Source organism: Kitasatospora sp. NPDC004723 (assembly GCF_040609255.1).
Classification (GTDB): domain Bacteria; phylum Actinomycetota; class Actinomycetes; order Streptomycetales; family Streptomycetaceae; genus Kitasatospora.
In genome coordinates, this window is record NZ_JBEXJT010000049.1 from 4,733 (window position 1) to 61,267 (window position 56,535).

The 56,535-nt window shown below is 74.0% G+C and carries 49 protein-coding genes and 3 tRNA genes (1 of these 52 running past the window's edge); 24 read left to right on the forward strand and 28 right to left on the reverse strand.

The window, feature by feature from the left end:
- Positions 1–271 precede the first annotated feature (271 nt).
- Positions 272–1,483, forward strand: coding sequence for an alpha/beta hydrolase (locus tag ABZW10_RS31960; protein ID WP_355372945.1), 1,212 nt, complete (start codon positions 272–274; stop codon positions 1,481–1,483).
- A 24-nt stretch (positions 1,484–1,507) separates the two neighbouring features.
- On the opposite strand, the gene ABZW10_RS31965 is transcribed toward ABZW10_RS31960, so the two are convergent.
- Entirely contained in the window at positions 1,508–2,485 is a 978-nt protein-coding gene (locus ABZW10_RS31965) for a YafY family protein (protein WP_355372948.1), read from the reverse strand.
- 101 nt (positions 2,486–2,586) lie between these two features.
- Between ABZW10_RS31965 and ABZW10_RS31970 the strand changes: the two genes are divergently transcribed.
- On the forward strand, positions 2,587–3,165 hold the full coding sequence (locus ABZW10_RS31970; RefSeq protein WP_355372950.1) for a TIGR03086 family metal-binding protein: 579 nt from the start codon (positions 2,587–2,589) through the stop codon (positions 3,163–3,165).
- Positions 3,166–3,175: 10 nt separating this feature from the next.
- Here the strand turns inward: ABZW10_RS31970 and ABZW10_RS31975 are convergent, their stop codons facing one another.
- Positions 3,176–3,637, reverse strand: a complete 462-nt coding sequence (locus tag ABZW10_RS31975; RefSeq protein WP_355372953.1) for a MerR family transcriptional regulator — start codon at positions 3,635–3,637, stop codon at positions 3,176–3,178.
- Positions 3,638–3,760: 123 nt separating this feature from the next.
- Between ABZW10_RS31975 and ABZW10_RS31980 the strand changes: the two genes are divergently transcribed.
- Positions 3,761–4,588: a serine hydrolase domain-containing protein gene (locus ABZW10_RS31980; RefSeq protein WP_355372956.1), complete on the forward strand. Its 828-nt coding sequence runs from the start codon at positions 3,761–3,763 to the stop codon at positions 4,586–4,588.
- A 4-nt stretch (positions 4,589–4,592) separates the two neighbouring features.
- Here the strand turns inward: ABZW10_RS31980 and ABZW10_RS31985 are convergent, their stop codons facing one another.
- Positions 4,593–5,369, reverse strand: a complete 777-nt coding sequence (locus ABZW10_RS31985; RefSeq protein WP_355372959.1) for a pirin family protein — start codon at positions 5,367–5,369, stop codon at positions 4,593–4,595.
- Between the two features lie 219 nt (positions 5,370–5,588).
- On the opposite strand from ABZW10_RS31985, the gene ABZW10_RS31990 reads away from it, so the two are divergent.
- The 5 genes from ABZW10_RS31990 to fabF all read left to right on the forward strand — a co-directional run bounded on the left by ABZW10_RS31990 (position 5,589) and on the right by fabF (position 10,596).
- Positions 5,589–6,785, forward strand: a complete 1,197-nt coding sequence (locus ABZW10_RS31990) for a helix-turn-helix domain-containing protein (protein WP_355373067.1) — start codon at positions 5,589–5,591, stop codon at positions 6,783–6,785.
- A 90-nt stretch (positions 6,786–6,875) separates the two neighbouring features.
- Entirely contained in the window at positions 6,876–7,826 is a 951-nt protein-coding gene (locus tag ABZW10_RS31995; RefSeq protein WP_355372962.1) for an ACP S-malonyltransferase, read from the forward strand.
- Complete coding sequence (locus ABZW10_RS32000; protein WP_355372964.1) at positions 7,823–8,857, forward strand: beta-ketoacyl-ACP synthase III; 1,035 nt, start codon at positions 7,823–7,825, stop codon at positions 8,855–8,857. Before ABZW10_RS31995 ends, ABZW10_RS32000 begins: the two co-directional genes overlap by 4 nt.
- 80 nt (positions 8,858–8,937) lie before the next feature.
- The gene (locus tag ABZW10_RS32005) at positions 8,938–9,180 is read left to right on the forward strand and encodes an acyl carrier protein (RefSeq protein WP_344325330.1); all 243 of its coding nucleotides are present in this window, start codon (positions 8,938–8,940) and stop codon (positions 9,178–9,180) included.
- 150 nt (positions 9,181–9,330) lie between these two features.
- A complete protein-coding gene (fabF, locus tag ABZW10_RS32010) occupies positions 9,331–10,596 on the forward strand; it encodes a beta-ketoacyl-ACP synthase II (protein WP_355372967.1) in 1,266 nt (421 codons plus the stop codon).
- A gap of 89 nt (positions 10,597–10,685) precedes the next feature.
- Here fabF and ABZW10_RS32015 read toward each other — a convergent pair whose 3' ends face one another.
- Together ABZW10_RS32015 and ABZW10_RS32020 are read right to left on the reverse strand one after the other, a co-directional pair.
- Positions 10,686–11,180 carry a DUF3145 domain-containing protein gene (locus tag ABZW10_RS32015; RefSeq protein ID WP_350566458.1) on the reverse strand — a complete coding sequence of 165 codons (495 nt, stop codon included), beginning with the start codon at positions 11,178–11,180 and terminating at the stop codon, positions 10,686–10,688.
- Between the two features lie 356 nt (positions 11,181–11,536).
- The gene (locus ABZW10_RS32020) at positions 11,537–12,577 is read right to left on the reverse strand and encodes an NADP-dependent oxidoreductase (RefSeq protein WP_355372970.1); all 1,041 of its coding nucleotides are present in this window, start codon (positions 12,575–12,577) and stop codon (positions 11,537–11,539) included.
- 90 nt (positions 12,578–12,667) lie between these two features.
- Here ABZW10_RS32020 and ABZW10_RS32025 point away from each other — a divergent pair, with 90 nt between their 5' ends.
- Together ABZW10_RS32025 and ABZW10_RS32030 are read left to right on the forward strand one after the other, a co-directional pair.
- Positions 12,668–13,132, forward strand: coding sequence for a MarR family transcriptional regulator (locus ABZW10_RS32025; protein WP_355372972.1), 465 nt, complete (start codon positions 12,668–12,670; stop codon positions 13,130–13,132).
- Positions 13,133–13,282: 150 nt separating this feature from the next.
- Positions 13,283–14,809 (forward strand): LCP family protein, encoded by a 1,527-nt coding sequence (locus ABZW10_RS32030; RefSeq protein ID WP_355372974.1) that lies wholly within the window; start codon positions 13,283–13,285, stop codon positions 14,807–14,809.
- Between the two features lie 20 nt (positions 14,810–14,829).
- Here ABZW10_RS32030 and ABZW10_RS32035 read toward each other — a convergent pair whose 3' ends face one another.
- Positions 14,830–15,780 carry a pyridoxal-phosphate dependent enzyme gene (locus ABZW10_RS32035; RefSeq protein WP_355372976.1) on the reverse strand — a complete coding sequence of 317 codons (951 nt, stop codon included), beginning with the start codon at positions 15,778–15,780 and terminating at the stop codon, positions 14,830–14,832.
- A 160-nt stretch (positions 15,781–15,940) separates the two neighbouring features.
- A tRNA-Ile gene (locus tag ABZW10_RS32040) sits at positions 15,941–16,014 on the reverse strand.
- Positions 16,015–16,203: 189 nt separating this feature from the next.
- Here ABZW10_RS32040 and ABZW10_RS32045 point away from each other — a divergent pair.
- The gene (locus ABZW10_RS32045; RefSeq protein ID WP_355372979.1) at positions 16,204–16,995 is read left to right on the forward strand and encodes a trypsin-like peptidase domain-containing protein; all 792 of its coding nucleotides are present in this window, start codon (positions 16,204–16,206) and stop codon (positions 16,993–16,995) included.
- 125 nt (positions 16,996–17,120) lie between these two features.
- On the opposite strand, the gene ABZW10_RS32050 is transcribed toward ABZW10_RS32045, so the two are convergent.
- Positions 17,121–17,193 (reverse strand) — tRNA-Asn (locus tag ABZW10_RS32050).
- A 59-nt stretch (positions 17,194–17,252) separates the two neighbouring features.
- A tRNA-Asn gene (locus ABZW10_RS32055) sits at positions 17,253–17,325 on the reverse strand.
- Between the two features lie 247 nt (positions 17,326–17,572).
- Here ABZW10_RS32055 and ABZW10_RS32060 point away from each other — a divergent pair.
- From ABZW10_RS32060 to ABZW10_RS32075, 4 genes are all read left to right on the forward strand, one after another.
- The gene (locus ABZW10_RS32060) at positions 17,573–17,866 is read left to right on the forward strand and encodes a hypothetical protein (protein ID WP_355372982.1); all 294 of its coding nucleotides are present in this window, start codon (positions 17,573–17,575) and stop codon (positions 17,864–17,866) included.
- 177 nt (positions 17,867–18,043) lie between these two features.
- A complete protein-coding gene (locus tag ABZW10_RS32065; protein WP_355372984.1) occupies positions 18,044–19,477 on the forward strand; it encodes an FGGY family carbohydrate kinase in 1,434 nt (477 codons plus the stop codon).
- Positions 19,478–19,622: 145 nt separating this feature from the next.
- Positions 19,623–21,029 carry a glutamate decarboxylase gene (locus ABZW10_RS32070; RefSeq protein ID WP_355372986.1) on the forward strand — a complete coding sequence of 469 codons (1,407 nt, stop codon included), beginning with the start codon at positions 19,623–19,625 and terminating at the stop codon, positions 21,027–21,029.
- Between the two features lie 445 nt (positions 21,030–21,474).
- Positions 21,475–22,563: a DUF2690 domain-containing protein gene (locus tag ABZW10_RS32075; protein ID WP_355372989.1), complete on the forward strand. Its 1,089-nt coding sequence runs from the start codon at positions 21,475–21,477 to the stop codon at positions 22,561–22,563.
- A gap of 15 nt (positions 22,564–22,578) precedes the next feature.
- On the opposite strand, the gene ABZW10_RS32080 is transcribed toward ABZW10_RS32075, so the two are convergent.
- The 5 genes from ABZW10_RS32080 to ABZW10_RS32100 form a co-directional block, all read right to left on the reverse strand.
- Positions 22,579–23,739 (reverse strand): RNA polymerase sigma factor, encoded by a 1,161-nt coding sequence (locus ABZW10_RS32080; RefSeq protein ID WP_355372992.1) that lies wholly within the window; start codon positions 23,737–23,739, stop codon positions 22,579–22,581.
- Positions 23,740–23,878: 139 nt separating this feature from the next.
- Positions 23,879–25,786 carry a DNA primase gene (gene dnaG / locus ABZW10_RS32085; RefSeq protein ID WP_355372995.1) on the reverse strand — a complete coding sequence of 636 codons (1,908 nt, stop codon included), beginning with the start codon at positions 25,784–25,786 and terminating at the stop codon, positions 23,879–23,881.
- Between the two features lie 52 nt (positions 25,787–25,838).
- Positions 25,839–27,155: a deoxyguanosinetriphosphate triphosphohydrolase gene (locus tag ABZW10_RS32090; protein ID WP_355372998.1), complete on the reverse strand. Its 1,317-nt coding sequence runs from the start codon at positions 27,153–27,155 to the stop codon at positions 25,839–25,841.
- Positions 27,156–27,297: 142 nt separating this feature from the next.
- Entirely contained in the window at positions 27,298–28,329 is a 1,032-nt protein-coding gene (locus tag ABZW10_RS32095) for an SGNH/GDSL hydrolase family protein (RefSeq protein WP_355373001.1), read from the reverse strand.
- Positions 28,330–28,503: 174 nt separating this feature from the next.
- Positions 28,504–29,448: a PAC2 family protein gene (locus ABZW10_RS32100; RefSeq protein WP_355373004.1), complete on the reverse strand. Its 945-nt coding sequence runs from the start codon at positions 29,446–29,448 to the stop codon at positions 28,504–28,506.
- A gap of 739 nt (positions 29,449–30,187) precedes the next feature.
- Between ABZW10_RS32100 and ABZW10_RS32105 the strand changes: the two genes are divergently transcribed.
- On the forward strand, positions 30,188–30,916 hold the full coding sequence (locus ABZW10_RS32105; protein WP_344325279.1) for a GNAT family protein: 729 nt from the start codon (positions 30,188–30,190) through the stop codon (positions 30,914–30,916).
- Between the two features lie 67 nt (positions 30,917–30,983).
- Here the strand turns inward: ABZW10_RS32105 and ABZW10_RS32110 are convergent, their stop codons facing one another.
- Positions 30,984–31,298 (reverse strand): hypothetical protein, encoded by a 315-nt coding sequence (locus ABZW10_RS32110; protein WP_355373007.1) that lies wholly within the window; start codon positions 31,296–31,298, stop codon positions 30,984–30,986.
- Positions 31,299–31,407: 109 nt separating this feature from the next.
- Here ABZW10_RS32110 and ABZW10_RS32115 point away from each other — a divergent pair, with 109 nt between their 5' ends.
- Positions 31,408–32,409, forward strand: a complete 1,002-nt coding sequence (locus ABZW10_RS32115) for a hypothetical protein (RefSeq protein ID WP_355373010.1) — start codon at positions 31,408–31,410, stop codon at positions 32,407–32,409.
- A 16-nt stretch (positions 32,410–32,425) separates the two neighbouring features.
- Here ABZW10_RS32115 and ABZW10_RS32120 read toward each other — a convergent pair whose 3' ends face one another.
- The 7 genes from ABZW10_RS32120 to ABZW10_RS32150 form a co-directional block, all read right to left on the reverse strand.
- The gene (locus tag ABZW10_RS32120; RefSeq protein ID WP_355373013.1) at positions 32,426–33,337 is read right to left on the reverse strand and encodes a hypothetical protein; all 912 of its coding nucleotides are present in this window, start codon (positions 33,335–33,337) and stop codon (positions 32,426–32,428) included.
- A 90-nt stretch (positions 33,338–33,427) separates the two neighbouring features.
- Positions 33,428–33,970 (reverse strand): ribonuclease domain-containing protein, encoded by a 543-nt coding sequence (locus tag ABZW10_RS32125; RefSeq protein WP_355373015.1) that lies wholly within the window; start codon positions 33,968–33,970, stop codon positions 33,428–33,430.
- 280 nt (positions 33,971–34,250) lie between these two features.
- Positions 34,251–36,959 carry a pyruvate, phosphate dikinase gene (ppdK, locus tag ABZW10_RS32130; protein WP_355373018.1) on the reverse strand — a complete coding sequence of 903 codons (2,709 nt, stop codon included), beginning with the start codon at positions 36,957–36,959 and terminating at the stop codon, positions 34,251–34,253.
- Between the two features lie 564 nt (positions 36,960–37,523).
- Positions 37,524–38,597 carry a tRNA dihydrouridine synthase DusB gene (gene dusB, locus ABZW10_RS32135; protein WP_355373070.1) on the reverse strand — a complete coding sequence of 358 codons (1,074 nt, stop codon included), beginning with the start codon at positions 38,595–38,597 and terminating at the stop codon, positions 37,524–37,526.
- 323 nt (positions 38,598–38,920) lie between these two features.
- Entirely contained in the window at positions 38,921–39,841 is a 921-nt protein-coding gene (locus ABZW10_RS32140) for a DUF4097 family beta strand repeat-containing protein (RefSeq protein WP_355373020.1), read from the reverse strand.
- Positions 39,838–40,482 carry a response regulator transcription factor gene (locus ABZW10_RS32145; protein WP_355373022.1) on the reverse strand — a complete coding sequence of 215 codons (645 nt, stop codon included), beginning with the start codon at positions 40,480–40,482 and terminating at the stop codon, positions 39,838–39,840. The genes ABZW10_RS32140 and ABZW10_RS32145 overlap by 4 nt, the downstream gene beginning before the upstream one ends.
- Complete coding sequence (locus ABZW10_RS32150; RefSeq protein WP_355373024.1) at positions 40,470–41,699, reverse strand: histidine kinase; 1,230 nt, start codon at positions 41,697–41,699, stop codon at positions 40,470–40,472. The genes ABZW10_RS32145 and ABZW10_RS32150 overlap by 13 nt, the downstream gene beginning before the upstream one ends.
- A gap of 134 nt (positions 41,700–41,833) precedes the next feature.
- Here ABZW10_RS32150 and ABZW10_RS32155 point away from each other — a divergent pair, with 134 nt between their 5' ends.
- Positions 41,834–42,490 (forward strand): hypothetical protein, encoded by a 657-nt coding sequence (locus ABZW10_RS32155; protein ID WP_355373026.1) that lies wholly within the window; start codon positions 41,834–41,836, stop codon positions 42,488–42,490.
- A 377-nt stretch (positions 42,491–42,867) separates the two neighbouring features.
- Here the strand turns inward: ABZW10_RS32155 and ABZW10_RS32160 are convergent, their stop codons facing one another.
- Positions 42,868–43,821: a helix-turn-helix transcriptional regulator gene (locus tag ABZW10_RS32160; protein ID WP_355373029.1), complete on the reverse strand. Its 954-nt coding sequence runs from the start codon at positions 43,819–43,821 to the stop codon at positions 42,868–42,870.
- 202 nt (positions 43,822–44,023) lie between these two features.
- Between ABZW10_RS32160 and ABZW10_RS32165 the strand changes: the two genes are divergently transcribed.
- On the forward strand, positions 44,024–45,382 hold the full coding sequence (locus ABZW10_RS32165) for an MFS transporter (RefSeq protein ID WP_355373073.1): 1,359 nt from the start codon (positions 44,024–44,026) through the stop codon (positions 45,380–45,382).
- Between the two features lie 73 nt (positions 45,383–45,455).
- On the opposite strand, the gene ABZW10_RS32170 is transcribed toward ABZW10_RS32165, so the two are convergent.
- The 3 genes from ABZW10_RS32170 to ABZW10_RS32180 all read right to left on the reverse strand — a co-directional run bounded on the left by ABZW10_RS32170 (position 45,456) and on the right by ABZW10_RS32180 (position 46,890).
- Positions 45,456–45,725 carry a hypothetical protein gene (locus ABZW10_RS32170; RefSeq protein ID WP_355373032.1) on the reverse strand — a complete coding sequence of 90 codons (270 nt, stop codon included), beginning with the start codon at positions 45,723–45,725 and terminating at the stop codon, positions 45,456–45,458.
- Positions 45,722–46,261 carry a sigma-70 family RNA polymerase sigma factor gene (locus ABZW10_RS32175; RefSeq protein WP_355373035.1) on the reverse strand — a complete coding sequence of 180 codons (540 nt, stop codon included), beginning with the start codon at positions 46,259–46,261 and terminating at the stop codon, positions 45,722–45,724. The genes ABZW10_RS32170 and ABZW10_RS32175 overlap by 4 nt, the downstream gene beginning before the upstream one ends.
- A gap of 155 nt (positions 46,262–46,416) precedes the next feature.
- Positions 46,417–46,890 carry an ATP-binding protein gene (locus tag ABZW10_RS32180; protein WP_355373037.1) on the reverse strand — a complete coding sequence of 158 codons (474 nt, stop codon included), beginning with the start codon at positions 46,888–46,890 and terminating at the stop codon, positions 46,417–46,419.
- Positions 46,891–47,043: 153 nt separating this feature from the next.
- Here ABZW10_RS32180 and ABZW10_RS32185 point away from each other — a divergent pair, with 153 nt between their 5' ends.
- Positions 47,044–48,390: a hypothetical protein gene (locus ABZW10_RS32185; RefSeq protein ID WP_355373040.1), complete on the forward strand. Its 1,347-nt coding sequence runs from the start codon at positions 47,044–47,046 to the stop codon at positions 48,388–48,390.
- Between the two features lie 67 nt (positions 48,391–48,457).
- On the opposite strand, the gene ABZW10_RS32190 is transcribed toward ABZW10_RS32185, so the two are convergent.
- Positions 48,458–50,845: a hypothetical protein gene (locus ABZW10_RS32190; RefSeq protein WP_355373043.1), complete on the reverse strand. Its 2,388-nt coding sequence runs from the start codon at positions 50,843–50,845 to the stop codon at positions 48,458–48,460.
- Positions 50,846–51,052: 207 nt separating this feature from the next.
- Here ABZW10_RS32190 and ABZW10_RS32195 point away from each other — a divergent pair, with 207 nt between their 5' ends.
- Positions 51,053–51,658, forward strand: coding sequence for an NADAR family protein (locus ABZW10_RS32195; protein ID WP_355373045.1), 606 nt, complete (start codon positions 51,053–51,055; stop codon positions 51,656–51,658).
- Positions 51,659–51,833: 175 nt separating this feature from the next.
- Positions 51,834–53,150 (forward strand): hypothetical protein, encoded by a 1,317-nt coding sequence (locus ABZW10_RS32200; RefSeq protein ID WP_355373048.1) that lies wholly within the window; start codon positions 51,834–51,836, stop codon positions 53,148–53,150.
- 69 nt (positions 53,151–53,219) lie between these two features.
- Here the strand turns inward: ABZW10_RS32200 and ABZW10_RS32205 are convergent, their stop codons facing one another.
- Positions 53,220–54,602 (reverse strand): glycine--tRNA ligase, encoded by a 1,383-nt coding sequence (locus ABZW10_RS32205; RefSeq protein ID WP_355373051.1) that lies wholly within the window; start codon positions 54,600–54,602, stop codon positions 53,220–53,222.
- 191 nt (positions 54,603–54,793) lie between these two features.
- Here ABZW10_RS32205 and ABZW10_RS32210 point away from each other — a divergent pair, with 191 nt between their 5' ends.
- The gene (locus tag ABZW10_RS32210; protein ID WP_355373054.1) at positions 54,794–55,783 is read left to right on the forward strand and encodes a metal ABC transporter substrate-binding protein; all 990 of its coding nucleotides are present in this window, start codon (positions 54,794–54,796) and stop codon (positions 55,781–55,783) included.
- 13 nt (positions 55,784–55,796) lie between these two features.
- On the forward strand, positions 55,797–56,535 hold the 5' portion of the coding sequence (locus tag ABZW10_RS32215; protein WP_355373056.1) for a metal ABC transporter ATP-binding protein. Its footprint extends 41 nt past the window's final position; only the first 739 of its 780 coding nucleotides appear in the window; its start codon is at positions 55,797–55,799; its stop codon lies beyond the right edge, outside the window.

The following is a 56,535-nucleotide window of genomic DNA, read 5'->3' on the forward strand; positions in this document are numbered from 1 at the left end:
GCGGTGCGGCGGTGCGGCGGTGCGGCGGTGCGGCGGTGCGGCGGTGCGGCGGTGCGGCGGTGCGGCGGTGCGGCGGTGCGGCGGTGCGGCGGTGCTCGCGCGAACGATCAGGACGCATCCCGGACACTCCCGGTTCATGTGATCCATCCCACAGTTTGAGCCGCGCCCAGCGCGCCTCCTGGCCCCTAGGCTTGCGCTGGGAAATTGGCAGTCGTACCGCCCTCCGGGCCCCGTCCGGGATCGGTGACGGGACTCTCGGGGAGTTGAGGCGATGCGCCGTCGGCGGTGGAAGCACGTCCTGATCGGCGCCTTCGCGGGTGCCGCCGTCCTCGCCGACGCCGGCGCCGCGGCGGCCCAGGCCGCGGCCGCGACCGAGCAGTTGGCCATCTCCACCCCGCCGGCCGGCAGCGCCGCCTGGGTCGAGGACCACTCCTACGGGCACGACCTGCCCGACCCGGCCACCACCGCCCCGGCCGCCGCGGCCGAGTTCTTCGCCCAGCTCTCCCCCGCCGAACTGAACCGGCTGGTCGAGGCCTACCCGCTGGTCGTCGGCAACTTCGACGGCGCCCCGCTCGCCGTGCGCTACCGGGCCAACCGGATCGCGCTCGCCGCCGAGCGCGACCACGCCCGGGCCCGCGCCACCGACCGCGCCCTGACCCCCGAGCAGCACGCGCTCGCCGTCTCCCGGGCCAACGACGTGCAGAGCCTGCTCGCGCCCGGCCGGCAGATCCTCGCCTTCGACCCGCGCGGCCGAGGACTGCTCACCGAGGTCTGGGGCGACCTCGGCAGCGCCGACCGGGTCGCGGTGCTCGTCCCCGGCTCCGACGCCGACCTCGGCCACTTCGACCAGGCCGTCGAACCGCTGCGCTCCCCCGCCGGAATGGCCCGGGCGCTGTACCAGGAGGAGCGGCGGCAGGCCCCCGGCACCCGCACCGCGGTGGTCGCCTGGACCGGCTACGTCACCCCCTCCGGCCTCGGCCCCGACGCGGTGACCTCCCGGCTCGCCGACGTCGGCGCGCCGCGGCTGCGCCGGCTGCTCGCCGGGCTCAAGGAGACCACCCGGCCCCAGGCGCCGCCCGCGCTGTTCTGCCACTCCTACGGCTCGGTGGTCTGCGGCACCGCCGCGCCGGACATCCCGCGGGCCGCCGCCTCGCCGGCCGACACCAGCGGGATCACCGACCTCGTGGTGTTCGGCTCCCCCGGCATGGGCGTGGAGAGCACCTCGGAGCTGGGCGCGGGCGTGCACGTCTGGGCCACCCGCAACGAGACCGACTGGATCGGCAACGTGCCGTACCTGGAGGTCGGCGGGCTCGGCCACGGCGCCGATCCGACCTCGCTGGACTTCGGCGCCGAGCGGATCTCCTCGGCCCGCTCCGCCGGCCACAACGGCTACTTCGCCACCGGCACCGACAGCCTGCACAACTTCGCGGCCGTCGCCCTCGGCACCTACGGGGACGTGGTCCGGCCCGCCCCGGAGGCCTGACACCGGAGGGCCCGGCGCCGGACGCTAGCGCGGGTCCCCGTAGAGCCGCAGGGCCTCGGCGGCGGTGCGGCCCATCTCCCGGCGCGCGGCCGGCGGGGAGAGCACCTCGGCGTCCGCGCCGAACGCGAGCAGCGCCCGGACGGCCGGCAACGACTGGAAGCCGAGCGCGAGTTCGACCCAGTCCTCGGGCGCCCCGCCCCCGCTCTCCGGCGGCGGGGCGGCCAGCCGGGCGCCGTGGATCCGGACGAACATGTCCAGCCGCCCGCGCCGCACCCGCACCTTCACCAGCAGTTCCTTGGGCAGCCGCTCCACCTGCTCGCGCAGCACCGTCCAGACGTCGCCCAGTCCCACCCCGGGCCGTCGGCGCACCGGCTCCTCCGCGGTCTCCGCGTACAGCACCCGGTCGGCCCGGAACAGCCGCGGCTCGCCGTGCAGATCGGCCACCAGGTACCAGACCGCGGCCTTGCTGACCAGGCCGTACGGATCCACGGTGTACTCCACCGGCGCGGGCGTGCCGCTGTGCCGGTAGCGCAGCCGAAGCCGCCGGTCGGCGAACACCGCGTACTGCAGCTCGCCCAGATCCGGTCCCGGCGGCGCACCGGCCTGCAGCCAGCGCGCCGGGTCGACCAGGACCCGCTCGCTGATCCGCTCGGCGCCCGGCCGGTGCGGGGCGGGCAGCGCGGCCATCACCTTGCGCAGCGCCGAGCCGAGCGCGCCGTCCAGCCCGAGGTCACTGTGCGCGCCCTGGGCGGAGAGCACGAACAGGGCCCGCGCCTCGTCGGCCGTCAGACCGCTGACGTCGGTGCGGTAGCCGGGCAGCAGACTGATGCCGCCGTGCCGGCCGCGTTCGGTGTAGACGGGCACGCCGGCCGCCGAGAGCGCCTCGACGTCGCGGTAGATGGTGCGGACCGACACCTCCAGCCGTTCGGCCAGTTCGGTGGCGGGCACCCGGCCGCGGGTCTGGAGCAGCAGCAGGATCGAGAGCAGGCGGTCGGCCTTCATGGCACGAGGATCCCAAGAATCATGACGATGGTTGTCAGGTTTTACCGGGAGATTGCCTGCCGACAGGAAAACCCTTCCGCACCTTGGAGCCGAGACACCTCATGGACACCACCCAGGACCCGCGCCCGCTGTACCTGCTCGCCCTCGACCAGCTGGAGAAGCTGCTCGCCGAGGTCGGACCGGAGGACCTGGACCGGCCCACCCCGTGCGCCGAGTACGACCTGCGGGCCCTGCTCGGCCACGTGGTCGGCGGGATCCACCGGTTCGCCTACACCGGCGAGGGCGGGCTCTCCCTGGACGTCGCCGCCGCGACCGGCGGGGTTCCCGACGACGGCTGGCCGGCCGCCCTCGGCCGGGCCCGCGCCCGGGTGACCGCCGCCTGGGCGGAGGACGCCAAGCTGGACCGCCCGACCTCGGTGCCCTGGGGCGAGGTGAGCGGCCGCGACGCGGTGGGCGGCTACCTCCTGGAGACCGTCATCCACTCCTGGGACATCGCCCGCGCGCTCGGCACCGACCGCCCGCTGGACGAGCGGCTGGGCGAGACGGCGCTGGCGATCGCCCGGGTCGCGCTGCCGGCCGAACGGCGCGGCGGCGGCGTCCCGTTCGCCCCCGTCCAGCCCGCCCCGGACGACGCCGACGTGTACACCCGGCTCGCCGCCCACTCCGGCCGCGCGGTCTGACGCACCGCCCTCAGTGGCTCGACGCGCACCGCTCCAGCCGCCCGGTGTACACGTCGATCTTGTGGTCGAGCACGGCCAGCGTCGCGTGCAGGTCCGCGATCTGCTGCCGCACCGCCTCCCGGTGGGCGAGCAGCAGGTCGCGGCGGTCCGCGGAGGTCCGCTCGCCCTGCCGGGCCAGCTCCACGTACCGCAGCATGTCGGCCACCGGCATCCCGGTCAGCCGCAGCCGCCCCAGGAAGGCCAGCCGGTGCAGGTCGCCGTCGCTGTACCGGCGCTGGCCCGAGGCCGAGCGGTCCACCGGATCGAGCAGGCCGATCCGCTCGTACCAGCGCAGGGTGTGCGCGGTCAGCCCGCTGGCCTCCGACACCTCGCCGATGGTGTGCCGCGGCCTCCGGTCGGGCGTGCCGGCCGGATCCCGGAACACCTCCCAGCAGGAACGCAGTTCGGTCTCGAACGATGCGAGTTCGGTCATGGTCGGTCCCCCGGTGATGAACGTGACGACGAAACCAGCGCCTTGGAGCGCACTCGAAGCAAGCGCGCCACCGTCAAGCCTGCCATCCCGCCGGGCCCGCCGGCCCGGTTAGAGTCGGGCCCCATGGAGAGCTTGCGGAAGATCGAGACCTGGCCGGTGCCGCACGCGGCGGCGGCCGTCGTACGGGGCGCGGACGGCGCGGTGCTGGGCGCGCACGGGCCGCAGGACCACCTGTTCCCGCTGGCGTCGGTGACCAAGCTGCTCACCTCGTACGCCGTGCTGGTCGCGGTCGAGGAGGGCGTCTTCGAACTGGACGACCCGGCCGGGCCGGAGGGCTCGACCGTGCGGCACCTGCTGGCCCACACCTCGGGCCTGGCCTTCGACGAGCACAAGGTGATGGCCGCGCCCGGCAACCGCCGGCTCTACTCCAACGCCGGCTTCGACGTGCTCGCGCAGACCCTGGAGCGGGCCGCCGGCATCGAGTTCGGCCGGTACGCCGCCGAGGCCGTGTTCCAGCCGCTCGGCATGCACGCCACCCTGATCAACACCGCGCACCGCTCCCCCGCCGGCGCCGGCGGCCTGTCCACCCTCGCCGACCTCACCCGGTTCGCCGCCGAGCTCCAGGCGCCCAAGCTGCTCGACCCGGGCACCCTGCGCGCCGCCACCCGCGAGGTCGCCTTCCCGGGCACCAGCGGGGTGCTGCCCGGCTTCGGCCACCGCCGGCCGAACGACTGGGGCCTCGGCTTCGAGATCCGCGACGGCAAGGCGCCGCACTGGACCGGCACCGCCAACTCCCCGGCCACCTTCGGCCACTTCGGCCAGTCCGGCACCTTCCTCTGGGTGGACCCGCAGGCCGGCGCGGCCTGCGTCGCGCTCACCGACCGGGACTTCGGCCCGTGGGCCGCCGAGGCCTGGCCGGCCCTCAGCGACGCCGTCCTCGCCGAGCTCTAGGACATCAGCCGTACGAGACCGGCGAGTGCATCTCCCACAGGAGCAGCTCCGCGCCGCTCTCGCCGGCCGTCGGCGCCGCGAAGGCGTCCCCGGTGATCCGCACGCTGTCGCCGGGGACCATCGAGCGGCCCCCGCCCTGCGGCCCGGGCACCGTCCGGTAGCCGAGCGAGCCGGCCGTCAGGTGCGCGTAGCGGTAGGCGGCGGCCGGCAGCTCGGGCAGCGGCTGCCACGGCCCGGCGGTCACCAGCCACAGCGCGGCGTCGCCGCGCCGCAGCCGCAGCGCCCGGGTTCCGGCGTCCCGTTCCAGCCCGGAGGCGAGCAGCGTCAACCCGTCGGCGGCACGCTCCACCCCGCGCAGCCCGTACGCGGGGGGCGCGTCGAAGACGTCGGGCTGGAGCCACATCTGGACGAAGCGGACCGGGCCGTCGGCGCCGCCGACGTTGCGCTCGGTGTGGGTGACGCCGGAGCCGGCGCTCAGGTGCTGGACCATGCCGGGGCGCACCACCCCGCCGTGCCCCTGGGAGTCCCGGTGGGCGAGCGCGCCCTCCAGTACCCAGGTGAGGATCTCGGTGTCCCGGTGCCGGTGCTCGTCGAACCCGGCGCCGGGGGCGAGGAGTTCCTCGTTGCACGCGAGCAGCGCGCCGAAGTGGGTGTTCTTCGGGTCGTAGTGCCCGGAGAAGGAGAACGCGTGCCGGGTCTCGACGCCCTCGGCGGGCGTCGAGCGGTAGCGCTCGGCGGTACGGCGCAGATCGGCGCGGGGGCGGGCGGGGGCATCGGTCACGGGACCCACCGTAGTGGCAGCCGGGACGGGTGTGACCGTCACCACCCGGCCCGTCCACCGGGCCCTGTGCACGAGCAGTCACTCCGGTGAGGCAGTCTTGTCCCTGTGCCAGCCGCTTCCGCGAACTCCAAGAGCGATCCGACCGCCAATCCCGACAAGAACGGGAAGAGCCCGACCCCGGGCGCCGGGAGAGACCGGCCCGGACGGGCGGCGCCGCGCCTGACCGCGCAGGAGCGCCGACTCGCCGCCGAGCGTGCCGAGCGCCGGGCGGCGACCCTCAAGCGGCTGGAGAAGTCCTCCGGCAAGCTCGCCTCGGCCGCCATCGCCCGGATGGACGACCAGCTCGGCTGGTACCGGCGGATGCCGCCGGAGCACCGCTCCTGGATCGGCCTGGTCGCCCAGGCCGGCATCGCCGCGTTCACCGAGTGGTACCGCAGGCCGGACGCCCCGCAGGCGATCTCCACCGATGTCTTCGGCACCGCGCCGCGCGAGCTGACCCGGGCGATCACCCTGCGCCAGACCGTCGAGCTGATCCGCACCACCATCGAGGTGATGGAGGAGGCCATCGAGGAGGTGGCCGCCCCCGGCGACGAGGCCGACATGCGCGAGTCGGTGCTGGTCTACGCCCGTGAGATCGCCTTCGCCACCGCCCAGGTGTACGCCCAGGCCGCCGAGGCCCGGGGCGCCTGGGACGCCCGGCTGGAGGCGCTGGTGGTCAACTCGCTGCTCTCCGGCGACGCCGACGAGGGCGTGCTGTCCCGGGCCGCCGCGCTCGGCTGGGGCCAGCCGAGCCAGGTCCGGGTGGTGATGGGCTCGGCTCCGGACGGTGACAGCGAACTGGTGGTCGAGGCGATCCGCCGGGCCGCCCGGTACGCCAAGCTGCACGTGCTGACCGGGGTGCTGGGCAAGCGCCTGGTGGTCGTGGTGGGCGGCGAGAAGGAGCCGGTGCACGCGGCCCGGGCGCTGATCGGCCAGTTCGCGCCGGGCCCGGTAGTGGTCGGCCCGACCGTGCCGGACCTGCTCTCGGCGACCCGCTCGGCGCACGCCGCCGCGGCCGGCCTGCGGGCCTGCGCGGCCTGGCCGGACGCGCCGCGGCCGGTGCTGGCCGACGACCTGCTGCCGGAGCGGGCGCTGGCCGGCGACCAGGCGGCCCGGCAGCAGCTGGTGGAGGAGATCTACACACCGCTGGACGAGGCAGGCTCGGCACTCCTGGAGACCCTGAGCGTCTACCTGGAGCAGGCCTCCTCGTTGGAGGGTGCCGCCCGGATGCTCTTCGTCCACCCCAACACGGTGCGCTACCGGCTCCGACGTGTGACCGACGTCACGGGCTACGCGCCTTCCGACGTACGTTCGGCGTTCACCCTGCGTATCGCACTGGCGCTGGGCCGGCTCACGGCCGCCGGAGAGTCAAGCTGACCACGCTGTAGGGACCTTACAATCCCGGATGCTTTTCTTCGTTACCGTCGCCTACCCGCCCCCGGGCGCCTGGCGAGAGAGGGTTGAACCGTGCTCGTAATCGTCGCCCCTGGACAGGGTGCCCAGACCCCCGGTTTCCTCAGCCCTTGGCTGGAGCTCGACGGTGTCGCCGACCGCCTGCAGGGCTGGTCGGAGGTCGCCGGGCTCGACCTTGTGCGCGCGGGAACGGAGGCGGACGCCGAGGAGATCAAGGACACCGCCGTCGCCCAGCCGCTGCTGGTGGCGGCCGGCCTGGTGACCGCACGTGCGCTGTTCCCGGACGAGGACGCGGCCCGTGCGCTGGTCGGCGCCGTCGCCGGCCACAGCGTCGGCGAGATCACCGCCGCGGCCGGTGCCGGCGTGCTCAGCGCACGCGACGCGCTCACCTTCGTGCGCGAGCGCAGCCTCGCCATGGCCGAGGCCGCCGCCGCCACCGAGACCGGCATGGCCGCCGTGCTCGGCGGCGACCCGGAGGTCGTCGCCGCGAAGCTCGCCGAGCACGGCCTGACACCGGCCAACAACAACGGCGGCGGCCAGATCGTCGCGGCCGGCACCCTGCCGCAGCTGGACGCGCTGCGCGCGGACCCGCCGGCCGGCGCCCGGCTGATCGCGCTGAAGGTCGCGGGCGCGTTCCACACCTCCCACATGGCTCCCGGTGTCGAGCGGCTGGCCAAGCTGGCCCCGACCCTGCCGGTCGCCGACCCCAAGGTCGCCTACGTCTCCAACCAGGACGGCGAGGTCGTCGCCTCCGGCGCCGAGGTGCTGAGCCGGCTGGTGTCGCAGGTCTCCAACCCGGTCCGCTGGGACCTCTGCATGGAGACCCTTCAGCGGCTCGGCGCGACCGCCGTCATCGAGCTCGCCCCGGCGGGCACCCTCACCGGACTGGTCAAGCGCAACCTCAAGGGCGTGGCGACGCTTGCCCTCAAGACCCCCGCCGACCTGGACAAGGCCCGCGAGCTCGTCGCGGAGCACGGTGGGCAGGAGCAGGAGCAGCAGGCATGAGCGACACCCCCCAGATCACACCGGTGACCGGTGCGCAGTACGCGCGCATCCACGGCGTGGGCGGCTACCGCCCGGTCCGGGTGATCCCGAACGCCGAGGTGCTGACCTGGATCGACTCCTCGGACGAGTGGATCCGCACCCGGAGCGGGATCGCCGAGCGCCGCTGGGCCGGGCCGGAGGAGTCGGTCGCCGAGATGTCGGTGCAGGCCGCCGGCAAGGCGATCGCCCAGGCCGGGATCGACCCGGCGCGGATCGGCGGTGTGATCGTCGCCACCGTCTCGCACCTCAAGCAGACCCCGGCGATCGCCACCGAGATCGCCGAGCGGCTCGGCTGCGGCACCGCCCCGGCCTTCGACATCTCGGCCGCCTGCGCCGGCTTCGGCTACGGCCTGAGCCTGGCCGACGGCATGGTCCGCGGCGGCAGCGCCGAGTACGTGCTGGTGATCGGCGTGGAGCGGCTCAGCGACCTGACCGACACCTCGGACCGCTCGACCGCGTTCATCTTCGGCGACGGCGCCGGAGCGGCGATCGTCGGCCCGTCCGACACCCCCGGCATCGGCCGGGTCATCTGGGGGTCGGACGGCTCGCAGAAGGACGTCATCTCGCAGACCGAGGCCTGGGACACCGCCTTCGCCAAGGAGGACGCCGTCAACGGCGCCGGCGAGGAGATCAAGTGGCCCGCGCTGCGCATGGAGGGCCAGACGGTCTTCCGCTGGGCGGTCTGGGAGATGGCGAAGGTGGCGCAGCAGGCGCTGGACGCCGCCGGGATCACCGCCGACCAGCTCGGCGCGTTCATCCCGCACCAGGCCAACATGCGGATCACCGACGCCATGATCAAGGCCCTCAAGCTGCCCGCCACGGTGCCGGTCGCCCGTGACATCACGGAGACCGGGAACACCTCGGCGGCGTCCATCCCGCTGGCGATGGAGCGCATGCTGGAGAGCGGCGAGGCCCGCAGCGGCGACCTCGCCCTGATCATCGGGTTCGGGGCGGGTCTCGTGTACGCCGCCGCAGTCGTTACGCTCCCCTAGGCGTTTTCGCCCGATACCACCCGCAAACCTGCGTCCGTCCGCCGGGCGGCCGCATTCAACACCGAAGAGGAGCAGCCAGTATGGCTACCAAGGACGAGGTTCTGGAAGGTCTCGCCGAGATCGTCAACGAGATCGCCGGCATCCCGACCGAGGACGTCGAGCTCGACAAGTCCTTCACCGACGACCTGGACGTCGACTCGCTGTCCATGGTCGAGGTCGTCGTGGCCGCCGAGGAGCGCTTCGACGTCAAGATCCCGGACGACGAGGTCAAGAACCTGAAGACCGTCGGCGACGCCGTGGACTACATCCTCAGCCACGCCTGAGCGGTCGACGCGCTCGACGCGTTCGACGCCTGACATCGGCCGGCTCCCGGGAGTCGGCCGACCCGCCGGCCGGGACGCCCCACCGGGCGCCCGGCCGGGCTCACCTTCGGCCGCCGCCGACCCCCGCACAACGTGAGAGAAGAAGATCCAGTGACTGTTGAGAACCGTACCGTGGTCGTCACGGGTATCGGCGCCTTCACGCCGCTGGGCGGCGACGCCGCCACCACCTGGGAGAACCTGGTCGCCGGGCGCTCCGGGGTGGCTGCCCTGACCGAGGAGTGGGCCGCCGAGCTTCCCGTGCGGATCGCGGCGCGCACCGCCGTCGAGCCGGGCGAGATCCTGCCCCGTCCGCTCGCCCGCAAGCTGGACCGCTCGGCCCAGTTCGCGCTGATCGCCGCCCGTGAGGCCTGGGCCGACGCCGGCTTCGAGACCCCGGCCACCGACGAGTCGTCCAAGCTCGCCCCGGAGCGCCTGGGCGCCGTGATCGCCTCCGGCATCGGCGGCGTGACCACCCTGCTCGACCAGTACGACGTGCTGAAGGAGAAGGGCGCCCGCAAGGTCTCCCCGCACACCGTCCCGATGCTGATGCCCAACTCCCCGGCGGCCAACGTCGGCCTGGAGGTCGGCGCCCGCGCGGGCGTGCACACCCCCGTCTCCGCCTGCGCCTCCGGCGCCGAGGCGATCGGCTACGCGATCGAGATGATCCGCAGCGGCCGCGCCGACGTCGTGGTGGCGGGCGGCACCGAGGCGGCGGTCCACCCGCTGCCGATCGCCGCGTTCGCCAACATGATGGCGATGTCCAAGAACAACGACGAGCCCGAGCGCGCCTCCCGCCCGTACGACAAGGGCCGGGACGGCTTCGTGCTGGGCGAGGGCGCCGGCGTGGTCGTGCTGGAGTCGGTGGAGCACGCCGAGGCCCGCGGCGCCCGGATCTACTGCGAGGCGGTGGGCCAGGGCCTGTCCTCGGACGCCCACCACATCGCCCAGCCGGAGCCGACCGGCGCCGGTGTGGCCCGCGCGCTGGCCGACCTGTTCGACCGCAACCAGCTGGACAAGGCCGAGATCGTGCACGTCAACGCGCACGCCACCTCGACCCCGCAGGGTGACACCGCCGAGCTGAAGGCGCTGCGCAAGGAGCTGGGCGAGGACCTCGACCACATCGCCATCTCGGCCACCAAGTCGATGACCGGTCACCTGCTGGGCGGCGCCGGCGGCATCGAGACGGTCGCCACCGTGCAGGCGCTGTACCACCGTCTCGCCCCGCCGACCATCAACGTCGAGGAGCTGGACGACGACGTGGACGCGGACATCGTCCGCGACGAGGCCCGCAAGCTGCCCGAGGGCCGGATCGCCGCGCTGAACAACTCGTTCGGCTTCGGCGGCCACAACGTGGTGCTGGCCTTCCGCACCCGCTGACCCCGGTCCCGGCTTCCGGGTCCCGTACGACGGAGAGGGGGCCGGCGCTCATCGCGAGCGCCGGCCCCCTCTCCCGTTCGTCCGTCCGGTCAGACCACCTGGTGCAGCCAGCGCACCGGGGCGCCCTCGCCGGCGTACCGGAAGGGCTCCAGTTCGTCGTCCCAGGGCTTGCCCAGCAGCATGGCGATCTCCGCCTCCAGGTCCGCCCCCTCGCTGCGGGCACGCAGCAGGACGGCCCGCAGCCGGTCCTCGGGGATCAGGATGTCCCCGTGGATGCCGGTGACGGCGTGGAAGATGCCGAGGCCGGGGGTGCTGCTGTACCGCTCGCCCTCGGCCGCGGCGCAGGGCTCGCTGGTGACCTCGTAGCGCATCAGCTGCCAGCCGCGCAGCGCGGAGGCGAGCTTCGAGGCGGTACCGGGCTCGCCCTGCCAGGACAGCTCGGCACGCCAGTGCCCGGGCGCGGCCGGCTGGCGGATCCAGTCCAGGCTCACCCGCACGCCGAGCACCCCCGCGACGGCCCACTCGACGTGCGGGCACAGCGCGCGGGGCGCGGAGTGGATGTACAGGACTCCACGTGTCGTCACCGGGACCTCCAGGCTGTGGACGAGGGTCGCCTTCCCCAGCTGCCTCGTGTTCGTGCCCGTAGTTGATCCGCAGTTACCCACGTCGGCTGACATTAAGCCACTAAATTGAGCAAAACGGACAGGCTTTCGCTCAATGCTAGTCGAAACCGCAACGAGGTCCACCCCCCGGTCGGATCTCTCCCCCGAACGGCCCCATCGCCGGGCGGGACCACCGTACCGCGCGGCCCCGCAGCGGGGATGACGCACTTTCGGATCCGGCCGGAATGCGGTAGTGCGGCCCGAGCCTCTCCGCCGGGTACGCGAACCGCCCCGCACCGGGCGGACCGGGTGCGGGGCGGAGCGGCGCCGATGGGACGTCAGCCGTCCAGGCGGACCACCATCTTGCCGGTGTTGGCGCCGCGCAGCATGTCCAGGAAGGCCTGCGGAACGTTCTCGAAGCCGTCCACCACGGTCTCCTCGAAGCGCAGCTTCCCGTCCTTCAGCCAGCCGCCGACCTCGGCGAGGAACTGCGGCTTCAGCGCGTCGTGGTCGCCGACCAGCAGGCCCTCCAGACGCAGCCGCTTGCCGATGATCTGGGCCAGGTTGCGCGGGGCGGGCGCCGCGGAGGTGTCGTTGTACTGGGCGATGGCGCCGCACAGCACGGCCCGGCCGTGCACGCCCAGCGCGCTGATCGCGGCCTCCAGGTGCTCGCCGCCGACGTTGTCGAAGTAGAGGTCGATGCCTTCCGGAGCGACCTTGGCGAGCTGCTCACCGACCGGGCCGTCCTTGTAGTTGAAGGCGGCGTCGAAGCCGTACTCCCCGGTCAGCCGGGCGACCTTCTCCGCCGAGCCGGCCGAGCCGACCACCAGCGAGGCGCCCTTGAGCCGGGCGATCTGACCGACGATCGAGCCGACCGCGCCGGCCGCACCGGAGACGAACACCCGGTCGCCCTCCTTGAGCGCGCCGACCGCCAGCAGGCCCGCGTACGCGGTCAGGCCGGGCATGCCGAGCACGCCGAGGCAGGCGGAGAGCGGCACGCCCTCGATCGACGGCACCTTGACCGCGCGCGAGGCCGGGACGGTGGCGTACTCGCGCCAGCCCAGCCCGTGCAGCACCGCGTCGCCCGGGGCGAAGCCCTCGGCGCCGGAGGCGACCACGTACCCGACGGCGCCGCCGTCCATCACCGCGCCGAGCCGGAACGGCGGGATGTAGGACTTCACGTCGTTCATCCGGCCGCGCATGTACGGGTCGACCGACAGGTGGGTGTTGCGGACCAGCACCTCGCCCGGGCCCGGGGTGCGGACCGGCGCCTCGACGAGGGCGAAGTCGGCCGGGGCGGGCCAGCCCTGCGGACGGGCGGCGAGGTGCCACTCACGAGCGGTGGCGGGCGCTTCCGGCGCGGTCGGCTCGGCGGCCATGGTGATCTCCCCAGATAAAAGGTTGAGCAGGTGCAGTAGCGATGGGCATGAAAAGTTCACGTGGTCAAATGTTCAGGTAGACTGGTGGCCATGAACGCCCAGCAGAACCGGGACACGCCGCCGCAGGCCGACGAAATCACCCGCGAGGTCGTCGATCTCATGGCCAACCTGGTCGCGCTCTTCCACCGCGAGTACGAGGAGGCCGCCGCCGCCCGCTCGCTCACCGGAGCGCAGGCCAAGGTCCTCGCCCTGCTGCGGCGCGGCCCCATGCCCATGCGCCAGATCGCCCAGACGCTCAGCTGCGAGCCCTCCAACATCACCGGCATCGTCGACCGGCTGGAGACCCGCGGCTTCGTCACCCGCCAGCCCGACCGGCAGGACCGCCGGGTCAAGCTGGTCGCCGCCACCGACACCGGCAGCACCGCCTCCACGGAGCTGCGCGAGTCGCTGAACTTCGCCCGCGAGCCGCTGGCCGCGCTCGGACCGGAGGAGCGCACACAGCTGCGCGACCTGCTCCGGCGGATGCTCGCCGGCGCCGCCGGGCCGGGGGCGTGAGAAGCATCACAGCACCGGCCCCCGAATTGGCCGCCGATCGGAGGTAACCGAACACTCCCCCGAAACGTCTAACGTTCGGATGACCGGCACCCGCCCGCGGCCACGCGGTACGGGTGGGGAAACTGAGCGGAAGACGGGGGGACGGGAAGGATGAGCAGCAGCTCGCGCCGTCGGCGTGTCATACGGACCGTCATAGGACTCGCCGCCGTGCTGGTGCTGTCCGTGGTCGGTGCCGGGGCCTGGTTCTACCACCGGCTCGACACCAACATCACCACCTTCGACGCCGGCGGCGTCGCCACCGAGCGGCCGCCGGCACCGACACCGACCGCGCGGGGCGCCTCGGTGCCGGTCAACGTCCTGCTGCTCGGCTCGGACACCCGCAACGACGGCAACGCCGACCTCGGCGGCGGCGACGTGGGCGTCGGCCACTCCGACACCGCGATCCTGCTGCACGTCTACGCCGACCGCAAGCACGCCGTCGGCGTCTCCATACCCCGCGACGCCCTGGTGACCATCCCCTCCTGCCGGCTGCCCAGCGGCGACTGGACCAAGCCGCGGACCAGCCAGATGTTCAACGAGGCCTTCACCGTCGGCGAGGCCGAGAAGGGCAACCCGGCCTGCACCCAGAACACCGTCGAGGCGCTCACCGGCCTGCGCATCGACCACACCATCGTGGTCGACTTCAAGGGCGTCGCCGCGATGACCGAGGCCATCAACGGCGTGGACGTCTGCGTGCCCAACGACGTCAACTCGCACAACATCAAGCTCAAGAAGGGCCCGCAGAAGCTGTCCGGCCCGCCGGCCGTCGACTACCTGCGCGCCCGCTACGGCTTCGGCGACAACTCCGACATAGGGCGGATGAAGCGCCAGCAGGCCTTCCTCTCCTCGATGATCCGCAAGGTCCAGTCCCAGGGCTTCTCCCTGCCCACCCTGCTCCCGCTGGCCGACGCCGCGACCCGCTCGCTCACCGTCGACGAGGGCCTGGGCACCGCGATGAAGCTGGTCGACTTCGCCCAGTCGCTGCAGCAGATCAACCTCTCCGACATCACCTTCGTCACCGCCCCCTGGCGGTTCTCCACCGTGCAGAACGGCCGGGTCGACCTCGTCCACCCCGACGTGGACACCCTGTGGCGGCTGCTGCGCGAGGACCGCACCCTGGACGGCCAGGCCACCGGCGAGGTCGGCGACGCCGCGAGCGCCACCCCCACCGCCCCCACCGAGTCCGCCCCCTCGCCCTCGCCGACCGCCACCCCGCTCACCGCCGAGCAGCTCGCCACCCCGGTCACCGTGGTCAACGGCGTCGGCACCGACGGACTGGCCGGCCACGGCTCCGCGGCGATCCGCGCCCAGGGCTACCAGAACGTCGCGCTCGGCCAGACCACCGGCGGGCGGCTGCGCACCGAGATCGCCTACGACCCGCCGTTCAAGGCCGTCGCCGAGCAGCTCGCCGCACTCTTCCCGGGCTCCCGGATGACCGAGGAGCCGGGCTCGGAGGGCATCACCGTCACCCTCGGCCGCGACTACCACCCGGCCGCCACCGGCACGCCCACGCCCGGCGTCCCGTCCGGCGTCCCGGCCGCCGCCACCGGCCCGCTGCCGACCACCGTCCCCAGCGCCATAGCCGAGAACAGCCGCTCCGCCGACACCGACCCCTGCGCCAACCTCACCTTCGGCTGAGCCTGCGCGGGCTGCCCGGCTCAGACCGGGTCGGGCAGTCCGGTGACGACGGCGGTGAGCCGGGTGCCGGGCGGGAAGGCGCCGGCCGCGGTGAGGTCGTACAGGGCCGCCAGCGCCTTCGCCACGTAGCGGCGCTCCAGCGCGATGCCGTGCCGCCGCTCGAAGCCGGCCGCGAACTCCTCCAGCGCGGCCGGCACCCGCCCGTACCCGCCGCCGTGGTGCCCGTGGTCGATCCGCCAGCCGTCGAACTCCCGCCCGTACGCCTCCCGGTGCAGCCGCGTCACCTCGCCCTCCAGGTAGCCCTCGCCGCCGCGCAGCACCGCCACGCCCAGCGCCCGCGCCCCGGGCGGCAGGCCCGCCGCGATCCCGGCCAGCGTGCCGCCGGTGCCGACCGGGCAGCAGACCACGTCGCGCTCCCCGAGCCCGCCCGACTCCAGCAGCTCCGCCACCACCGCCCGCGCACCGCGCGCGGCGAGCGCGTTGGACCCGCCCTCGGGCAGCACCAGGCACGGCCCGAAGCGCCGCCGCAGCTCCGCCTCCCCGCCGCCGCCCCCGGCGACCCGCCCGGCCGCCTCCCGGTACTCGGCCCGGGACAGGAACACCAGCTCCATCCCGGCCTCCTCGGCGGCCCGCAACGACCAGTTCCGCGGCGCCCCCGCCAGTTCCTCGCCCCGCACCAGCCCCACGCTCGACAGCCCCAGCGCCCCCGCCGCCAGCGCCACCGCCCGCAGATGCGTCGAGTACGCCCCGCCGAAGGTCACCAGCCGCCGGTGCCCCTCGCGCACCGCCGACTCCAGATTGGGCCCCAGCTTGCGCCACTTGTTCCCCGGCACCAGCGGATGCACCAGATCGTCCCGCTTCAGCCGCAGCCCCACCCCGGCCCGCTCGAACACCTCGTCAACACACGGGACCAGCGGGGTCGGTACACACGGAGCCTGGAGCACCCGGCCAGGATACGGAGCCGCCCGCACCGGCCCGCCGTCCGGCCGGGGTCAGGCCGTGGTTGAGGGGGTGCCGACGCGGGCCCGAGGCCTCATCGTCCGGGTGAATTCTGGCGCGTCGCCACGTGGCAGCAGGCCCGATCCCCTAGGGTTTTCCCAGCCAGGGGGCCGCTCGCGCGGGTACGGAAGGTGGGGCGGGTGGGACTCGAACCCACGACCAAGGGATTATGAGTCCCCTGCTCTAACCGGCTGAGCTACCGCCCCGGTTCGCGGCACGCGACGGCAGGCCGGTCGCGGCAGCAGCAGACGGCCCCGGAAGGCCGTCCCGGGCAGCATAGCCGGTCGATCACCCGTGGTGCGCGCCGGGGGCGCGCACGGGTGCGCGGGCGGGCGGACGACGGTGGCGCCGGCCGCGCCGGACTGGTAGATCTTGGTCCCGAACGGCGGAGAAGCGTGGACGGTCGCGTCCGCCCCGAGGAGGAGACGGAGCCCCGGATGCCCTCCCGCCCGGTCCGCACCGCGCACGCCGCGAGGACGGTCGTGGTGGCGGCCCTGCTGCTGGCCACCGCGATCGCGTGCGGCGGGGGCAAGGGCGACGGACGGACGGCGGAGGTGGCCCCGCAGAACCCGGCCTGGGACCGGGTCGGCACGCTGTCGGTGCACACCGCGCAGGGGCCCCGGGCGTGCACGGCGAGCGTGGTGCAGAGTCCGCGGCGCAATCTGCTGGTGACCGCCGCGCACTGCGTGCAGAACCACCGGATCGGTCTGCTGGACGGCCTGGTGTTCACCCCCGGCTACCGCAACGGATACTCGCCGTACGGGAGTTGGCCGGTGAGGTCGGTCACCGTCGATCCCCGCTGGTCCGCCGGCGCCGACCCCGACTACGACGTGGCGTTCGTCACCGTGGGCCCGCTGGGCGGCCGGCAGGTCGAGGACGCGGTCGGCGGCAACCCGCTCGGCACCGACCAGGGCTTCGGCCTGGCGGTCTCGGTCACCGGCTACCCCAACGAGCGCGACGAGCCGATCACCTGCTCGGGCCTGACCGCCTCGCAGAGCCCCACCCAGGAGCGGTTCGACTGCGCCGGCTACACCGACGGCACCAGCGGCAGCCCCTGGCTCACCACCAACGGCCGGGTGATCGGGGTGATCGGCGGCTACCAGGAGGGCGGCGAGACGCCGGGCACCTCGTACAGCGTCACCTTCGACGAGCGGGTCACCGAGCTCTTCCAGCAGGCGGTGGCGTGAGGCGCCGACGTCCAGCACCGACGTGAGGCGGCTCACACCGGCCGGACCGTCCGGGGCAACACGAAGGCCCCCCGGTCTACCGAGGGGCCTTCGCTCTGAGCAGTCACCGGGCGGACCCGGCGCAGCTCCCGCATTTGGACTCGAACCAAAAACCTGCCGGTTAACAGCCGGCTGCTCTGCCAATTGAGCTATGCGGGATCGCGGCACACAACTCCCGTACCACGTATGGCTTCAGCACCAGATGGGCATCCACCGCGCTCCCCCAATTGGACTCGAACCAATAACCTGCCGATTAACAGTCGGCTGCTCTGCCAATTGAGCTATGGGGGATCGAGCTTCGCGCTCCGGCTCCCGGTCTCCCGGGCCCCTCGGCGCTCGCTGCGGGACATACATTAGCGCACTCGGGGGGGTGGTCCGCCAATCGCTTTCCCCGGCCCCCGGCCGGACGCCCCGCCCGGCGCGTTCCCCGCGCGCCCGGGGCGCCGTCCGTGGATGCTGGGGTCGCCGACGGTTCACCGTCCCGGCAGACGGGTAGGGCAATGCGGCAATGGCCGCCAGGAGAGGGTGGAATCCGACCATGTGGAAGCTGTCGTTCGGTGTCGGACTCGCGACGGGCTACGTCCTGGGCACGCGGGCGGGGCGCCAGCGGTACGAGCAGATCGCCAGGATGACCCGGCAGGTCACCCAGAACCCGAAGGTCCAGGGTGCCGCCGGCAAGGCCCGGCAACAGGCCGGCGCGGTCGCCGGGAAGGCCGCCGGCGCCGTCGCCGGCAAGGTCGGCGACCGGCTGCCCGACTCGGTCACCGACCGGGTGCCGTACTTCAACCGGGCCAGGAGCGAGGACGACAGCTGGGGCACCTACCGCCCCTGACCGGCGTCCCCGACCGGCCCGCGGCACCGCCTGACACCCGTCGGACACCCGTCCGTGACGGGCGGGTGACCGGGCGGTGACGGCCGGCCGGAGGCGGGCTCCCGGGCGCGGTACCGAACGGGCAACACTTGCCCGGGCGGGCCGCGCCCGGACGCCCGCTGAGGCATGATCTCGACTATGGCCATCGTCGCGGGGATAGACAGCTCGACCGGTCGCACCCGGATCGTCGCGTGCGACTCCGCCACCGGGGCCGTCCTGCGTTCCGGCAAGGCACCGCACCCCGCGCCCGAGGACCCCGACACCCGGCCCGGCGAGACCGACCCGCAGCTCTGGCTGCACTCGCTCGGCGACGCGGCGGCCGGCGGCCTGCTGGAGAGCGTCCGGGCGATCGGCGTCAGCGCGCAGCAGCACGGCATGATCGGCCTGGACGCCGGCGGCGTGCAGGTCCGCCCGGCGATCCTGTGGAACGACCCGCGCTCCAGCGGCGCCGCGGCCGCCCTGCTGGACGAACTGGGCGGCCCGGCGGCCTGGACGGCCGCGATCGGCGCCGTCCCCAGCCCCGCGTACACCGTCGCCAAGCTGCGCTGGCTCGCCGAGTTCGAGCCGGCCAGCGCCCGGCGGATCGCCGAGGTGCTGCTGCCGCACGACTGGTTGGTCTGGCAGCTGCTCGGCCACCCCAAGCGCCGCACCACCGACCGCGGCGACGCCTCCGGCACCGGCTACTGGTCCCCGATCACCGGCGAGTACCGGCAGGACCTGGTCGAGCTGGCACTCGGCCACGAGCTGAAGCTGCCGGACGTGCTCGGGCCCGCCGAACCCGCCGGCCACACCCCCGAGGGACTGCTCATCTCGGCCGGCACCGGCGACAACATGGCCGCCGCGCTCGGCCTCGGCCTCGGCCCCGGCGACGCGGTGGTCTCGCTCGGCAGCTCCGGGACGATCTTCGCGGTCCACGAGCAGGCCGTGGTGGACGCCACCGGCCTGGTCTCCTCCTTCGCCGACGCCACCGGGCGCCACCTGCCGATGGTCGCCACCCTGAACGCCGCCCAGGTACTGCGCTCCACCGCCGCCCTGCTCGGCCGCGACCTGGAGGGCCTCAGCGACCTCGCCCTGCAGTCCTCCCCCGGCGCCTACGGGCTGGTGCTGCTCCCCTACCTGGACGGCGAGCGGACGCCCGCGCTGCCGCACGCGGCCGGCACGCTGACCGGGATGCGGGCCGAGTCGATGACCCCTCAGCACCTGGCCCGGGCCGCCGTCGAGGGCATGCTCTGCAACAGCGCGGACGCGCTGGACGTGCTGCGCGCCCGCGGCGTCGAGGTGAAGCGGGTGTTCCTGCTGGGCGCCGCCGGGCGGCTGGCGGCGGTGCGGCACGTCGCTCCGCAGCTGTTCGGCGTCCCGGTGGTGGTCCCGCCGCCCGGCGCGCACGCGGCCCGCGGCGCGGCCCGGCAGGCGGCCTGGGCACTGGCCGGCACGCCCGAGCCGCCGCGGTGGGACCTGCCGGAGGCCGTCACCGTGACCCCGGACGCCGAGCACGGCCTGCCGGTCGGGTCGGCGGTCCGCCAGCAGTACCGGGCCGCCCGCGAGCAGGTCCACCCGGAGACGGCCGGCTGAGACGGCCGGCCGGGACGCCCCGCCCGGGCACGCGGGGGTGCACGGAGCGTGTACGGACGGCCCGAGCGGTGAAGATGCGTCACCCGGCGACCGGTGGGAGCGTGGAAGGCGACGCGGCCACCGTTCGGAAGGGCGGCAGAATGCCATGGCACTGCACAAGGGGACCGGCGACGACCGCCGGCTGACCGTCGGCCCGTTCGTCGGCACCGCCGCCGACCCGCTCGGCGCGATGGAACTGGCGCCCCCGCTGCACCGGCTCGCCGACGGCCCCGTACCGGCCGACACGGCGTACCAGCTGATCCACGACGAACTGCTGCTGGACGGCAACGCGCGGCTCAACCTGGCGACCTTCGTCAGCACCTCGATGGAGGTGCAGGCCACCCGGCTGATGACCGAGTGCCTCGACAAGAACATGATCGACAAGGACGAGTACCCGCAGACCGCCGAACTGGAGCGACGCTGCGTGTCCATCCTCGCCCACCTGTGGCACGCCCCCGACCCGGACGCCGCCGTGGGCTGCTCCACCACCGGCTCCAGCGAGGCCTGCATGCTGGCCGGCCTGGCGCTCAAACGGCGCTGGATCCGCCGCAACGCCGACCGCTACTCGGCCGGGGCCCGGCCCAACCTGGTGATGGGCATCAATGTGCAGGTCTGCTGGGAGAAGTTCTGCAACTTCTGGGAGGTCGAGGCCCGCACCGCGCCGATGGACGGCGAGCGCTTCCACCTCGGCCCCGAGCAGGCGGTGGAGCTCTGCGACGAGAACACCATCGGCGTGGTCGGGGTGCTCGGCTCGACCTTCGACGGCTCCTACGAGCCGGTGGCGGAGATCTGCGCCGCGCTCGACGACCTCCAGCGGCGCACCGGCCTGGACGTCCCGGTGCACGTGGACGGCGCCTCCGGCGCCATGATCGCGCCGTTCCTGGACGAGGACCTGCCCTGGGACTTCCGGCTGCCCCGGGTCGCCTCCATCAACACCTCCGGCCACAAGTACGGGCTGGTCTACCCGGGCGTCGGCTGGGCGCTGTGGCGGGACCACGAGGCGCTGCCCGAGGAGCTGGTGTTCAAGGTCAACTACCTGGGCGGCGACATGCCGACCTTCGCGCTGAACTTCTCCCGGCCCGGCGCCGAGGTGATCGCCCAGTACTACGTCTTCCTGCGGCTCGGCCGGGTCGGCTTCCGGGCCGTCCAGGGCGCCTGCCGGGAGGTGGCCGGGTACCTGGCCGACGGGATCGCGGGGCTCGGCGGTTTCCGGCTGCTGACCCGGGGCGACGAGCTGCCGGTGTTCGCGCTCACCACGGCGGACGACGTGCCGTTCGACGTCTTCGACGTGTCGCGCCGGCTGCGCGAGCGCGGCTGGCAGGTGCCCGCGTACACTTTCCCGGCGAACCGGGAGGACCTCGCGGTGCTCCGGGTGGTCTGCCGCAACGGCTTCTCCCGCGACCTCGCGGACCTGCTGCTGGGCGATCTGGAACGGCTGCTGCCGGAGCTGCGCCGCCAGCCGGGCCCGCTCAAGGATCTCGGGGTACCGGTCCGGACGGGCTTCCATCACTGACCCCGGCACCGCCCGCCGCCGCCCTGCCGCACCCGCGGATGTAGGTGCGGCCGGGGCTCGCGGCCGGGCGGACGCGCTGGACGCGTCGGCCCGGCCGCGTGTCCCTGCGGTCCGGGGCAGCCTCCCCCCGTGGAGGCTGTCACGTACCGGTGGGGGTCAGGGCACGGCCGTCGCCGGGCCGTCGAAACGGTCCCCGGACGAAGGACCGGGGCGGCGAACCGCTCCGGCCGGAAAAACAATGCCCGACGACCATATGAATGTTCGAGCCTTTCCCGGTGTTGTGAGACACTTCCGTCCGTCTCAGCGCCAGGACCTGGGTTTTGGGACGCCGGGCCGCTGAGGTTTGAGACGCGGACACGCCCGCCCGGGCCCGGAGCGGTGCCCCGCGGGGCGTCGCCCGTTCCAGCCCGCCGCCCCGCCCGCCTCGATGTTTGGAAGAGACCGCATGGGTTCCGCCTGGAAGCAGCTGCCGGACGACCTCTCCGCCCCCGCCAGACGTCTGACGGAGGAACTGCGCGCCGTCAAGGACACGACCGGGCTCTCGCTCTCCGAGCTCGCCGCCCGGACCCACTACAGCCGGGCCTCCTGGGAGCGCTGGCTGAACGGCAAGCGGATCGTCACCGAGCAGGCGCTCGACGCGCTGATCGGGACCGTGGAGTGCGACGGCCCGGCGCTGCGGGCGCTGTGGAACCTGACGGCGGCGGAGGCGTCGGCGCCGACGGAGGCGGAGGCGGAGGCGGACCAGGAAGCGGAGCCGGAGACCCTGCCGGACACGGAGCCTGACGCCGCGGCAGGTGCGGAGGGCGCGGCGGACGCGGAGCCTGCGGAGGGCGTCGGGCCGGCGCCCCGTCCGACGCGCCGCCGCCCTCCGGTGGCCCTGCTCTCGGCCGCGGTGGTGGTGGCGCTGCTGCTGGGCCTCGCCGGCCTGCGGGTGCTCTCCGGCGACGGCGCCGACGACGGCGCCGCGGAGGCCGCCGCCACCGTGTCGGCGTCCGCCCCGGTCTCCTCGCCGCCCCCGGCCTCCTCGCCGGCCGCGGTGCCCGCCAACCCCGCCCCGGACGTCCCGACCTGTCAGGCGCTCGGCTGCGCCCACAAGGACCCCCGGCCGACCGGCTGCGGCGGGGACGCCCGGACCCTGCTGACCACCAACGTCGGCAAGGTCGTCGTCTACCTCCGGTACAGCCAGAAGTGCCAGGCGGCCTGGGCCGGGATCAGCGAGGGCCAGCCCGGCGACCAGGCGACCATCACCACCAGCGCCGGCGAGTCGGAGACCGCGCTGATCCACTGGGGGTACGACAACTACTCGTGGATGGTGAACGCGGCCGATCCGACGGTCACCCTGCAGGTCTGCGGGCAGCGCAAGGACCCGGAGGGCTCCGCCTGTTCGTCCCCGGTCTCCGACCTGGCCCGGGTGGTCGCCTCGACCCCGATCCCGGTCGGCCCGGCCACCCCGCCGGCCACCCAGCCGGCCACCGCGACCGCCACCGACCCGGCCCAGCCCGCGCCGCCGAGCCAGTCCGACCCAGGTCACTAGGGCCCGCCTGCCGGCTCAGTCGAGGTAGCCCCGGAGCTGGGCGGCGAAGGCGTGGTCGCGGAGTTTGACCAGGGTCTTGGACTCGATCTGGCGGATCCGCTCCCGGGTCACCCCGAAGAGCACCCCGATCTCCTCCAGCGTGCGCGTCCGTCCGTCGTCCAGGCCGTAGCGGAGCTGCACCACCTGCCGCTCGCGCTCGCCGAGGGTGGCCAGCACCGCGTCCAGGTGCTGACGCAGCAACAGGAAGGCGGCGGACTCGGCGGGTGAGGCCGCGTCGGCGTCCTCGATGAGGTCGCCGAGCGCGACGTCGTCCTCCTCGCCGACCGGGGTGTGCAGCGAGATCGGCTCCTGGGCGAGCCGGAGCAGCTCGCGCACCCGGACCTCGGTCAGCTCCAGGACGGCCGCGATGTCGGCCGCGCCGGGCTCGGTCCCGCGTTCCTGGAGCAGCGAGCGCTGCACCCGCACCACCCGGTTGATCAGCTCGACCACGTGCACCGGCACCCGGATCGTGCGGGCCTGGTCGGCCAGCGCGCGGCTCATCGCCTGGCGGATCCACCAGGTCGCGTAGGTGGAGAACTTGTAGCCACGGGTGTAGTCGAACTTCTCCACGGCCCGGATCAGGCCGAGGTTGCCCTCCTGGACCAGGTCGAGCAGGGTCAGCCCGCGGCCGACGTAGCGCTTGGCGACGGAGACCACCAGGCGCAGGTTGGCCTCGATCAGCCGGCGTTTGGCGAGCCCGCCGAGCGCCACCAGGGCGGCCAGTTCGCCGGCCAGTGCGACGGCGGGCGCGGGTTCACGGTCCAGCCGTTCCCCGGCGAACAGGCCGGCCTCGATCCGGCGGGCCAGGTCGACCTCCTCGGCCGCGGTGAGCAGCCGGATCCGGCCGATCTCGCGGAGGTACTGGCGGAGCAGGTCGGCCGCCGGGCCGCCGGGCTCGACGCCGGGGCGCTCCGGCACCTCCTCGGCTTCCTCGGCCTCGGCGGCCTCCTCGGCCTCGGCGGCGTCGTCTCCGGGCTCGGGGGGCTCGGCGTCGGGGTGCCCGGCCGGCAGGCCCTGGGCGGGCACCCGGGCGCCGTCCGGCAGCGGCGCCCCCGCCCGGCCGTGGTCCTCGGGCGGGGCGAGCGGGTCGGTGGTGGTGGGCTGGGCGGTCGTGGCGAGGCCTCGGTCCACGGGCATCCCCTCGGGGCTGGCGCGACTCTGGCGGACCCGCGCTGAACGGAGACAGGACGTCCTCCAGTGTGGGGCACGCCACACTCCGTGGCCGAGACTCGTGCGCGGACTTTCTGAACGCGCTCCTACAAGCGCCCGCGAGCCCCTACAACGCGGCGGCGCCACCGCTGCGCAGCGACTGCCCGTACTGCTGGAGCTGCCACAGCTCGGTCTGCACCGCGTGCAGTTCCTCGGGGGCGGCCCGGTTGCCCAGCCGCTGGAGGTGGGCGCGGACCTCGTCGACCCGCCGGTCCACGGCCAGCATCCGCAGCTTGACCAGGAACTCGCCCGCGTAGACGGCGTCCGCCTTGCGGCGCGAGCGCACCGGCTCCACGGTCAGCTCGGTGACCAGCGAGCGCACCCGGTCGTCCGGGCAGGCCTCGCGCACCACGGTGGTGAAGTCGGCCAGCGCGGCCCCGTACGCGGCGCCGCCGGCCTGGCCGATCGCACGGCGCACGGCGGTGTACGGCGGGGTCGGGAACTCGTCCTCGCCGTAGTTGTCGAAGGCCGGCGCGACCAGGTCCGGGTGTTGCAGGGCCAGCTTGAGCAGCTCGCGCTCGACGAACTGCGCCGGGTCGCGCGGGTTGAGCACGAAGGCGGGCCGGGCCGGGCGGGCCTGCTGGGCCGGCTCGGGCCGGCGCTGCTGGCCGTTGGCGCGCGGGTTCTGCCGGCGCTCGCGGTCCCAGCGGGCCAGCTGGGAGACCCGGCGGACCACGAACGGCTCGTCCAGGATGCCGAGCATGCCGGCCAGCCGGACGGCGTACTCGTGCTGGATCGAGCGGTCCTTGATCTTGGCGACGATCGGCGCCGCCTCCTCCAGCGCCGCCGAGCGGCCCTCCGGGGTGTCCACCCGGTGCTTGGCGACGGCCGAGTTCAGCGCGAACTCGAAGAGCGGGACGGGATTGTCGATCAGCTCGCGGACCGCGTCGTCGCCCTTGGCCAGGCGCAGGTCGCACGGGTCCATGCCGCCGGGGCTGACCGCGATGGAGGTCTTGGCGGCGAACTTCTGGTCGTCCTCGAAGGCGCGCAGCGCGGCCTTCTGGCCCGCCGCGTCGCCGTCGAAGGTGAAGACGGTCTCGCCGCGGTACTGGGAGGTGTCCATCAGCAGCCGGCGGATGATCTTGATGTGGTCCTCGGCGAAGGCGGTGCCGCAGGTGGCCACCGCGGTGGTGACCCCGGCCAGGTGGCAGGCCATCACGTCGGTGTAGCCCTCGACCACGACCGCCCGGCCCGACTTGGCGATCTCCTTCTTCGCCAGGTCGATGCCGTAGAGCACGTGCGACTTCTTGTAGATCGGCGTCTCGGGGGTGTTGAGGTACTTCGGCCCGTTGTCGTCCTCGCGCAGCCGCCGGGCGCCGAAGCCGATCACCTCGCCGGCGATGTCCCGGATCGGCCAGACCAGCCGCCCCCGGAACCGGTCGATCAGACCGCCGCGCTGGCCCTGCGAGGCCAGGCCGCCGAGCAGGATCTCCTTGTCGCTGAACCCCTTGCCGCGCAGGTAGCGGACCAGGTGCTCCCAGCCGGCCGGGGCGTAGCCGACGCCGAAGGTCTTCGCGGCCTCCTCGTCGAAGCCCCGCTCGGCCAGGAAGCGGCGGCCGATCTCGGCCTCGGGCGAGGCGAGCTGCTCCTGGTACCAGGCGGCGGCCACCTTGTGCGCCTCGACCAGGCGGGTGCGCTCGCCCTGCTGGTGGCGGGGGCTGTAGCCGCCCTCCTCGTAGCGCAGGGTGATGCCGGCCTGGGCGGCCATCCGCTCGACGGCCTCGGCGAAGGTGAAGTGCTCGATCTTCATCAGGAAGGCGATGGTGTCGCCGTTCTCCTGGCAGCCGAAGCAGTGGAAGACGCCCTTGGACGGGTTGACGTAGAAGGAGGCGGACTTCTCGTCGTGGAAGGGGCAGACGCCCTTGTACTCGCCGCCGCCACCGTTGGTCAGCTGTACGTAGTCGCCGACCACGGCGTCGATCGGCAGTGCGCTCCGCACCGCCTGCACGTCTTCGTCCCTGATCCGCCCGGCCACCCCGGAAGTCTACTGGGGCGACCGGGCCGGACGGCGGGGCGAGCGACCCGGGTCAGGTCCGGGCCGGGCCGACCAGCCGGGAGTGCAGGGCCAGCGCCGAGGCGTCGGTGAGGGTGGCGATCTGGTCGACCACGGTGCGCAGGGCGGCCCCGTCGTCCTCCGCCTCGCGGTACATCGCGGCGAAGACCGGGTCCAGCGCCTCGGGGGCGCGCCGGCCCAGGACCTCGGCCAGCTCGGCGATCACGATCCGCTGCCGGGCCCGCAGCTGGGCCTGCTCGTCGCGCTGCATCACGTACCGGACGGCGACCGCCTTGAGCACCGCGCACTCCAGCCGGACCTCGCGCGGCACCACCAGCTCGGCCGCGTACCGGGTGAGCCGGCCGGGGCCGTAGCGGGCCCGGGTGGCCTGCTCGGCGGCCAGGCAGAACCGGCCGATCAGCTGGCTGGTGAGGTCCTTGAGCCCGGAGCGGGCGCGGGCCGTGCCGTCGTAGGACTCGGGCCACCACTCCTGGGCGAGCAGACGGTCCAGGGCGGCGGCCAGCTCCTCGGGCCCGGCGTCCCGGGCGTAGCGCTCGGCGACCTTGAACAGTTCGGCGCGCTCGCCCGGGGCGCGCAGCGCGGCCGGGTCGATGTGGCCGGCCTGGAGGCCGTCCTCGACGTCGTGGGTCGAGTAGGCGACGTCGTCGGCCCAGTCCATGACGGTGGCCTCGAAGCACTTGCGCCCGGGCGGGGAGCCGGCCCGCATCCAGCGGAAGACCGCCAGGTCATCGGCGTAGACGCCGTACTTGGGCGAGGCCGGGTCGGTGGGGTGGGCGCCGTGCGTCCAGGGGTACTTGGTGGCGGCGTCCAGGGCGGCGCGGGTCAGGTTGAGGCCCACGCTGCGGCCCGGCCAGGGGGCCAGCCGGGCGGGTGCCTCGTCCTGCGGGGCGAAGCGCTTGGGCTCCAGGCGGGTCAGGATGCGCAGCGACTGCGCGTTGCCCTCGAAGCCGCCGCAGGCCTCGGCGGCCTGGTCGAGCGCTTCCTCGCCGGTGTGGCCGAACGGCGGGTGGCCGATGTCGTGGGCCAGGCAGGCGGTCTCGACGAGGTCCGGGTCGCAGCCGAGCGCGGCGCCCAGCTCGCGGCCGACCTGGGCGCACTCCAGCGAGTGGGTCAGCCGGGTGCGCGGGAAGTCGCTGCGCATCGGGGCGACCACCTGGGTGGTGCCGGCGAGCCGGCGCAGGGCGGCGGAGTGGAGCACGCGGGCGCGGTCGCGCTGGAACGCCGTACGGCCGGGGCGCTTGTCCGGTTCGGGTACCCAGCGGGCCTCGGCGGCGTGATCGTACGGGGTCGGGGCCGGGGCTGCGGTGAGGCGGTGCGCGGTGTCGTCCATATGACCCTCACGGTACGCCGCGGCGGTGACAGCGGAAGTGTGCCGCGCGCTACGGCGCGCGGGCCGGGGCGTGAACCCTTGGCCGCGCGCCGTAGGCCCCCACCGTCGGCCTGGCGGGGCTGTCTCCGGCTCCGATCGGGGCTCAGCCCCGGACCGCCTTGAGGACGGCCTCGGCGGCGCCCTCCTGGCCCTTGGCGTTCGGATGGATGGCCGCCAGGCCGTGCGCCGGGAACGGCGGCTCCACCCAGCGGGCGCTCTCCCCGGCGCACATGTCGTGGCCGGCCGAGGGGGCCGCGAGGTCCACGAAGACCGCCCCGGCCGCCTCCGCCCGCCGTTTGAGCATGGTGTTGAGCTGCTGCTCCTTCTCCACCAGGAAGCCCAGGTCCCCGCCGGCCACGGTGGAGCCCAGCACCGGGACGCAGCTCGCCGGGTCGGCGGGCAGCAGCGCCGGGTAGCCGACCACGTAGACCCGGGCCTGTGGGGCGCGGCGCTTGATCTCCTTCAGCTGCTGGCCGAGCCGCTCGCCCGCCGCGTCGACCTTGCGCTGGACCTGGTCGCCGCCGCCGTCCGCGGCGGCGTAGGAGTCGCGGCACGGCGCGGCGGCGCGGTCCGAGCCGACCAGGCCCCTGAGCGCGTCCACCAGATTCTCCTTGGCGCACTGGCCGACGACGTCCATGAAGCCGGCGTCGTTGCCGCCGATCCCGATGGTCACCAGGCGGGTGGCCGGGGTGAGCGCATCCAGCTGCGGCGGGTTGCTGCCGCCGTCGGTGCTCTGGGCGCCGGTCAGGTCGCCGGTGCGGGCGCCGCTGCAGCTGACGTCGTGGAACCGGTCTCCGGACAGGCCGAGCGCCTTGGCCACCAGGGACGGGTAGTTGACCGCCGACCGGGAGCAGCCCTTCGGCTCCGCCTCCTGCTGCGGGCTGATCTTCAGACCGGAGGTGTAGGAGTCGCCGAGCGCCACGTACGGCCCGGTGGGCGTCGGCGTCGGTGTCGGTTTCGGGGTGGTCACGGCGGCGGCCCGCGGCGGCGCGGAGCCGTCCGGGGCGGCCGCGGCGACGGTTTCGGGACCGGCCGCCGGGCCGGTGGAACCGGAGCAGCCGGCCACCAGCACGGCGGCGAGGCCCGCGCTCACCGCGCCGGTGAGCGCGGCGGTCGGGCGTACGGACAGTGGCACGGGATCCCCCCGGGTAGGAGCCGGTAGCGCTTCTTCCTACGACGGCCCGTCCCCCGGGCACCGCAGGGCCCAACGGACGGGCGCGCGCGATCGATCCCGCCCGGAGGCGCGAATTTCCGCTCCGCCCGCCGCCCCGGACTCCACTCCGGCCTCCGCCGCTCCCCGCGCCGGCCGCTACTCCGGCCCGCGCTCGTGCTCGGCCAGGAACTGCTCGAAGCGCCGGCCCAGCTCGTCCGCCGACGGCAGGTCCACCGGCTCGGCCAGCAGGCTCTCCCGGTCCTCGGCGCCGGCCACCGCGTCGTACTGGCCCTCCATGCCGCGGATCGCCGAGCGCAGCTCGCCGTCCCCCTGCGCCAGCTGCTCCTCGATGTCGGCGTACACCACGTCGACCCGCTCGCGCAGCGGGGTGCCGGGCAGCACCAGCCCGGTCGCGGACTGCACCGCCTCCAGGATCATCACCGCGGCCGCCGGGTACGCCGAGCGCGCCACGTAGTGCGGCACGTGCACGGCGAAGCCCAGCACGTCGTGCCCGGCCTCGGCGAGGCGGTACTCCAGCAGTGCCTGGGCGCTGCCCGGCACCTGGGCCTGCTCGAACCACTGCGGGTAGCCGGCCGCGAGGTCCAGCCGGTTGCCGTGCGGCGTCAGGCCGACCGGGCGGGTGTGCGGCACGCCCATCGGGATGCCGTGGAAGTCGAGGCTCAGCCGCACGTCGAAGCGCTCGACCAGCTCGCGGACCGCGGTCGCGAAGCGCTCCCACTCGACGTCCGGCTCCGGCCCGCTGAGCAGCAGGAACGGCGAGCCGGCCGTGTCGTGGACCAGCTGGAGCAGGATCTCCGGCGGCTCGTACGACGCCCAGTGCTCGCGGTCGAAGACCATCGCGGGGCGGCGGGCGCGGTAGTCCACCAGACGGTCGTGGTCGAAGCGGGCCACCACCTGCGGGACCCCCGTCTCCAGCAGGTGGTCGACCACCTGGCCGCCCGCCTCGCCGGCGTCCATGAAGCCCTCGAAGTGGTGGAGCAGCACCAGGCCGGCGCCGGTGTCCGCCAGCGCGGCCCTCGCCGCGGCCACCGCGGCCACGCCCTGCTGGTCCAGCTCGTACAGCGCCTGGGGATCACGCACCGCTCACCCACACCCCGTTTCTCTCCTCGTCGCGGTTCGCCGCGTCCGCTCCCCCGTGCGTCGGCGCGCGCGGGGGCTCGTGCCCGGCTCTCCTCGTCCAGCGTGCGGGGCGCCGCCGGAATTCCCGGCGGGGCGGGCCCGTTTGCGCGGACCGCCCGCGGCGGGCCGCTCGGCGGGCTGCTCGCGGGCCGTGCGGCGGGCTGCTCGGCGAGGCGGCCGGACCATGATCGCACCCACCGGAAAAGCCCCTGGTCAGGGGGGTGCGAACGGTCCCGGCGGCCCGTCCGGGCGCTGCCCCGGGGGCCATTCGTGTGCCGCGAAGTGACGCACCGACTTCTTACGGGTATCGTCCTCTCGCTGCCTCGCATCGTCGCGTCGTCGTCACGTCGTCCGTAACGCCGTCGACCACGTCCCGGACCGGTGTTCGGCCAGCCACCCACGACGCATCTTGCCTTCACCTGGCCGCCTGCTTCCCTTCGCGCTCTCGTTTCCTCCTCGGCCATCTCGCGGACGCACACTGTCCCCTCGCTCATCCCGCCGGACCGGTCCGTGGACCCGTGTCCGTTCCGGCACCGCGCTGCCCGTCTCCGGGCCGTCGCTCCCCGCTCCGCTCGACCGGCCTCCGGCGTGCGCGGGCACCGGTGGGCGCACTCGGGGCGGGGCGAACCAGTCATCGCTCGCCCGCGCCGCACCCCGGCACGGGCCTGCACCCTCCGACCGATGAAGGACCGAAGGTTCCGTGCCCGTACCTGTCATCCTCACCGGCCGCACCGTGCGGCTGGAGCCCCTCGCCGCGCACCACGCCGAGGCCATCGCCAAGGCCGGCGCCGAGGACCGTACGACTTACGCCTTCACCCCCGTCCCGCACGGCCTGGAAGCGGCCCGGGAGTACATCGCGCGCGCGCTGGCCGACCAGGCCGCCGGCCGGTCGCTGCCGTTCGCCACGGTGAACCAGGCCGACGGCCGGGTGGTGGGCTCCACCCGGTTCCTGGAACTCGACTACTGGCAGGGACCACTGGTCTGGCCGCCGGTGCCGGGTGTGCCGTTCGGCGACCCGGACACCGCCGTCCCGGACGCCGCCGAGATCGGCAACACCTGGCTGTCCCCGCGGGCCCAGGGCACCGGCATCAACACCGAGGCCAAGCTGCTGATGCTCCGGCACGCCTTCGAAGCGTGGGGCGTGCAGCGGATCTCGCTGCGCGCCGACGCCCGCAACCTGCGCTCGCGCACCGCCATCGAGCGGCTCGGGGCGACCTCCGAGGGCGTCCGCCGGGCGCACTCGCGCGGGCTGGACGGGGTGGTCCGGTCGACCGCGTTCTACTCGATCCTGGACAGCGAGTGGCCGGCCGTCCGGGACATCATCGAGCTGCGGATCGCCGCCGCCACCTCGCCGAGCGCCCCGGATCCGGCGATCAACCAGGAGTGCCTTAGACACGGCGGCGGTGCCGGGCACCTGATCACGGCCTGAGGCCCGCCACCGCCGTCCGCCACCGCCACCGCCGTCCACCGCGGGCGCCGGACACGGCGGACGGCGGTCAGCAGGCGTAGCCCATGGCCGCCAGGCCGAGGAGGTCCCGGAGGCGGTCCGGTCCGAGCGGGGCCTTGACGTACCCGGGGTGCGTCTCCGCCACGGCCGACACCGGGCGCCGGCCGCCTCCCGGCACGGGTGCCACCCGGACCGCCCACCACAGCGCGTACGGGACGGTGTCGGCGGCACCGGTCCGGCTGCCGTTGCGGGCGGCGAGGTGGGTGCGGGCGGTGGCGGGAACGAAGAACCGGGCGCCGAGAGCGTCGCCCACGGAAAGGCCGTCGAGCGCGTCGAACGCCGGGCCGGCGTGAGGAGTCGTCATCGGGGGCAAGCCCACCGCGCCCGCCGTCCTGCGTCAACCTGGTTTGACCGGGCAGCCCCCCGCGGGCGATGTTCCGCATACCCCCGATCCGGGCGGGAACCACCCCGGCATGACCAGCGCCGGATCCCTCGTCGACCCGCTGCTGCTGCTCGGCGCCGACCAGCAGCACATCGTCACCCGCGCCCAGCTGCGCGGGCTCGGCGTGCCGTCCGGAACCATCGCGCACCGGCTGCGGGCCGGCGGGCCGTGGCAACGGGTGCTGCCCCGGGTGATCTGCCTGCAGACCGGGCGGCTGACGGCCCACCAGCGGCTGCGGGCCGCCCTCGCCTACGCGGGGCCCAAGGGGCCGGCCGTGCCGTCCGGCGGGCAGGTGCTGCTCACCGGGGCGGCCGTGCTCGCCGACGCCGGGCTGCCCTCGGCCGGGCACCCGGCCGACCTCGCCGAGGTGGACGTGCTGATCCCCGCTCGGCGCCGGGTCGCCGACCGGGGGTTCGTGCGCATCCACCGGGCCGCCGGGGCGATGCCCGGCGGCTTCGAGCGCGACGACGGACTCTGGAGCGCCTCGGTCGCCCGGGCGCTGGCCGACCTCGCGCCCAGGGAGAGCGGACGGCACCGGTTCCGCGCCCTGTGCGCCGAGGCCGTCCAGCGCCGGCACTGCGAACTCGGCGAACTGCTCGACCAGTTGCTCGCCCGGCCGGACGCGCGCGAGCTGCCCCGGCTGGCCTCGGTGGTGGAGGAGCTGACGGCCGGCGTGCGCTCGGTGGTCGAGGGCGAGGCACGGGACGCGGTGCGCGGCGCCGGACTGCCCGAGCCGCTCTGGAACCCGCCGCTCTACCTGGACGGACGGTTCCTGGCCGTCCCGGACGCCTACTGGCCGCAGGCCTGTGTCGCACTGGAGATCGACTCCCGGGCCTGGCACCTGCGCCCGGCCGACCACGAGCGGAGCCTGACCCGCGCCAACCGGCTGACCGCCGCCGGCCTGCCGGTCGTCCGCACCACACCCGTCCAGCTGCGCCGCGACCCGGGCCCGGTGCTGCACGAGCTGGCCGTGCTCCTCGCGGGCGGCCCGCACGGACCGCACGCCCGGATCACCTGGCGCCGGGCCCGCTGACCGACGCGGTCCTCCCTCACCCCTGGCCGAGCAGCTTCCGGGCCGCCGCGACGCGCTGCGCCGACCTCTCCTTGACCGCCTGCAGGGCGGCCTCGTTCTGACCGATGAACTGCTCCTGGTAGGCCGTCTGGACGGTGTACCAGGTGCCGAGCAGCCCCACCTGCGTCTTGCAGTTCATGTCGGCCACCGCTGTGGCCTTCTCCCGCTCCGAGACCGGGTCCGGCCAGCCCGCCGCACTCGCCCGCGCCGGGTCGTCGTAGTGGTGGCCGAGCCCCGCCATGCAGGACTGCCAGGCGGAGATCGCGGCCTTCACCCGGCTGTCGGCGGCGGTCCGGTCGTAGGCCTTCGCGCGGAGGCTGCCGACCAGGTCGCCGGTGCCGCTCCCGACCCCCGCGGCCCGGAACTGCAGCTCGATCTCGCCCATGCACCCGCGGTCGATCCCGGCGTCCACGACGCCGGCCGTGCCGGTCAGCGCCTGCCGGTAGGCCTCGCTCTGCTCGACCGCCCCGGCCGCGGTGGAACCGGTGGTGCCGTTCGCGGAACCGGCCGGCCCGGGCGGCTTGTGGTAGCCGGTCTGCCGGGCGGCGGCGGCCGAGAGCAGCCCGAGGCTGCCCGGATCGAAGGGGCTCGACGGCGGGGCCACCGGGACCTCGCCCGGGTCGTAGTCGAACCCCTTGGCCCTCATGCACGTTTGGGTGGCCCGGCCCATCGCCCGGAAGATGACGGCGGATTCCTCGGCACTGACCGAGTAGCCGTCCAGCGGCAGCGCGACCCGGGCGCCGTCGAGCGGCTCCGCCATGATCTGCCCGATCTCCGGTTCGGGCCCGGCGTCCTCGGCCCGACCGTCCCCGGTACCGAAGGCGCACCCCGTCAGCAAGCCCGTGAGGACGACCGCCGCGGCCACCCCGTGCACTCTGCGTAACCTCATACCCCACCGCTTCCCGGAAAGCCCGCGCCCCCGCGCGGCGCCTCACGGTAACCCCGCCCGAGGGGACGGCTGTGCGCACCCCCCGGGGGTTCAGCAGCGGGCGTCGATCTCCTGGAAGGTGCCGTAGTGGTCGGCGGTCCAGTACTGCTCGCCGGAGTCGCCGGTGACCACGCGGCGTGCGCCGCGGTCCCCGGAGCCGGGGGTGACGACGGTGAACTCGTGGTAGTAGCCGGAGGCCTTGCGCGGGAGGCGGTTCTCGCGGTTCTCGAAGACGATGCCGTCCGAGCGGTAGGGGTACGGGCCGCCCTTGGCGATCAGGCCCAGGGTGTCGAGGGCCTGGCCGGGCAGCGTGGTGCGGCAGACGTCGGCCATCGCCGGGTCGGTCGGCACCCAGCCGGTGGCGGCGGCGCTCGGGGGCGGGGTGGCCGGGGCGGAGGGCTTGGGCGCGCCGGGCTTGGACGCGGTCGGCTTGGGGGCCGACGGGCCGCTCGACGCCTCGGCCGGGCCGGTGGAGGTCGCGGCGGCCTTGGACGTGCCGTCGCCGGTGCCGTCGGACACCACGTAGCCGACTGCGGCGGCGATCGCGCAGAGCAGGACGGCGAGGACGGTCCACAGGCGGTTCTTGCTGGTCATGCGCTCCAGCTTGGCAGTCGGCGGCCCCGCCCGCGGCCAGCCACACATGTGGCCGCCGCCACATCCGGGCGCCGGGCGGGCCCGGCGGCAACCCGCCGCGCCCCGTCCGGGCGGGGGAACACGCACGGCCGGGGCGGGTACGGACGCCGTTGTCCGTTCCCGCCCCGGCCGCTTCACGTACGCCGGTTCTCCTGCGCCGAGCTCCGGTGTACGCCCCTCCCCGATGGAGGGGACGCGGTCAGCGATCCGGCCGCGCCGGGGGGCTCGGAGCCCCCCGGCGTCAGCGCGAGTCGCTGCCCGCAGACTCGATGGCGGCGCGGCCGGCCTCAAGGCGCGCCACCGGGATCCGGAAGGGGGAGCAGGAGACGTAGTCCAGCCCCACCTGGTGGAAGAAGTGGACCGAGTCCGGATCGCCGCCGTGCTCGCCGCAGACGCCGAGCTTGAGGTCGGGGCGGGTGGCCCGGCCGGCCTCGACGGCGTGCTTGACGAGCGAGCCGACGCCGTCGCGGTCGATGGTCTCGAAGGGCGAGACCCCGAAGATGCCCTTCTCCAGGTAGGCGGTGAAGAAGGAGGCCTCGACGTCGTCGCGGGAGAAGCCCCAGACCGTCTGGGTGAGGTCGTTGGTGCCGAAGGAGAAGAACTCGGCGGCCTCGGCGATCTGGCCGGCCGTGACGGCGGCACGCGGCAGCTCGATCATGGTGCCCAGCTTGATGTCCAGCTGGACACCGGTGGACTGGGCGACCTCGGCGAGCACGCGCTCGCACTCGTCGCGGACCAGCTCCAGCTCCTGGACGGTGCCGACCAGCGGGATCATGACCTCGGGGCGCGGGTCCCCGCCGGCCAGCCTGCGCTCGGCGGCGGCCTCGGCGATGGCGCGCACCTGCATGCCGAACAGGCCGGGGATGACCAGGCCCAGACGCACGCCGCGCAGGCCGAGCATCGGGTTCTGCTCGTGCAGCTTGTGCACCGCCTGGAGCAGCCGCAGGTCGTTCTCGTTGGGGTCCTTGCGGGCCTCGGCGAGGGCGACGCGCACCGACAGCTCGGTGATGTCCGGAAGGAACTCGTGCAGCGGCGGGTCGAGCAGGCGGACGGTGACGGGCAGGCCGTCCAGCGCCTGGAAGAGCTCGACGAAGTCGCCCTTCTGCATCGGCAGCAGGGTGGAGAGCGCCTGCTCGCGGTCCTTGTCGTTGTCCGCGAGGATCAGGTGCTCGACCTCCTTGCGGCGCTCCTCGCCGAGGAACATGTGCTCGGTGCGGCACAGGCCGATGCCCTGGGCGCCGTAGCGGCGGGCGCGCGAGCCGTCCTCGGCGTTGTCGGCGTTGGCGCGCACGGCGAGCCGGCGGCGGACGTCGGCGTGCGACATCAGCCGGTGCACGGCCTGGACCAGGCCGCCCTGGACGTCGGCGCCGGCGTGCAGGGTGCCCTCGAAGTACTCGACCACCGGGGAGGGCAGCACGGGGACCTCGCCGAGGTAGACCTTGCCGGTCGCACCGTCGATGGAGACGACGTCGCCCTCCTCCAGCACCAGGCCGTCGGCGGTGGTCATCCGGCGGCGCTTGGTGTCGACCTCCAGCTCCTCGGCGCCGCAGACACAGGTCTTGCCCATGCCGCGGGCGACGACGGCGGCGTGCGAGGTCTTGCCGCCGCGCGAGGTGAGGATGCCCTCGGCGGCGATCATGCCGTCCAGGTCGTCCGGGTTGGTCTCCCGGCGGACCAGGATGACCTTCTCGCCGGAGCGCGACCACTTCACGGCGGTGTAGGAGTCGAAGACGATCTTGCCGATCGCGGCGCCGGGCGAGGCGGCGAGGCCCCAGGCGATCTGCTTGGACTCGGTGTTCGGGGCGAAGCGCGGGAACATCAGCTGGGAGAGCTGACCGCCGGTGACCCGCATCAGGGCCTCGTCCAGGTCGATCAGGCCCTGGTCGACCAGTTGGACGGCGATCCGGAAGGCGGCCGCGGCGGTGCGCTTGCCGACCCGGGTCTGGAGCATCCAGAGCTTGCCGCGCTCGATGGTGAACTCGATGTCGCAGAGGTCGCGGTAGTGGTTCTCGAGCGTCTGCATGATCGTCATCAGCTCGTCGTACGACTTCTTGTCGAGCTTCTCCAGCTCGGCCAGCGGCAGGGTGTTGCGGATGCCGGCGACGACGTCCTCGCCCTGGGCGTTGGACAGGTAGTCGCCGTAGACGCCCTGGGTGCCGGTGGAGGGGTCGCGGGTGAAGGCGACACCGGTGCCGGAGTCCTCGCCGAGGTTGCCGAAGACCATGGTGCAGATGTTGACCGCGGTGCCCAGGTCGTTCGGGATGCGCTCCTGGCGGCGGTAGAGCCGGGCCCGGTCGCCGTTCCAGGAGTGGAAGACGGCGTGGACGGCGAGGTCCATCTGCTCGCGCGGCTCCTGCGGGAAGGCCCGGCCGGTCTCGCGCTCGACGATGCCCTTGAACACCTCGACCAGCCGCTTCAGGTCGCCGGCGTCCAGGTCCAGGTCGTTGACGGTGCCCTTGGCGTGCTTGGCCTCGTCCAGGGCCTCCTCGAACAGCTCGCCGTCGACGCCCAGCACGGTCTTGCCGAACATCTGGACCAGGCGGCGGTAGGAGTCCCAGGCGAAGCGCTCGTTGCCGGACTGCGCGGCCAGACCGGCCACCGAGGCGTCGGAGAGGCCGATGTTCAGGACCGTGTCCATCATGCCGGGCATGGAGAACTTGGCACCCGAACGCACCGAGACGAGCAGCGGGTCGTCGGCCTGGCCGAGCTTCTTGCCCATCTCCTGCTCGAGGGCGTCCAGGTGGGCGCTGATCTCCTCGTGCAGGGAGGTGGGCTCGCTGCCGGTCTCCAGGAAGACCTTGCAGGCCTCGGTGGTGATGGTGAACCCCGGAGGGACCGGAAGGCCCAGGTTGGTCATCTCGGCCAGGTTCGCGCCCTTACCGCCAAGAAGATCCTTGAGGTCCTTGTTTCCTTCAGTGAAGGAGTAAACAAACTTCTGCTGGGACGCCACGGGACGGTCTCCTCGCACACGGTTGCCCTGACGCCGGAGAACATACCCATTTCGAAGGCGCCTCCGCGCCGCCAATAGGGCGTACGTCGCCAGGATCGGCAAGTAACCCGCTAGATCGAATGCACTGAATGGCGTTCACCTCTGGTGGTGAAATCGTCCGGCTGACGCTAGCGAGCGTTCAAGTCTTGAAGGCGGCGAAACCGGAAGATCACATAACGGGGACGCACCGTAGCGACGGACGCTCCGGCCTGACGGACCGGCTTGATTTCCTGCACCCTCAGTGCCCGATCCGCCGCCACTCCCCTTCGGGAAGCGATCCGCCCCCGACTTGTTCATTTCGTCCTGTCGGCCACCTCCGACCGCCAGGGTATGTGGCCAGCGTCACGGGCGCATCTCAGCGTTCGAACGTAGAGCCGCTCCGCCTGTCGTCGCACTGCGTCCAGAAATGAGTCCGCTCCGTGATGTTCGACTGCCAAAAAGGAGCCCTCTTGGCCATATTGGCCAAGAGGGCTGGGCCGCAGTGGCCATCGACCCCAAGGGGGTATTTTTGCCGGAGCGTATAGATCAACCGCCAGAGGTGTCCGATTCGGCATCTTCGCCCGGCCGGGCGCAGTCGTACGGATCGTCCAACCAGCCTTCCGGCAGGACGACCCGGTTGTTGCCGCTGGTCCGCCCGCGCGGACCGTCCGCACCGGCAGGCCAGGACTGCGACTGCTCCACCAGGGCGAGGGTTTCGGCCAGTTCGGCGAGCGAGGAGGAGTTGGCCAGCTTCACCCGCAGCTCCGAGCCCACCGAGAAGCCCTTGGTGTACCAGGCGACGTGCTTGCGGAAGTCGATCACGCCGCGGGCCTCGTCGCCCAGCCACTCGCCGAGCAGCTGCGCGTGCCGGACCATCGCCCGCGCCACGTCGGCGAAGGTCGGGCGGGCGTAGTCCACCTCGCCCTCGAAGATCGCCACCAGGTCCTTGAACAGCCACGGCCGGCCCAGGCAGCCGCGGCCGACCACCACGCCGTCGCAGCCGGTCTCGCGCATCATCCGCAGCGCGTCGTCCGCCGACCAGATGTCCCCGTTGCCGAGCACCGGGATCCCGGCCGGGACGGCCTCGCGCAGCCGGGCGATCGCCGACCAGTCGGCGGTGCCGCCGTAGTGCTGGGCGGCGGTGCGGCCGTGCAGGGCGATCGCCGAGACGCCCTCCTCGGCGCCGATCCGGCCGGCGTCCAGGTAGGTGAGGTGGTCGTCGTCGATGCCCTTGCGCATCTTCATGGTGACCGGCAGGTCACCGGCGTTGGCCACCGCCTCCCGCAGGATCTCGCGCAGCAGGTTGCGCTTGTACGGCAGCGCGGAGCCGCCGCCCTTGCGGGTCACCTTGGGGACCGGGCAGCCGAAGTTGAGGTCGATGTGGTCGGCCAGGCCCTCGTCGGCGATCATCCGGGCCGCCTTGCCGACGGTCACCGGGTCCACCCCGTACAGCTGGATCGAGCGCGGCTTCTCGCTCGGGTCGAACTTGATCAGCTGCATCGTCTTGGCGTTGCGCTCGACCAGGGCCCTGGTGGTGATCATCTCGGAGACGTAGAGGCCCTTGCCGCCGCTCTGCTCACGGCACAGGGTGCGGAACGGCGCGTTGGTGATGCCGGCCATCGGGGCCAGTACGACGGGCGGCCAGACCTCCAGCGGGCCGATGGACAGCGGCGCGAACTCGGCGGCGGTGGCGGCGGCCACGGGGGCGCCGGCCGCCGCAGTGGTGTCGCCGTCGGCGGGGCCGGTCGCGGTGACCGTCGCGGTGCTCGGCTCGATGGGTGCGGGCGGGACTGTCATGCGCGGCTGACCTCGGGGACGGCGGGTGGGGGACTCTTCATTGTCCCCCACCCGGCCGAGCCGCCCGGGGCCCTCGTTCCCGGGCCTCGCGGCGGCGGACCGGTCCCCGCGGGGTCCCCCCCCCCGGGGTCACCCCGCAGGGGCGCTCATCGGGGGGTCCATCGGGGCCACCCGTCGTCGTCGACGTCCTTCGCGAAGACCGACACCGAGCCGGAGCTGACCGAGACCCTGATCTTGTTCGGGCTGGAGCGGTCGGCCAGCGCCGGGTCGATTTCGCCGAGCGCCAGCGGGGACGCCCCGCCGTCGAAGTCGTAGCGGGATCCCCGGGGCAGGCCCAGGACCACCGTCCCGGAGGTCACCCCGATGTCCACGATCCTCGGGACGGCGGCGAAGCCCAGTTCCATCGAACCCGAGGTCGCGGCGACGTTGACGTCCGGGGAGGTGAGGTGGCTGCCGCGCACCGAGCCGGAGGTGGTGCGGACGGTCACCGGGCCGGACACGTCGGTCAGCAGGACCTCGCCCGAGGTGGAGAGCAGACTGACCTCACCCGCCACCCCCGCGACGTGGACGCTTCCACTGGACAGCTTGCCGGTCACCGCGACTCCGGGCGGCACGTCCAGCTCGATCACCGCGCCGCAGCCGAAGTCCCCGACCGCCGACAGCACCCGGTCGCAGCGCATCCGGACGTCGAGCAGGCCCTGGTCGAACTGCGTCGTGACCACCGGCGTCCGGATCTTCCAGTTCAGGTACTCGCGCACCACCACCCGGCCCTCCTGCCCGGGGCGGATCCGGACCGTGGCGTTGCCCGTGTCCAGCCGCACCTTGGTCACCGCGACCGGGTAGGACCGCTCCGAGCGGGTGCGCTGCTGCACGGCCATCGCCCAGGTCTGCACGAAGCCGACGACCAGCACCATGAGGAGCGCGAGCGTGCCGAGCAGCCGCCAGGTCCGGCGGCCGCGGGTGCGGCGGGCGGGCTCCGGCGCCCGCTCCCGCGCGTCGGCCGGCGTCCCGCCGGACGCCGCCCCCGCCGGCCCGGTGGCCGTCGTCCCCGCCGTCGTCATCGTCATCCCACTTCCAGGAAGCGCAGAACCGCCAGCACCCGCCGGTGGCTCTCGTCGGCGGGCGGCAGGTCGAGCTTGGCGAAGATCGAGTTGATGTGCTTGGCCACCGCGCTGTCGCTGACCACCAGGGCGGCGGCGATGGCGGCGTTCGAGCGGCCCTCCGCCATCAGCGCGAGCACGTCCCGCTCGCGCGGGGTCAGCCGCTCCATCGGATCGCGGTGGCGGCGCACCAGCAGCTGGGCGACCACCTCCGGGTCCAGCGCGGTACCGCCCTCGGCGACCCGCTGCAGCGCGTCCACGAAGTCGTCGACGTTGGCCACCCGCTGCTTGAGCAGGTAGCCGACGCCACTGGTATTGCTGGTCAGCAGGTCCGCGGCATACCGCTCCTCCACGAACTGGGAGAGCAGCAGCACCGCCACCTCCGGCCACTGCCGGCGGATCAGCAGCGCGGCCCGCACCCCCTCGTCCGTGTAGCCGGGCGGCATCCGGACGTCGGCCACCACCACCTGCGGGCGGTGCTCCTGCACCGCGGCGAGCAGCTCCTCGGCGTCCCCGACCGCGGCGGCCACCTCGTAGCCCACCGCCTCCAGGACCTTGACCAGGCCGACCCTGAGCAGGACGGAATCCTCGGCGATCACAGCACGCACGGCAACTCCACGGTGATGGTGGTCGGGCCCCCGACGGGGCTGAGCACGGACAGGGACCCGTCGACCGAGGCGGTGCGCTGGCGCAGACCGGTCAGGCCGGTGCCGCGCGCGGCGTCCGCCCCGCCCACGCCGTCGTCGCTGACGACCAGGCGCAGCCGGCCGCCGGCCGTCCGCACCGAGACGTCCGCCCGGGTGGCCCGGGCGTGCTTGGCCACGTTGGTCAGTGCCTCGGAGACGGTGAAGTAGGCGACCGCCTCGACGGTCGGGGCTATCCGCTCGGCCACCTCGACGTCCAGCCGGACCGGCAGCGGGGCGCGGGCGGCGATCCCGGAGAGCGCCGCGTCCAGCCCGCGGTCCTCCAGGACGGCCGGGTGCAGGCCGCGGACCAGGTCGCGCAGCTCGTCGATGGCCGCCTGGGCCTCCTGGTGCGCCTCGACGATCACCTGCATCGCCTCGGGCGGGACGTCCTTGAGGGTGCGGCGGGCCAGGCCGAGGTTCATGGCGAGCGAGGTGAGCCGCTGCTGGGTGCCGTCGTGCAGGTCGCGCTCGATCCGGCGGCGCTCGGCGTCGACCGCGTCGACCAGTCCGGCCCGGCTCTCGACCACCTCCTCGATCCGGTGCTCCAGCTCGGCGGTGCGGCCCGGGCCGAGCATCCGCACCGCGATCGCCTCGTCCAGCCAGGCCAGCAGGCCGGCCGCTGCGGGCAGCACCACGAGCAGCAGCAGGCCGCCGACGGTGAGCGCGACGTCCAGATCGGCCCAGTGCTCGTGGACCGGTGAGCCGGCCGGCATCAGCCAGGCCCAGCCGAAGACCGTCGAGGCCGCCAGGGCCGCGCCCCAGCCGTACATGACGGTGGTCCCGGCGAGCGCGACCAGCGGGCCGACCACCAGGTGGTAGCCGACCTGCCGCCAGCTGACGGCGGTGCGCAGCCTGACGAGCAGGCCGGCCGGCATTCCGGCGGGCCGCAGCAGCGGCGGGATCTCCACCCCGCGCAGCGCGCGCAGCCGGCCGCGCTGCGCGGTGGTGAGCGGGCGGACGGAGAGCAGGATCACGCCCAGGACGATCAGCTGCACCTTCGGGGTGATGGCCAGCATCCAGGCGGGCAGGGCGAGCGGGATCCCGGCGGCGAGGAACCGGGTGTCCCGCCAGGCCGCCGCCGACCACGGGGGCCTGACGGCGCTCCTGGCGAACACGCGGCGGGGCTTCGTGGAGAGCACGGCGGACAGCCTAGAGCCAGGTGATCAAGCGTCACCATGAAGGGGGCTGCCGAGAAATGGTGAAGCTAGGTACACCCTCGATTCGGATCGGCGCACTACCGACAACAAGGCGGCCGAGGACGAGTCTTGACGGCATGACGAGCAGCGCATCGAACTCCGCCACCCCGCCGCACGGGCGGCGCCCGGCCCACGGCACCGCCTCGGCCGCCGCCGTCGCCACCGACACCGTCCAGGCCGAGGGCCGGCTGCCGGTCGGGCCTGGCGGCTTCTTCGACGGGTTCGAGCTGCCGGACGGCCCGGTCGCGCCGGTCGGGCCGTGGTCGGTGCGCAGCGTTCCGGCCGGGCGCGGACGGGCGGCGCTGGAGGTGTACGAGCACGGCGAGCTGGTGGACGTGCTGGTCGCCGCCCGGCTCGGCCGCGGTCTGCTGCGCGGCGCCCGCGCCTGGACCGGTGCTGGTACCGGTGCCGGTGCCGGTGCGTGGACGGGCGGGCGGCGGCGCATCCGGCACGGGCTCGCCTGGGGGCGGCTGCCGCGGGGCGGCGCCGCCCCGGCCGTCGGGTTCACCGGCGGGCGGCTGCTCCGGCTCCCGGGGCGGCCCGCGCCGGTGGTCGCGGCGGGCGAGGTGGTCACCGTCGCCGGGGAGTTCTGGCTCGCCTGGGCCGAGGGCGTCTTCGCCGGCGTGCTCGTCGAGCCGGCCGGCGGGGCCGGGTCCGAGCGCTCCCCGCTGACCCGGGTGCGCGCCGCCCGCGGCGCCCGCGCCCTCGTGACGGGGTCGGAGGACGTCCGATGAGCACCGCTGTCCTGTCCGCCCGCCCCGCTCTCCCGTCGTTCGCCCCGGTCGCCGCGCGGGTGCCCGTCCTCGCCGCCTTCGCGCTGCTGCCCTGGGTGGCGGTGCTCGCGGCCGCCGGCGAGACGGCGTGGGTCGTCCTCGACCTGTGCCAGTTCGCCGCCCTGCTCCGGCTGGACGCCGTCCTGCGCCACCGCCGGCCGGGCGCCGTCGTGCCCGCCGCCGTGGTCGCCCTGCTGCTCGCGGGCGACGCCCTGGTCGACATCGCCACGGCCGCCCCGGGCGCCGAGGCGCTCGCCGCGCTGATGATGGCGAGCTGCGTCGAACTCCCGCTCGCCGCACTCTGCCTGGCGCTCGGGCTGGCCCGCGCGCGGCGGCCGTCAGCGGGCCGGCACCGCCGGGGCCGGCGTCACGGCGACGGCCGACGGCAGACCGGTGGGCAGCCGGGTCACCAGCGCGGTGGTCTCCTCGTCCTTCGGGGTGTAGACGACCATCCGCGGGCCCTGGGACGGGCCCAGCCAGAAGCTCGTGTAGTCGAAGCGCAGCAGGCCCACCTCCGGCAGCAGGAAGCGCTTCAGGCCGTTCCCCGGCCGCAGCACGTCGTGCCGCTGCCAGGCCTCGTCGAACACCGGGGAGGCCTGGCGCAACCGGCCGAGCAGCGTCCGCCAGGCGGGCTCGCCCCCGTGGTCGCCCATCCCGGAGCGGAACCGGGCCACCATGACCTCGCGCTCGTCCTCGTGGTCCACCAGCACGTCACGGAAGCGCGAGGGGGTGAACGCCAGCCACATCAGGTTGCGGTCCTCCGGGGGCAGCGCCTCCAGGTCGCCGACGATCCCGGTGTACTGGGCGTTGCAGGCCAGCACGTCGTAGCGGGAGTTGATCACCGCGGCCGGGTAGGGCGCCATCCGGTCCAGGGTCAGCCGGATGCTCGGGGTCACGGTCAGACACTCCCGCACCGGCGCCGGGTCCTCCGCTCCGGCCAGCGTGAACAGATGGGCCCGCTCGCTCGGGTCGAGCAGCAGGGCGCGCGCCACCGCGTCCAGCACCTGGACGGACACCTGGATCTCGCGTCCCTGCTCCAGCCACGTGTACCAGGTGACGCCGACGGCGGCGAGCTGCGCCACCTCCTCACGGCGCAGCCCCGGCGTGCGCCGCCGGCCGGTCAGTGGCAGCCCCACCTGCTCGGGGGTGATCCGCTCCCGGCGGTTGCGGAGGAACGCCGCCAGCTGCTGCCGCCGCGGATCGGCGGGTGCCTTGCCGGTGGTTTCCACGACGGTGGATCCGGCGACGGTGGTGGCCGCGGCCGCGCTTGCCGTGACGGTGGTCAGACTCATTCCACCAGGATGCGCCACTCGTCATCCTGTTTCCAGGTACTTCTTATACCCGGATAAGCACACTCTGGTACCAGGGTGCGACGCGGCGGATCGTAGGACCGTGACCCAGCAACTGACCGCCACCAGGCCCCTCGCCACCGCTTCCCCAGCCACCCCCTCCGCCCGCTCCTCCGCCGGCTCCCCCTCCCTCGGCACCGCCGGACTGGTCACCGTTCTGCTCGGGGCGTTCCTCCCGATGCTGGACTTCTTCATCGTCAACGTCGCGCTGCCGACCATCGACCACGACCTCGCCGCCGGCCCCGCCGTGCTGGAGCTGGTCGCCGCCGGGTACGGCATCGCCTTTGCCGTCCTGCTGGTCCTCGGCGGCCGGCTGGGCGACATCTTCGGCCGCCGCCGCCTCTTCTTCGCCGGGGCCGCCGCCTTCGCCGTGACCTCGCTCGCCTGCGGGCTCGCCCCCGACGCCTGGTCCCTGGTCGCCGCCCGGGCCGCCCAGGGAGCGTCGGCCGCCCTGCTGATCCCGCAGGTGCTCGGCACCATCACGGCCGCCACCCACGGCGCCCGGCGCGGTCGCGCGCTCTCGGTCTACGGCGCGGTCGGCGGCATCTCGGTGGTCATCGGCCAGGTGCTCGGCGGCATGCTGGTCGCCGCCGACCTCTTCGGCAGCGGCTGGCGCTCGGTCTTCCTGCTGAACGTCCCCTTCGCCCTGCTGGCCCTCGTGCTCGCCCTGCGCTTCGTCCCGGAGAGCCGCGCCGAGCAGGCCGCCAGGATCGACATCACGGGCACCGTCCTGCTCACCGCCACCCTGCTCTCCCTGCTCGTCCCGCTGATGGAGGGCCGCGCCGCCGGCTGGCCGCTCTGGTCCTGGGTGCTGCTCGCGCTGTTCCCCCTGCTCGCCACCGCCTTCGCCCTGGTCGAACGCCGGGCCGAGCGCCGCGGTGACACCCCGCTGGTGCCGCCCACCCTGCTGCGCATCCCCGAGATGCGGCGCGGCCTCGGCATCGCGCTGCCCTACTTCGGCGGGTTCGGCGGCTTCATGTTCGTCATCGCGGTCTCCCTCCAGCAGGGCCTGCACCTCGGCCCGGTCGCGGCCGGCTGGGCGCTGGTCCCGATGGCGGTCGGCTACTTCACCGCCTCCCTCGCCGGCCCCCGTCTGATCGGCCGCTTCGGCAGCCGGGTCCTGACCGCCGGCGCCGCCGTCCAGGCCACCGGCCTCGCCACCCTGGCCCTCACCGTGCTCGCCGACCCGGACGGCTTCTCCCCGTTGCGGATGGCCCCGGGTGTCGCCCTCGCCGGCATCGGCCAGGGGCTGATCGGCACCCCGCTGTTCCGCGTCGTCCTCTCCAAGGTCCCCGCCGACCGGGCGGGCGTCGGCAGCGGGGTGCTCGCCACCAGCCAGCAGTCCAGCCTCGCCCTGGGCGTCGCCACCCTGGGCTCCCTCTACCTGGCCCTCTCCCCCGCCCTCGGCATGGCCCACGCGCTCGCGCTCTGCCTGGGCATCCAGCTCCTGGGCTCGTTCACCATCTTCTACCTGACCACCCGGCTGCCCCGTTCCATCGGCTGACGGCCGGGCCTGGGTCCCCGGTTCCGTCGTGGCCATCCCGCGCTTGCGGGGTGGCCACGACGCGCCCACGTCCCTACCTCCCCCCGCCCTTCCCCGACGCGCAGCGCCCGTCGACGCACTCACGCCGCAGCCGCCCCCGTGACACCGTCTCCAGCAGCCCGATCACCCAGCACGTCGGACACCCCCGGAAGGCCAGCAGCGCGACCGGCAGCAGGAGCAGCGCCACCGGCCCGGCGAACGGCAGCAGCGCGAACGCCCCCAGCAGCGCGCCGAATCCGACCCCGCCCCGCAGCAACTGCCCGGTCAGCGTCCCGGTCGCACGCCCCGGTTCCCCGGCCTTCACCGCTCCCCTCCGAGCGTGACCGCCCGCACCGAGGCCCGCGCCCGGTGCAGCCGCGACTTCATGGCGGAGGTGCTGAGCCCCAGCACATCGGCGACCGTCCGTCCGCTGAGCCCCTGCACGTCCCGCATGATCAGCACCCGCCGCTGGTCCTCCGGCAGCGCGGCGATCGCCTCCGCGACCCGCCCGGCCTCCAGCCGCCCGAGCACCTCGTCCTCCACCGACCGGTACGACGCCTCCCCGGCCGCCGGACGCTCCCTGAGCAGCGAACGCGCCCGCCGCAGGCACTCGTTGCGCACGATCCGGAACATCCAGGAGCCCAGCGCCCCGGTCGCCCGCAGCATCCCGATCTTGCGGTACAGGATGATCAGCGCCTCCTGCGCCGCGTCCTCGGCGTCCTCCGGCGTGGCACACAGCGAGCGGGCGAACCGCCGCACATGCGGATGCGCCCCCGACACCAGCGCGGCGATCGCCTCCACGTCCCCGTCCCGCGCCGCGGCCACCACCGAACTCCCCACCCACTCCCGCACCTCAGCCACGCCGCCGCCCCCACTTCCGCAGCACGGTCACGCCGCACGTCACGATCAGTGCCACGCTGGCCACCACGGCCACCCAGACCATCACCGGAATCCTCCTCCTCCGCCCCGGCGCTCACCGAAGCCGCCCATAAGAGGCGGCGACCCCGCGAAAGGATTCACCCCGCCCGCGAGGCCGGAGCCGGAGCAGGGGCCGGAGCAGGGACCGGAGCCGGAGCCGGCAGATCCGGGGCGTACGTGAACCAGACCACCTTGCCGGTGCCCGAGCACTCCCAGCCCCACCCCTCGGCCAGCGCCTCCACCAGCAACAGGCCCCGGCCGCCGGTGGCTTCGGGCTCCGCCCCGCCGCGCACGAGTGCCGGACGGACGTCCGCGACCTCGACCCGCAGCAGGCCGTTCGCCCAGCGCACGGTGACGGTACAGCGCTCGCGGGTGTGTTCCACCGCGTTGGCGATCAACTCGCCCGCGCACAGCTCGACTTCACCCAGGGCCTCCGCCGAGAGCGGTACGCCCCGCTTCCGCGCGCTCTCCACCACCGACCGCCGCGCGGCCACCACCGCCTCCTCGTCGGGCGGGACGGCCCAGGCGCCGAGAACGGGCGATCCGGCCTTCTCCGACAGGCTGATGGTCATGGGGGGCTCCGTCCGGTCAGTGGGGCGTACGGGGCACGAGCGCCTCCGCACGGCCGATGGGCTGACCTACAGTCAACGCGGGTACACGGAGAGGGAGTATCGGCGAAGCCGGTCCGGTCGTTGAACCGGTTGAACGGAGAAACGGGGATCGCGATGGCGAGACGACCGCGCACAGCCAACACCGCGCTGGCCGCACTTCTCCTCCAGGCCCGCTGGAGCAACGACCAGCTGGCCCGCGCGGTGAACCGGACAGGGGTGGAGGCCGGTCTGGCGCTCACCTACGACAAGTCCTCCGTCTCGCACTGGCTCTCCGGCGTGCGGCCGCGCGCGGAGGTCCACGAGCTGGTCCGGGAGGCCTTCGCGCGCCGTCTGGACCGGCCGGTGACACCGGAGGAGACCGGCTTCGGCGAGCACGACCGGCGAGGCGGTCGCACCAGCACACTGTCCGACCTGATGTCGATCGGAAAGGCCGATATGGATCCGTCCCGCCGTGGGGTGCTCGCCGCCGGGCTGTACTCCGTCGCGCTCACCCTGCCCGTGTTCGACGATCCGGAGGCCGCCGAGCGGGCCGCCCGGGCGGGGACGGGCCGGACGGTGCGGGTGGGGGCGGGCGAGGTGGGGACGGTCCGGGCGATGACGGAGCGGATCGCCGGGATCCTCGACGAGTTGGGCGCGGCGCACGCCCGGCCGATGGCGGCGGCGTTCCTGGTGAACTCGGTGGGGCCGTGGCTCCGGGCGGCCGGGAGCGCACCGGTGAAGGCGGAGCTGCTCGCGGCGGCGGCCGACCTCACCTATCTCACCGGCTGGATGGCGATGTACGAGACGGCCCACGGACTGGGGCAGCAGTACTACGTCCAGGCGCTGAGGCTGGCCCGCGAGGCGCGGGACCACACCACCTACTGCCGGACCCTGCGCGGCATGGCCCTGCAGGCCTCGAACCTCGGTTACGGACCGAGGGCGCTGGAACTCGCGGACTCCGCCGCCGAGGCCGCTCCGGCGGCGGGGCCGCGGCTGCGGGCCTTCCTCGCCGGTCAGCAGGCCCACGGCGCCGCGATGGTGAAGGACCGCCGGCAGGCGTTCGCCCGGCTGGCCGAGACCGAGGCCGCGCTCTCCCGGGCGGACGGGCGCAACGACGCCGTCGGCGGCTACGACCAGGCCGCCTTCCACTTCCACGTCTCGCACGTGCTGTACGAACTCGGCGACCTGCCGGGCTCGGTCAAGGAGCTCCAGACCTCCACCCGGGCCCGTCCGGGCCACGAGAAGCAGGGACGGGTGCACGCCAACGGGCTGCTCGCGCGCAGGCAGTCGGAGCTCGGCCACATCGAGGCGGCGTGCGAGACCTGGCACGGCTTCCTCGACGACTACGTGACGCTCAGCTCCGCCCGGGGCGACGAGCACTTCCGCGCCCTCGGTGCCGCGCTGCCCGGCCACGCGCAGATCCCGGCCGTCCGCCGCCTGCGGCAACGCACCCATGACGTGGCCCGGCAGAAGGCCGCCTGAGCGGCGGAAAGGGAGAGCGGCCCCACCGACAACCGCGGTGGGGCCGCTCTCGGGTCAGGAGCGGGCGTCAGTGCCGGTGGCTCCGGCGACGCGAGGCGAGGACGAGGGCCGCGCCGCCGATGACGACGGCGGCGCCGATGCCGCCGATCAGCGCGACCTGGCTGCCCGTCGCGGCGAGGCCGCCGCCACCGTTACCGCCACCGCCGGCACCCGGCTGCTGCGTGCCAGTGGGCTCCGGGTGGGAGCTGCTGCCGCCGGTCGCGGTCACCGAGGACGAGGAACCGGGCGAGGTGCTCGGCGAGGTGCTCGGCTCGGTGGAGGGAGAGGTGGAGGGGTCCGTGGACGGCGAGGCGGAGGGCGAGGAGGTCGGGGACGGCGAGGACGTGGTCACCGTCACCGTGGCCGTGCACTCCCCCGCCGTCGAGCCGGCCGGGCAGTTGCCGCCGGGCCGGTCGGCCACCACGGTGTTGCGCAGCGTGTGGTCCCCGGCGGCCGGGTCCTTCACCTTCACCGAGTACGTCACCCGGGCGCTGCCGCCGACCGGCAGGTCGCCGGTCCAGCCGAGCACCGGCTGGGTGTAGGACACCTTGCCGGCGCTCGCGGCGGCGTCCCCGTTGTAGACGGCGTCGTCGAGGACGGCGGACAGGTCGTCGGTGACGGTCAGCCCGGTGAGCGGGGCGTTGCCGGTGTTGGTGATGTCCACCTGGTACTTCACGGTGTCACCGGGCAGGGCCTGGGCCTTGTCGGCGCTCTTGGCGAGCCGGTAGCCGGCGTGCTCGGAGACGGTGTTGCGCACGGTGTTGCTGGTGCGCTGCTGGTCGCGGCCGGTCTGGCCGCCGCGGTAGGAGAGCGAGGAGGTGTTGTCGAGCTTGGTGCCCGGCGCGAGCCCGGCGTCGACCCGGGCCCGGAAGGAGACGGTGGTCTCGGCGCCCGGCGCCAGGTCGGCGGCGATGCAGGTGACGTTCCGCCCGGAGGCGCTGCAGCCGGGACCGGAGCCGTCGACGTAGCTGGTGCCGGCGGGCAGCACGTCGGTCAGGGTGACGCCGGTGGCGGTGTCGAGGTCGGCGGTGGTGCCGTCCTTGTGCCGGTTGGCGAGGTTGAAGGTGTAGGTGATCTCGGCGCCGGGGTCGACGGTGCCGGGCGGGTTGTTCGTGGTGGAGCCGGCCGGCTGGTTGGCCTTGGTGATCTGGAGGTCCGGTTCGAGGGCGTCGACGGCGAGCCAGACCGCCTGCGGGTGCAGTGCGTCACCCGAGCCGTCGATCCGGAGCACGGCCTGGTGGCTGCCGGCCGGGATCTTGCCGGTGACGTCGATCATCCGGGCGTCGTAGCCGTAGTTGTTGACCGGCGCCGGGTTACGGGTGGTGATGTTGGTGCCGGTCCCGTTCGCCGCCACGTGGTCGATCCGGCTGGTGAACGCGTTCTCCGTGTCGGCCCCGGTGGGGCCGGGCATCGAAAGCAGGGTCAGATTGTCGGTCGAGGAGCCGACCAGCAGCTGGTCGCCCTGGATCGGCACGTCGCCGTCGCCGACGGTGACGCCCATGGTGGCGGGCGGGGCGGTGGCGGGCGTGCGGATGCCGGAGAGGGTCAGCGTCGCCAGGTTGTCGGGGAAGCGCAGCAGCTGGAAGCCGTCCCAGACCTGGAGGTAGCGCAGCGGCTCCGCCGGGTTCTCGTAGGCGACGACCAGCGACCAGCCGCCCCAGCAGCCCACGTTGTTGCCGCCGTAGTTCTGCGCGGAGGAACGCCCGGCGCACGCCTGGATGTTCGCGACGGTGTAGCTGCCCGGGCCGGCGGCCTTCACCTGGGCGGTGACGTCCTTCACGCCCGCCCCGGCCAGCAGCGGCTCCGGCGGGGTGCCGCCGACCTGCTGGTCGAACCAGTCGTAGGTGTCGGCGGTGAGCTGCTCGTAGGAGGAGCCGCCCGGGACCTTCCAGGACACCTGGTTGCCGGTGTTGATGTCCCCGGAGGTGCCGCCCGCGTTGCTGGTGTTGGTCGGGTTGAACTGCCAGTACAGCCGGGCCGACAGCACCTTGGCCCCGGCCGGGATCTCCAGCTGCGCGGAGGACGCGTTGTTGCCCGGCGCGTTCGGGTCGGTCTTCACGTACTTGGTGCGGTTGTTGTTGGTGCCCTCGGTGTCGTTGCAGACCGAGCCGTCGCTGTCGTCGCACGTCAGCACCGAGTTGGACGCCATGGTGAGGTTGCCGTGCGCGAGCAGATCCACCGTCGGGTCCGGGCCGATCGGCCGCTGGGCGCCGAGCCCCCGAGCGGCCTTGCCCGTCGGGGCCTTGTCCGCGGCCGTGGCGGCCGACGCCGAGGGGGCGACGAGCGCCACGGACGGGGCGAGCGCGAGTGCCGAAGCGGCGAGAGCCCCGAGGACCGCCCGGCCGGGCAGGCGCCGGGGCCGGTGTGCGGGTGCCGGGCGTTCCCCGCCGGCGGCAGGAGGCGTGCGGTCTCTCATGGGGGACTCCAGGGATGTTCGAGGGTACGGGAGGGCGAGGGGTCCCTCCCGGTGGAATCGAATCGTGATGATACGTCCGATTTCAACCAGACCCAATAATATGTCACATTCCTTAGTTCATCGCTCAACAGTTTCGCCCCGACCGTCAAGCGGCGATCCGGGAAAACCCGTTGACCGCCCCGGACCCCTTTGTGTCAGCATGACGATATGAGCGACGAACGCACGATCGACCCCGCTGAGGCCCGCGACCGCGCCGCGCTGACCGCCGCCGTGACGGCCGGCGCGGAGCCCAAGTGGCTGATGTTCTGGGGGCATCAGAACCAGCAGGACGGCTCGCTCGGGCCCGGGGTGCTGAGCCAGTGGTGGCCCGACCACCCGTTCACCGTCGACGGCGTCGGGTACGCGACCGCCGAACACTGGATGATGGCGGGCAAGGCCAGGATGTTCGGCGACGAGCGGACGCTCGCCCGGATCCTCGCGGCGGCGAGCCCCGCCGAGGCGAAGAAGCTGGGCCGCCAGGTCCGGAACTTCGACGACACGGCCTGGAAGGCCGGGCGGTTCGAGCTGGTCGTCGAGGGCAACGTGGCCAAGTTCGGCCGCCACGAGGAGCTCCGCGCCTATCTGCTGTCGACGCGTCAGCGCGTCCTGGTGGAGGCCAGCCCGCTCGACCGGATCTGGGGCATCGGCCTGCGCGCCGACAACGAGAGCGCCCGGCACCCCGCCGAGTGGCGCGGCGAGAACCTGCTCGGCTTCGCCCTCATGGAGGCCCGCACCCGGCTGGCGGCGACCACCGGGACCGCCGCCGCACGGTGAGCTGTCGGGCGGCGCGCCCGCGGAGCACGCGCGCCGGACGGCTCACCACTTCTGCGCCCCGCGCGCTTCCGGACACCACTCGCAAGCAAGTGGACGCACTGCCGTAACGCCTACGCCGTATTTCGACGCGAGGATGTCTTGCCGTCAGGGCCCAGTTGGACAGGTTGCGGTGATCATGCGTACACGGCACACGGAACAGCCCCTCGCCCCGGACGCGAGCGGCAGTGAGAGCGAGCAGGCGGCTCTCGAACTCAGAGCGCAGCTGGACGAGTTGCTCCGCGCCCGGCAGTACGCCGGGCAGCGCGAGCGGCGGCTCGCCGAGGCGCTGCGGGCGCTGCCCGACCGGCAGCGGCCGGACGCGGAGCTGCTGCGGCAGCTGACCCAGGCGCAGACCCTGCGCGAGGGGCTGGGGGCGCGCTGCCTGGAGCTGAGCGACCGGCTGAAGGCGCTGGAGGAGCAGCTGCGGCAGCCGACGCCCCGTCGGTGGATCCCGCGTCAGCCCACCGGCGCGCCCGCCGACCCGTCCACCGGCATGCCCACCAACGCGCCCACCGGCCCGTCCGTCGGCGCGCCCCCCGACAATCCCACCGGCAATCCCACCGGCCCGTCCGCCGAAGGCGGACGCACCGACGCACGCGGAGCCGACGGGAGCCGAGCCGACGGCAGCGGAGCGCACGACCCCCAGCAGACCGCCACCGCCGAGCGGCCGACGCCCCCCGCCCCGCCCCGGCGCCGCTCCCCCGCCGAGCTGTCCGCCCTGGCCGAACGCATCACCGCCCTGTACCGCCGGGCCTCCCCGGACGAGGCCGCCGGCATCCTGGACCAGGGCGCCGAGCACCTCACCCCGCAGGACACCGCCCACCTGGCCGCCCTGCTCGCCCGCCGCGGTCCGGCCGGCGCCTCCGTCCACCTCGTCCGCAGCGCCGTGAACGCCGGGCCCAAGCACGCCGCCACCACCCTCGCCGAGCTGCGCGAGGCCGGGCTGGCCGAGGAGGCCGGCGACCTGTTCCACGCGCTCCGCTCCTGCCCGGCCGCCGGCCTGCCCGCGCTGCTGGACGCCCTGGAGCGGGCCGGGCAGCACGCCGACGGCGACACCCTGCTCTGGGAATGGGGCTCCGCGCCGACCGCCGAGCTGGCCGCGCTGGCCACCGGGCTCTACCGGTCGGACCGCACCGCCGACGCCCGGACCCTGCTGCGCCAGGCGGCCGGCCGGCCCACCGGGGACCTCGCCGCCCTCGCCGTCACCATGGCCCCGCCGCTGCCCGCCCTGCTGCTGGGCGAGCTGCCGGCGCTGCGCCCGCCGGCCGAACTGGTCCGGCTGGCCGCCGCGCTGGCCGGCCGCCCGGACCTGTACGAGTCGCTGCTCACGCCGCTGCTCGACGATCCCGTCCGGCACCGCACCACGCTCGCCGCGCTGCGCACGGCCGGCCTGCCGACCACCCCGGCCGGCCGCCCGCGCTCCCGCTGGGGTTGGCGCCAGGGCGCGTCCTAGGCCTGAGCAACACGGAGCCCCCGCCCGCCCGGAAAGGGCGGACGGGGGCTCCGTGCGGGCGGAAGGACGTCAGCAGCCGATGAGGCGCGCCGCCAGGTAGGACTTCACCTGGTCGAGCGAGACGCGCTCCTGCGTCATGGTGTCGCGCTCGCGCACGGTCACCGCGTTGTCCTCCAGGGTGTCGAAGTCGACCGTCACGCAGAACGGCGTGCCGATCTCGTCCTGGCGGCGGTAGCGCTTGCCGATGGCGCCGGCGTCGTCGAACTCGACGTTCCACGCGGTGCGCAGGTCGGCGGCCAGGCCGCGGGCCTTCGGCGAGAGGTCGGCGTTGCGCGACAGCGGCAGCACCGCGACCTTGACCGGGGCCAGGCGCGGGTCGAGGCGCATGCCGACGCGCTTCTCCATGACGCCCTTGGCGTTCGGCGCCTCGTCCTCGAAGTAGGCGTCGAGCAGGAAGGCCAGCAGGGCGCGGTTGAGGCCGGCCGCCGGCTCGATGACGTACGGGAAGTACCGCTCGCCGGACTCCTGGTCGAAGTACTTGAGGTCCTGGCCGGAGGCCTCGCTGTGCACCGTCAGGTCGTAGTCGGTGCGGTTGGCGATGCCCTCCAGCTCGGAGAACTCGCTGCCGCCGAAGTTGAAGCGGTACTCGATGTCCACCGTGCGCTTGGCGTAGTGGGAGAGCTTCTCCTTCGGGTGCTCGAACAGGCGCATGTTCTCGGTGCGCAGGCCGAGGCCGACGTACCAGTCCCAGCGCTGCTGGAGCCAGTACTCGTGCCACTGCTCGTCCTCGCCCGGCTTGACGAAGAACTCCATCTCCATCTGCTCGAACTCGCGGGTCCGGAAGATGAAGTTGCCGGGGGTGATCTCGTTGCGGAAGCTCTTGCCGACCTGGGCGATGCCGAACGGCGGCTTCTTGCGCGAGGTGGTCTGGACGGCCTTGAAGTTGGTGAAGATGCCCTGGGCGGTCTCCGGGCGCAGGTACGCCAGGCCGCTCGCCTCCTCGGTGACGCCGAGGTGGGTCTTCAGCATGCCCGAGAAGTCCTTGGGCTCGGTGAACTGGCCCTTGGTGCCGCAGTCCGGGCAGTTGATGTCCTGGAGGCCGTTCGGCGGCGGGAAGCCGTGCTTGGCCTCGTACTTCTCCTCCAGGTGGTCGGCCCGGTGGCGCTTGTGGCAGGAGAGGCACTCGGTCAGCGGGTCGTTGAAGGTCTGGACGTGGCCGGACGCCTCCCAGACCTCGCGGGCCAGGATCACCGACGAGTCGAGTCCGACGACGTCCTCACGGGCCTGGACCATCGCACGCCACCACTGGCGCTTGATGTTCTCCTTGAGCTCGACGCCCAGCGGACCGTAGTCCCAGGCGGCACGCGTGCCGCCGTAGATCTCGCTGCAGGGGTAGACGAAGCCACGGCGCTTGCTCAGGCTGACGATCGTCTCGATCTTGTCGGCTGCCACAGTGCTCTCTTCAGTACGTACGGCCCGGTCAGGGCACGGCTGGTTGCGCGTACCCGAATACCTCAGGTTACCGGCCATATGGGTACGGGGTTCAAATCGGTATCGCCGGTACCGGCCCACTCACCGTCACCGCTCGTTCACCCGTCCGAGTGATTTGACAATCATTTCCATCTAATCTGAGAATGGTTGTCATGATGATCCGACGACGTGCCCGCAGCGCCATAGCCCTGGGCGCCACCGCCCTCGCCGCCGCCCTCACCCTGACGGCCTGCGGTGACGGCGGTGGCGCCCGGAGCGCGGACGGGAAGCTGAACGTCGTCGCGTCCTTCTACCCGATGGAGTTCCTCGCCTCGACGATCGGCGGCGAGCACGTGAAGGTCACCGGCCTGACCGCCGCCGGCGTCGAACCGCACGACCTCGAACTCACCGCCAAGCAGGTCGGACGCGTCCAGAAGGCCGACGCGATCGTCTACCTCAAGGGCCTGCAGCCCACCGTCGACAAGGCGGTCGCCGACTCCCACGCCAAGTACCGGATCGACGCCACCGCCGCCGCCCCGCTGGAGGACCACCACCTCCCCGAGGACCACGCGGAGGGCGACGGCCACGACCACCACAACGAGGCCGCCGGCGACCCGCACATCTGGCTCGACCCGACCCGCTACGCCGCGGTGGCCCGCAGCGTCGGCGACGGCTTCGCCCAGGCCGACCCGGCGCACGCCGCCGACTACCGGCGCAACACTGACGAACTGGTCGGCCGGCTCACCACCCTGGACCAGGAGTTCAAGGACGGGCTGAAGGACACGAAGACCCGCACCTTCGTCACCAGCCACGCCGCCTTCGGCTACCTCGCCGAGGCCTACGGCCTCACCCAGGTCGCCATCAACGGCGTCGACCCCGAGTCCGAGCCCACCCCGGCCCGCCTCGCCGACGTCCAGAAGGCCGCCAAGGAGAACGGCGCCACGACGATCTTCTTCGAGACCCTGGTCAGCCCCAAGCTCGCCGAGACCGTCGCCAAGGACCTCGGCCTCAGGACCGCCGTCCTCGACCCGCTGGAGGGCGTCAAGGACCCGGCCAAGGACGACTACCTCACGGTCATGCGGCAGAACCTGGCCAACCTGCAGACCGCCCTGGGCGCGGACGCCACCGCCGGCCCGGGCTCCACCGCCACCCCCACCAGCTGACGGGACCACCGGCATGACTCCCCCGACACCCCCGGCCGTCCGCCTGCACGACGCCGTCGCCTCGCGCGGCGGGCGGCCGGTGCTGCGCGGCGTCGACCTCACCGTCCGCCCCGGCGAGGTGGTCGCCCTGCTCGGCGCCAACGGCTCCGGCAAGTCCACCACCGTCAAGGCCGTCACCGGCGCCGTCCCGCTGGAGCACGGCGGCCTGGAACTCTTCGGCGCCCCGCTCGCCCGGTTCCGCGCCTGGCACCGGATCGGCTACGTCCCCCAGCGCACCACCGCCGCCTCCGGCGTGCCCGCGACCGTGCGCGAGGTCGTCTCCACCGGCCGGCTCCCGCTGCACCGGCTGCTGCCGTTCCGCCGCGCCGACCGCACCGCCGTGGACCGCGCGCTGGCCGCCGTCGGCATGCTCGACCGGGCCGGCGACGGCGTCGCCGACCTCTCCGGCGGCCAGCAGCAGCGGGTGCTGATCGCCCGCGCGCTGGCCGGCTCCCCCGACCTGCTGATCATGGACGAGCCGATGGCCGGCGTGGACGCCGCCAGCCAGCAGGTGCTCGCCGACACCCTGCGCGCCGAGGTCGCGCGCGGCGCCGCCGTCCTGCTGGTGCTGCACGAACTCGGGCCGCTGGAGCCGCTGATCGACCGCGCCGTGGTCCTGCGCGACGGCTGCGTCGCCCACGACGGCCCGCCCGTCCCCAACACCGGCCTGCACGCCCTGCCCGGCCACGACCACGTCCACCCGCACGCCGACC

Coding starts and splice junctions, on each gene's coding strand:
- ABZW10_RS31960 (WP_355372945.1), top strand. CDS start 272: ATGCGCCGTCGGCGGTGGAAGCACGTCCTGATCGGCGCCTTCGCGGGT.
- ABZW10_RS31965 (WP_355372948.1), bottom strand. CDS start 2,485: ATGAAGGCCGACCGCCTGCTCTCGATCCTGCTGCTGCTCCAGACCCGC.
- ABZW10_RS31970 (WP_355372950.1), top strand. CDS start 2,587: ATGGACACCACCCAGGACCCGCGCCCGCTGTACCTGCTCGCCCTCGAC.
- ABZW10_RS31975 (WP_355372953.1), bottom strand. CDS start 3,637: ATGACCGAACTCGCATCGTTCGAGACCGAACTGCGTTCCTGCTGGGAG.
- ABZW10_RS31980 (WP_355372956.1), top strand. CDS start 3,761: ATGGAGAGCTTGCGGAAGATCGAGACCTGGCCGGTGCCGCACGCGGCG.
- ABZW10_RS32000 (WP_355372964.1), top strand. CDS start 7,823: ATGAGCGACACCCCCCAGATCACACCGGTGACCGGTGCGCAGTACGCG.
- ABZW10_RS32005 (WP_344325330.1), top strand. CDS start 8,938: ATGGCTACCAAGGACGAGGTTCTGGAAGGTCTCGCCGAGATCGTCAAC.
- ABZW10_RS32020 (WP_355372970.1), bottom strand. CDS start 12,577: ATGGCCGCCGAGCCGACCGCGCCGGAAGCGCCCGCCACCGCTCGTGAG.
- ABZW10_RS32025 (WP_355372972.1), top strand. CDS start 12,668: ATGAACGCCCAGCAGAACCGGGACACGCCGCCGCAGGCCGACGAAATC.
- ABZW10_RS32030 (WP_355372974.1), top strand. CDS start 13,283: ATGAGCAGCAGCTCGCGCCGTCGGCGTGTCATACGGACCGTCATAGGA.
- ABZW10_RS32060 (WP_355372982.1), top strand. CDS start 17,573: ATGTGGAAGCTGTCGTTCGGTGTCGGACTCGCGACGGGCTACGTCCTG.
- ABZW10_RS32065 (WP_355372984.1), top strand. CDS start 18,044: ATGGCCATCGTCGCGGGGATAGACAGCTCGACCGGTCGCACCCGGATC.
- ABZW10_RS32070 (WP_355372986.1), top strand. CDS start 19,623: ATGGCACTGCACAAGGGGACCGGCGACGACCGCCGGCTGACCGTCGGC.
- ABZW10_RS32075 (WP_355372989.1), top strand. CDS start 21,475: ATGGGTTCCGCCTGGAAGCAGCTGCCGGACGACCTCTCCGCCCCCGCC.
- ABZW10_RS32080 (WP_355372992.1), bottom strand. CDS start 23,739: ATGCCCGTGGACCGAGGCCTCGCCACGACCGCCCAGCCCACCACCACC.
- ABZW10_RS32090 (WP_355372998.1), bottom strand. CDS start 27,155: ATGGACGACACCGCGCACCGCCTCACCGCAGCCCCGGCCCCGACCCCG.
- ABZW10_RS32110 (WP_355373007.1), bottom strand. CDS start 31,298: ATGACGACTCCTCACGCCGGCCCGGCGTTCGACGCGCTCGACGGCCTT.
- ABZW10_RS32115 (WP_355373010.1), top strand. CDS start 31,408: ATGACCAGCGCCGGATCCCTCGTCGACCCGCTGCTGCTGCTCGGCGCC.
- ABZW10_RS32120 (WP_355373013.1), bottom strand. CDS start 33,337: ATGAGGTTACGCAGAGTGCACGGGGTGGCCGCGGCGGTCGTCCTCACG.
- ABZW10_RS32125 (WP_355373015.1), bottom strand. CDS start 33,970: ATGACCAGCAAGAACCGCCTGTGGACCGTCCTCGCCGTCCTGCTCTGC.
- dusB (WP_355373070.1), bottom strand. CDS start 38,597: ATGGCCGGCATCACCAACGCGCCGTTCCGCACCCTGTGCCGTGAGCAG.
- ABZW10_RS32140 (WP_355373020.1), bottom strand. CDS start 39,841: ATGACGATGACGACGGCGGGGACGACGGCCACCGGGCCGGCGGGGGCG.
- ABZW10_RS32155 (WP_355373026.1), top strand. CDS start 41,834: ATGACGAGCAGCGCATCGAACTCCGCCACCCCGCCGCACGGGCGGCGC.
- ABZW10_RS32160 (WP_355373029.1), bottom strand. CDS start 43,821: ATGAGTCTGACCACCGTCACGGCAAGCGCGGCCGCGGCCACCACCGTC.
- ABZW10_RS32180 (WP_355373037.1), bottom strand. CDS start 46,890: ATGACCATCAGCCTGTCGGAGAAGGCCGGATCGCCCGTTCTCGGCGCC.
- ABZW10_RS32185 (WP_355373040.1), top strand. CDS start 47,044: ATGGCGAGACGACCGCGCACAGCCAACACCGCGCTGGCCGCACTTCTC.
- ABZW10_RS32190 (WP_355373043.1), bottom strand. CDS start 50,845: ATGAGAGACCGCACGCCTCCTGCCGCCGGCGGGGAACGCCCGGCACCC.
- ABZW10_RS32195 (WP_355373045.1), top strand. CDS start 51,053: ATGAGCGACGAACGCACGATCGACCCCGCTGAGGCCCGCGACCGCGCC.
- ABZW10_RS32200 (WP_355373048.1), top strand. CDS start 51,834: ATGCGTACACGGCACACGGAACAGCCCCTCGCCCCGGACGCGAGCGGC.
- ABZW10_RS32210 (WP_355373054.1), top strand. CDS start 54,794: ATGATGATCCGACGACGTGCCCGCAGCGCCATAGCCCTGGGCGCCACC.